We start from the raw sequence: 56670 nt of genomic DNA on the forward strand, positions 1-56670 counted from the left end.
GGTTTGAAGAATGGATGTTTCGGATCGAGAATCTGCACGGTCACTCCTTCCCATGTGATGACATGACGTATTCCGGAAACGCCATTAAAGTCAAAACGTCCCGAATGACGAAGCCACCTGTCGAGACGCTCACCCTGATCCCCGGGTAGAGAGCGGTGTACTTATTTCGGTGGCCGACGTTTCTTAGGAGATTCCGTAGCGGGATGATATCGGCTAAAAGCGCCCAATGGCAAAACGAGTCACCGGTCCCGAAATCGAAAAACTGATCCAGCTTCTGGCCAAGGTGCCTGGGCTTGGACCGCGATCCGCACGACGCGCGGCGCTGCACCTGATCAAGAAGAAAGACCAGCTGATGGGCCCTTTGGCGAGAGCCATGGGTGAGGCTCATGACAAGGTGAAGGTGTGTTCGAGGTGCGGGAATGTCGATACGATCGACCCCTGTACCGTCTGCACCGACGATCGCCGCGACCAGTCTGTCGTCATCGTGGTGGAGGACGTTTCCGATCTCTGGGCGCTTGAGCGCGCAGGCGCGATGAACGCCGCCTATCATGTTCTTGGTGGAACGCTGTCGCCGCTCGAAGGTGTTGGTCCCGAAGACCTGAACATCCGGACTCTGGTTGATCGGGCCGCCGAAAGTGGAGTTCGCGAAGTGATCATAGCGGTCAATGCGACGATCGAAGGACAGACCACTGCTCACTACATCATCGATCAGCTGGCGGGACTGGACATCAAGATAACTCGTCTTGCCCACGGCGTTCCCGTTGGTGGCGAACTCGATTATCTCGATGAGGGTACGCTATCAGCGGCCTTGCGGGCCAGAACGACAATCTGACTGTAAGGTCGAAAAAGAAGAGACGGAGGAGATGCCATGCGTCGTCTGCTGTTGACAGCCGTCATGATTTTCATCTGTTTGTCCGGTTCTTCTTTCGCCGTTGACCGGGCATCGGTCGAGCGGCAGTTCCAAGACTGGGTAAAGAGCGACCTGTGGCTGATGGCGCAGAAGGCCGGGATCAGCCGTGGTGGCTTTGACGATGCGACCGCCCGACTCACTCTCAATTGGGATCTTCCCGATCTTGTTCCGCCCGGGACGAGCCCACCGAAGGAGCGTAAGCAGACTCAGGCGGAGTTTTCGTCGCCGGGAAGCTACTTTTCCGAGAAGCGACTCCAGGGGCTGGCGGCGACAGGCAGGCGGCTTGCCGGTCAACATGCTGCGACCTTGAGGAAGATTGAGTCGGCATACGGTGTACCCGGTGAGATCGTGGTCGCTATCTGGGGACGCGAATCCGGTTTTGGCCAGGCGAAGCTTCCCTACCCGGCACTGGAGGTCTTGGCGACGAAGGCATTTATGTCAACGAGAAAAGACCTCTTCCTCCGAGAGCTGATTTCGGCCCTGCATATTATTGATGGCGGCGATATCGCGGCCTCAAAAATGTATGGGTCCTGGGCGGGTGCGCTTGGACAGCCACAGTTCCTGCCGACGAGTTTTCTGAAGTACGCAGTTGATTTCGATGGCGACGGGCATCGTGACATCTGGACCTCGGTGCCGGACAGCTTGGCCTCCATAGCAAACTACCTGGCAAAGAGCGGCTGGCAGAGTGGCCGGGACTGGGGTTTCGAAGTCCGTATCCCGCCTGGGGTGACCTGTGCGCAGGAGGGGCCAGATCGGACGAAGCCGTTGTCGGTATGGTCATCGGAAGGCATAACCCGCTTATCCGGAAAACCTTTCCCGAAGAGCGAGACAGATCGGGACTTTATGATGCTGGTTCCGGCAGGAACGCATGGTCCTGAGTTTCTGGTGACGTCGAACTTCTACGTCCTCAAGGAATACAACAATTCGGATCTTTATGCCCTGTTCATAGGCAATCTCGCGGATCGCATCGCGTATGGCAGCGGTGCTTTTGGCGCCTCGTGGGGCGATGTCGGCAAAATGCTGCGCTCAGACGTGCTTGCCATGCAGAAGGCGCTTGTCGCGAAAGGATATGACGTAGGCAATGTCGATGGACTTCCGGGTTACAAGACGCGACGCTCTCTTGGAGATTGGCAAAGCCGCAACGGCATGCAGCCCACCTGTTTTCCTGATGCCGGGCTGAAAGCAAAACTGCGTTGAGGGCCGGCGTTCAATGTGGCTCGATATGCTGGTGGAAGACGTCGTCGGATGGCGAGATTGCCTGCCGCTCGATCATCCGGTGCACGCGGGGCCTTGATGCGCCGCGATGCAAGGCCAGTAGCTGGTCGGCGTTTTCGGCATCTTGCTGAGTCCGCCGCTGGTTGTGTCGGACATAGTCCACCCAGGTAGGCGTGTGGTATGTCTCGATCCAGAGATGAGGATTTTCGAGATCTCGCATCAGTGTCCAGTTTCGCGCACCGTCGCGGATACGGATCCGCCTTCGTTCGATCATGAGGCTGAGAAACACGTTGAGATCGGAGTCGTCGATTTCATAGTCAATCTGAATAACGATAGGACCACTCCGGGGTCTGATGTCGAGCGCGAGCGGTGGTTCGTTGAAACGGTTCAGCGGGTTGAGGTCCAGCGAAGCCATCGCCGGCATTGGAAGGCGAAACCCTATAGCAAGCCCGACCAGCATCAGCAGGCTAGAGGCGTGAAGCGCATTGGCGGGGCCGTAGCTTTCGGCAAACATCCCCCACATCCAGCTTCCCGCCGCCATTCCACCGAAGGTGGCTGTCTGGTAGAGCGAAAGGGCTCGTCCAACGACCCATCTGGGGGTCGATAACTGGACAACAGTGTTGAACAGCGACAGCGCCAGAACCCAGCACGCTCCGGCGATCATCAGCGCCAGGCTGCTGACCAAAGTACTCGAGCTCGCACCGATGACAGCCGCCGCAAGCGCAAAACCGGCGAACGAGACGCGGACGATGTCCTCGCTGGACAGAAGTTCCCTCAGCCTCGCGCTGGAGACGGCGCCGCCGATCGCGCCTGCGCCGAAAGCGCCGAGCATTAAACCGTAGGTCAACGGACCACCGTCAACGAGGTCGCGCGCCACGATCGGCAGGAGCGCCATGATCGCGCTTGCGGTGAGGCCGAACATAAAGCCGCGAAACAACACTTTTCCAAGGTTCGGTGACATCGAAACATAGCGCAGGCCCGCCGCAATCGCGCTTCCGAGGCGTTCCCTAGGTAGGGTCGACCGGCCTGAGTCTGGCTTCCAGCGCCACAGCGCGTACATAAGCGCAAAATAGCTGAGGCTGTTGGCGGCAAAGGCCGCCGCCGCGCCTGCCGTTGCAACAATCACGCCACCGATGGCCGGGCCGACACTGCGCGTGATGTTGAAACCCATTGAGTTGAGGGATACCGCAGCCGGCAAGTCGTCCCGGCCAACCATGTCTCCGACGGAGGCCTGCCAGGATGGATTGTTGAGAGCTACGCCACAGCCGATCATGAAGGTAAAGGCGAGAAGCCCCCATGGGCCGATGAGATCCAGATACGCAAAGGTGGTCAACAGCGCCGAGACCACAAACATGAAAATCTGGGCCGACAGCATGACACGGCGTCGATCAAAACTGTCCGCGATTGCTCCGGAAGCAAGCGAAAACAGCATGATCGGCAGCGTGGTGGAGGCTTGCACAAGTGCCACCATGTTTTCCGACGTAGAGATGGACGCCATCATCCAGGCTGCCCCAACGCCCTGGATGAGCCCACCGAGATTCGATGCGATGCTCGCGAACCAGATGCTGCGAAATGTGCTGTTTCCAAGCGGAGAAAGGATTGATTTTCTGGTTGCCACCGGGGTGTCCATTGGCTCGTTACGTCTAAAATGGTATCATTAGCACTGCGGAGATTTGATGGTCCCTAGCGATCGATATTCTGCGGACCGAAAGGCCGAAGCTTGCAATCCCGCCGGGCGGTATGTATATAGGGCTAAATTCTTGATCGACAGATGAAGAGTGGGCCCGAAAGGACCCGCTCTTTTTTGTTGGCGATCGATCCATGCGGCAGGCTGCCGAGGAGTATGACGATTGTCGGATGCAATGCCACTGGTTAACGAACCAAGACTGGTTGTCGAAACGGGTCTCGACCGGCGTATCGCCGAAATAATAGAGCCGGTTATGACCGCCATGGGATTCTTGCTCGTGCGCGTCCGCCTTATGAACCAGAATGGCCTCACCCTTCAGATCATGGCGGAACGCGCGAACGGCACGATGACGGTGGAGGACTGCGAGGAACTGTCGATGGCTGTTTCTCCTGTTCTAGACGTGGAGGATCCAGTCGATAAAGCCTATCACCTCGAAGTGTCTTCGCCGGGCATAGACAGGCCAATGGTGAGAAAGTCCGACTTCAGCCGTTGGCAGGGTCATATCGTGAAATGCGAGACGTCTATTCTGATCGATAGTCGCAAGCGGTTTCGCGGCAAGATTCTCAATGTTGCTGATGACGGGTTTACCATCGAGCGCGATCAGGTAGCGTATGGTGAGCAGCCATCCGTTGACATTCCGTTCAGCGCTCTCGCTGAGGCGAAATTGATCCTGACGGACGACCTTATCCGTGAGGCTCTCAGAGCCGACAAGCTGGCGCGCGAGAGCGCGGCAAACCAGAACGACGAATCCGAATAACAGGCATCAAGGGCCGCCGGAATTCTGGCAGGCAGATGGAGACAAAAGACAATGGCAGTCAGTGCAAACCGACTCGAACTTTTGCAGATCGCAGACGCGGTCGCCCGGGAAAAGGTGATCGACCGCGAGATCGTTCTCGCGGCGATGGCCGATGCAATTCAAAAGGCTGCGCGGTCGAGATACGGCAGCGAAACGAACATTCGCGCCGATATCAATTCGAAGACCGGTGAAATCCGGCTGCAAAGGCTGCTCGAAGTCGTGGAAAAGGTTGAGGACTACTCGACCCAGATCGCCATTGAGCTGGCTCGTGACCGGAATGTTGATGCGAAGATTGGCGACTTCATCGCCGACCCTCTGCCGCCGATGGACTTCGGCCGCATTGCCGCGCAGTCTGCCAAGCAGGTTATCGTCCAAAAGGTTCGCGAAGCCGAGCGTGACCGTCAGTTCGACGAGTTTAAGGATCGCATTGGCGAGATCGTCAATGGTACGGTCAAACGCGTTGAATACGGCAATGTCATCGTCGATCTCGGCCGTGGTGAAGGTATTATCCGTCGTGACGAGATGATTCCGCGCGAAGCTTTCCGCTATGGCGACCGCGTGCGCGCCTTCGTTTACGACGTGCGGCGCGAACAGCGCGGCCCGCAGATATTTCTGTCCCGTACCCACCCGCAATTCATGGTGAAGCTCTTCACCATGGAGGTTCCGGAAATCTACGACGGGATCATTCAGATCAAGTCCGTTGCCCGCGATCCGGGCTCGCGTGCGAAGATCGCGGTAATCTCGAACGACTCGTCGATCGATCCCGTGGGAGCCTGCGTTGGTATGCGCGGCTCGCGCGTCCAGGCTGTCGTCGGTGAACTCCAGGGAGAAAAGATTGACATCATCCCCTGGAGCCAGGATCCGGCATCTTTTATCGTGAACGCCCTGCAGCCGGCCGAAGTGTCGAAGGTCGTTCTGGACGAAGATGCGGAACGTATCGAGGTAGTTGTTCCCGACGAACAGCTGTCGCTCGCAATTGGTCGTCGTGGCCAGAACGTTCGCCTCGCGTCCCAGCTCACGGGCTGGGATATCGACATCATGACCGAGCAGGAAGAGTCCGAGCGGCGCCAGAAGGAGTTCAATGAGCGCACCAACCTCTTCATGGACGCGCTTGATGTCGATGAAATGGTCGGCCAGGTTCTGGCATCCGAAGGTTTCGCTCAGGTGGAAGAACTGGCCTATGTGGATCTCGACGAGATTGCGTCTATCGACGGCTTCGACGAAGACACCGCAAATGAGATCCAGACCCGCGCTCGCGAATACCTCGAGAAGATCGAGGGCGAGATGGATGCAAAGCGCAAGGAACTCGGCGTATCAGACGAGCTGCGCGGAATTGATGGCATGACCTCGCAGATGATGGTTGCTCTCGGCGAGGACGGCATCAAGACGATCGAGGACTTTGCAGGCTGTGCCGCCGACGACCTGGTTGGTTGGACGGAACGCAAGAACGGAGAGACCAAGAAGTATGAGGGGCTGTTCTCCAAGTTTGATGTTTCGCGCGCCGAAGCTGAGAATATGATCGTGCAGGCCCGTCTGGCGGCCGGCTGGATCACCGAGGAAGATCTCGCAGAACCGGCGGCTCAAGACGGCGAAGAGCAGGAAGGCTGATGGTCGCTCGATCTGAGCGACCCTCGAACAAGCCGGAGGATGGCGAGGTGTCTGAAGCCAACGAGCGGACGTGTATTGTCACGCGCGAAGCGGGGACACCTGAGACGCTCATCCGCTTCGTTGCCGATCCCGGCGGACGGGTTGTCCCGGATATCAAGAGGGAGCTGCCGGGACGCGGCTGTTGGGTCACGGCACGTCGTGACCTGGTAGACAAAGCCGTCTCACGCAAGGCTTTTGCGCGTGCGTTGAAGGCTGATGTTGTCGCCGATGCGGAACTGGGTTTGATGGTCGACCGACTGCTGAGCAGTCAGTTGGCCGGAATGATGAACCTCGCCCGAAAGGCGGGGCAGTTCGTGACAGGCTCCGCCAAGGTGGAACTCGCTGTTCGGACAGGAGAGGCAATTGCTGTCTTTCACTCCACGGAAGCGGCAGCCGATGGGGTCCGAAAAATAAACCAGGCCCGCAAGGCCTGGCATCTGGGGATGGAGACTGAGGCGGAAATCCCGTCCTACAGTCTGCTGTCGGGGGACGAAATGGACGCTCTTTTGGGCGAGAACGCGTTTATCCATGCCGCAGCGCTTGCAGGGCAGGCGGGTGAGGGTGTAGTGAAACGCGCAAACCTGCTTGAGCGTTACCGCGGTGGCGAGCCGGGCATGCGGCGCGTTGCTGGAGCGACGAGACTATGACGCGGTCACCGGCCAAGGCCGGCTTCTGCGGAATGCGACAGGAATTGTACGATCGGTGATGACGGTTCAATCCGTTCCCGATCTGAAGGAACGGAACGGAATGACCGATAACAAAGACGACAAGACAATCAGCGTAACGGGAAAGAAGACCCTCACCCTCAAGCCATCGGGCGTGAGCCAGGGCACCGTGCGCCAGGATATGGGTCGCGGTCGTACCAAGGCAGTTGTGGTTGAAACCCGCAAGCGTCGCCTTAATCGTCCGGAAGATGAAAAGCCGATTACTCCGATTGCGCCGAAGCCGCCTGAGGCTGCGCCGACGCAGACTGCGGCTCCGCGTCCGCAGCCTGCGACTCCGGCCCCGCGAGTTCACCAGCCAAGCCCGCCGCAGCAACCGACCCAGCACCAAAGATCGCGGGTCAACGTGCTGCATGACCTGTCGGCAGGGGAGATGGAAGCGCGCCGGCGTGCTCTCCAGGAAGCGCAGGCTCGTGACGTAGAAGAGGCAAAACTTCGGGCGCAAGAAGAAGCGCGTCGTCAGGCCGAAGAGGAGCAGGCACGTATCGCCCGGGCGGAGGAAGCCAAGCGCGAGGCAGAAGCGGTCCGCGAGGCCGCACCCGCCGTGGCTGAGGCCCAGGCTGCGGCTCCGTCTGTCGCTCAACCGCGGTCGGCTGAGACTGTCAGGCCTGCGGCACCTTCTGCCCCTGCTCTTCCCGTTCGCGGCCGCAAGGTCGGTGACGAGGAGGAGGACGATCGCGGCTCGCCCCGAGGTGGGCCGGGTCGTGGTCGCGTGGCGGCTCCGGCCCCAGCAAAGGTCCCTGCTCGTCCGCGAACCGACGATGAACGTCGGCGCGGCAAGTTGACGATCACGACGGTCGGCGATGACGAGGAGGGCAGCGCACGCGGCCGGTCGCTTTCCGCGATGCGCCGCCGCCAGGAGAAGTTCCGCCGCAGCCAGATGCAGGAACCGCGCGAGAAGGTCATGCGCGAAGTGATCCTGCCCGAAACAATCACCATTCAGGAGTTGTCGCAGCGCATGTCGGAGCGTGCGGTTGACGTCATCAAGTACCTGATGAAAGAAGGCCAGATGATGAAGCCGGGTGACGTCATAGACGCCGACCTTGCGGAGATCATCGCCACCGAATTCGGCCACACTGTAAAACGCGTGTCTGAATCGGATGTTGAAGAAGGTATCTTCAACGTGGCCGACGAAGAGGGTGAACTGCAGTCGCGTCCGCCGGTGGTGACCATCATGGGCCACGTCGACCATGGCAAGACCTCGTTGTTGGATGCAATACGCGAAGCGAATGTTGTTGCTGGTGAGGCCGGTGGCATTACCCAGCACATCGGCGCGTATCAGGTCGAACAGAACGGCCAGAAGATCACCTTTATCGACACCCCCGGCCATGCCGCGTTTACCGCGATGCGTGCTCGTGGCGCCCAGGCAACAGACATCGCCATTCTTGTGGTCGCGGCGGACGACAGCGTCATGCCGCAGACGATCGAATCGATCAACCATGCCAAGGCGGCAGGTGTGCCGATCATCGTGGCGATCAACAAGGTCGACAAGCCGACTGCCAATCCGCAGAAGGTCCGTACCGAGCTTCTGCAGCATGAGGTATTTGTCGAATCCATGGGCGGTGAGGTTCTTGATGTCGAGGTGTCGGCAAAGAACAAGACCAACCTCGACAAGCTGCTGGAAGCGATCCTTCTGCAGGCGGAAATTCTTGACCTGAAGGCAAATCCGAACCGGACCGCCGAGGGCACTGTTATTGAAGCCGAGCTTGATCGCGGTCGCGGTGCGGTTGCCACTGTTCTCGTACAGAAGGGAACGTTGAAGCCTGGCCAGATCATCGTTGCTGGCGAGCAGTGGGGTCGTGTGCGCGCGCTTGTGAACGACAAGGGCGAGCACGTGAAGGAAGCCGGGCCGGCCATGCCGGTCGAGGTCCTCGGCCTGTCGGGCACGCCGCATGCCGGTGATAAGTTTGCTGTCGTCGAAAACGAAAGCCGTGCACGGGAAATTTCCGAGTACCGTCAGCGTCTGGCCCGCGACAAGGCGGCCGCGCGTCAGTCCGGTTCGCGTGGCTCGCTTGAGCAGATGATGAACCAGCTGCAGACCTCTGGCGTGAAGGAATTCCCGCTGGTGATCAAGGGCGACGTTCAGGGTTCGATTGAAGCAATTGCCGGTGCGCTGGACAAGCTGGGTACCGACGAGGTTCGTGCCCGTATTGTGCACTCCGCAGTCGGTGGTGTTACGGAATCGGATATCTCATTGGCGGAAGCGTCCGGTGCGGCGATCATCGGCTTCAACGTTCGTGCCAATTCACAGGCCCGCTCCCTCGCCGAGCGCGAAGGCATCGAGATCCGTTACTACAACATCATCTACGACCTGGTGGATGACGTGAAGGCGGCGATGTCGGGTCTGCTGTCGCCGGAACGTCGCGAGACCTTCCTCGGCAATGCCGAAATTCTCGAGGTGTTCAACATCACCAAGGTCGGCAAGGTTGCAGGTTGCCGCGTTGTCGAGGGGAAAGTCGAGCGTGGTGCTGGCGTGCGCCTTGTGCGCGACAACGTCGTCATCCACGAAGGCAAGCTCAAAACGCTCAAGCGCTTCAAGGACGAGGTCTCGGAAGTGCCGGTCGGCCAGGAGTGTGGTATGGCCTTCGAAAACTACGAAGACATCCGCGCGGGCGACACGATCGAGTGCTTCCGTGTCGAACACGTCACGCGTACGCTCTGATACTGGGCGTTTCGAACCAAGACTTTATCGAGCGCCGGGTTTTCCGGCGCTCGCTGTTTATGGGATTGGGTCTTCGCCTCTCGCTGGACCTCGAAAAACAGACGGCATGACGTGCACGGCCAGAACCATGGTCGCCTCATGCGAAAGGCAATTGAACCATGACTAGAGCAACCTCATCGGCACCTTCGCAGCGCATGCTGCGCGTCGGCGAGCAGGTGCGCGCCGCCATCACGCAGGTCCTGCAGCGCGGCGAAGTCCGCGACGATGTGATCGAGAAAACGGTGATATCCATCTCTGAGGTACGCATGTCGCCGGACCTGAAGATTGCGACCGCCTATGTGACGCCGCTTGGCGTCAAGGACCACGACATGGTGATCGCCGCGCTGAACAAGAACGCCAAGTTCATCCGCGGGCGGCTGGGTAATCAGCTGCGCCAGATGAAATACATGCCGGAAGTGCGGTTTCGAGATGACACGAGCTTCGACAACTATCAGAAGATCGATGCACTGCTACGCTCGCCAGAGGTTCAGCGTGACCTCGGCTCCGACGAAGATCAAGACTGAGAAAAGACCTTAGATGTCCAAACCCCGCAAGCCGAAGGGCCGCCCGATCTCGGGCTGGCTCATTCTCGACAAGCCGGTCGATTTCGGCTCGACTGAAGCCGTGGGCAAGATCAAGTGGCTGTTCAATGCTCAGAAGGCCGGTCACGCTGGCACGCTTGATCCACTCGCATCAGGCATGTTGCCGATCGCACTCGGCGATGCAACGAAAACCGTCCCCTATGTGATGGACGGACGGAAAATCTACGAATTCACTGTGACCTGGGGCGAAGAACGCTCGACGGATGATCTGGAGGGCGAAGTCACGCAGTGCTCGGATCGGCGGCCGACCGAAGAGGCGCTCCGCGCGATTCTACCGAGCTATGTCGGCACCATCAGCCAGATTCCGCCGCAGTTTTCGGCCATCAAGATCGCCGGTGAGAGGGCCTATGACCTTGCGCGTGAGGGTGAGACGGTGGAGATCCCGTCGCGGGAGGTTGAGATTTATCGACTGACGCTCCTGCGATGCGAGCCTGACAGGGCGCAGTTCGAGGTCGAATGCGGCAAGGGCACCTATGTGCGCTCGCTTGCGCGGGACTTCGGTCGCGAGCTCGGCTGCTATGGCCACATCTCTTCGTTGCGCCGAACTTTGGTCGCGCCCTTTGCCGAGGACATGATGGTGCCGCTTTCCGAGCTTTTGGCGCTGGAAGCCGTCGAGGATCGGGAAGAACGGCTTGCAGCTCTCGATGCTTTCCTTGTCGATACGGCTGAAGCCTTGTCTGCCCTGCCGCAGCTCCGGATCACTGAAGATCAGGCGCATCGGCTGAAGATGGGCAACCCGATCATCCTTCGCGGACGTGATGCGCCGGTCGCCGAACCGGAAGCAGTTGCTCTTGCGGGCGGCAAGCTCATCGCTATCGGCGAGATAGCTGGCGGAGAATTCCATCCAAGGCGGGTGTTCGGCTGAACCCATCCGTCGCCCGCTCTTTCCTTTCTTGTAAGAAAGGAGTATAGGCGGCGGCAGCTGGCACTTCGGGTGCCCGCGTTCACGGCCAATGCTGGACGACATCCCGGCTTTTGGCGTCCCTGTTTCCCGTAATCCAGAAAGGATTTCCGATGTCGATTACTGCCGAGCGCAAGTCTGCCTTGATCAAGGAATATGCAACGAAGGAAGGCGACACTGGATCGCCGGAAGTTCAGGTTGCAATTCTGACCGAGCGCATCAACAATCTCACCGAGCATTTCAAGGGCCACAAGAAGGACAATCACTCCCGACGTGGTCTTCTCACTCTCGTATCGAGCCGTCGTTCCCTTCTCGACTATCTCAAGAAGAAGAACGAAGCCCGCTATGCCGAGTTGATTGCGCGTCTGGGCATTCGCCGCTAAAAGTTTCGGCGGGTCCCGCGTGGGACCCGCCGATTTTCGTCGGACACTTATGATCCGATGACACGTCGGTGGTATGCCGCCGGCCGAAATGGTGGTCCGGATGGGCCGGAGCCGCCAGAAAACAACCGATGACCTGTCATGGGGCAGGATTGTTGGACGCTTCCGCATCCTCAAGGATGCATAGGCGGCAGACGCCGCGCCAGAAGCATCCCACTGTCTTGCCCGTGATGCGTCAGCACATTGCAGACCGACCCAGCCTGCCCCATCGGCAGGAGGAACGTCCGCATATGAAGGACAAGATATGTTTGATACGCACAGCGTCGAAATCGAGTGGGCAGGCCGCCCGCTGAAGCTCGAAACCGGCAAGATCGCCCGTCAGGCTGATGGTGCCGTTCTCGCCACCTACGGTGAGACCGTGGTTCTCGCCACCGTCGTTTCGGCCAAGGCGCCGAAGCCGGGTCAGGACTTCTTCCCGCTCACCGTCAACTACCAGGAAAAGACCTATGCCGCCGGCAAGATCCCGGGTGGCTACTTCAAGCGCGAGGGACGTCCGTCGGAAAACGAAACGCTGGTTTCGCGCCTGATCGACCGTCCGATCCGCCCGCTGTTCCCGGAAGGCTACAAGAACGACACGCAGGTCGTCGTCACCGTCATCCAGCATGACCTCGAGAACAACCCCGACATCCTGTCGATGGTTGCCACCTCGGCAGCGCTCACCCTTTCTGGCGTTCCGTTCATGGGCCCGGTCGGTGGCGCCCGCGTCGGCTACATCAACGGCGAATACGTGCTGAACCCGCATCTCGACGAGATGGACGAGTCGGTTCTCGACCTCGTCGTTGCCGGCACGCAGGACGCCGTTCTGATGGTTGAGTCCGAAGCCAAGGAACTCAACGAAGATATCATGCTCGGCGCCGTCATGTTCGGCCACAAGGGCTTCCAGCCGGTCATCGACGCGATCATCAAGCTCGCAGAAGTGGCTGCCAAGGAGCCGCGCGAATTCGAACCGGAAGATCATTCCGCTCTCGAAGCCGAAATGCTCTCGATCGCCGAAACCGAACTGCGCGCAGCCTACAAGATCACCCAGAAGGCTGATCGTTACGCCGCTGTCGACGCCGTCAAGGCCAAGGTGAAGGCACACTTCTTCCCTGAAGGCGAAGAGCCGAAGTACACCAACGAAGTCGTTGGTGCCGTCTTCAAGCACCTGCAGGCGAAGATCGTTCGCTGGAACATCCTCGACACCAAGAGCCGCATCGACGGCCGTGACCTGTCGACGGTTCGCCCGATCGTATCGGAAGTCGGCATCCTGCCGCGTACGCACGGATCTGCCCTCTTCACCCGCGGCGAGACGCAGGCGATCGTTGTCGCCACGCTCGGCACCGGCGAAGACGAGCAGTATGTCGACAGCCTGACCGGCATGTACAAGGAACGCTTCCTGCTGCACTACAACTTCCCGCCCTACTCGGTTGGTGAAACGGGCCGCATGGGTTCTCCGGGTCGTCGCGAAATCGGTCACGGCAAGCTAGCATGGCGCGCTATCCGTCCGATGCTGCCGTCGGCTGAACAGTTTCCGTACACGCTGCGCGTTGTCTCCGAGATCACCGAGTCGAACGGCTCGTCCTCGATGGCGACCGTTTGTGGCACCTCGCTCGCTCTCATGGACGCTGGCGTTCCGCTGGCCAAGCCGGTTGCCGGTATCGCCATGGGCCTGATCCTGGAAGGCGAACGTTATGCCGTTCTCTCCGACATCCTGGGTGACGAAGACCACCTCGGCGACATGGACTTCAAGGTCGCCGGTACTGCCGACGGCATCACCTCGCTGCAGATGGACATCAAGATCGCCGGTATCACCGAAGAGATCATGAAGGTCGCGCTTGCCCAGGCCCAGGGCGGCCGCAAGCACATCCTCGGCGAAATGGCGAACGCGCTGTCGGAAAGCCGTGGCCAGTTGGGCGAATTCGCTCCGCGTATCGAAGTGATGAACATTCCGGTCGACAAGATCCGTGAAGTCATCGGTTCGGGCGGCAAGGTCATCCGCGAAATCGTCGAAAAGACCGGTGCAAAAATCAACATCGAAGACGACGGCACCGTTAAGATCGCCTCGTCCTCTGGCAAGGAAATCGAAGCGGCACGCAAGTGGATCCACTCGATTGTTGCTGAGCCGGAAGTCGGCGCGATTTACGAAGGCACGGTCGTCAAGACCGCGGACTTCGGCGCTTTCGTTAACTTCTTCGGTGCCCGTGATGGCCTCGTCCATATCTCGCAGCTTGCGTCCGAGCGCGTTGCAAAGACCCAGGACGTCGTCAAGGAAGGCGACAAGGTCTGGGTCAAGCTTATGGGCTTCGACGAGCGCGGCAAGGTTCGCCTGTCCATGAAGGTCGTCGACCAGACAACGGGTCAGGAAATCGTTGCCGAGAAAAAGAAAGACGAGGGCGAAGCCGCCGAATAAGGCGGGCTTTATTCGCAATTCGGGGCGCGGGAGAAATTCCGCGCCTTTTTCGTTATCCAAAGAGCTGTCGCCATGTCACGTGAAACGCTGAAGACCCTTTTTCATCCCTTTTTAACCGAAGTCCTGCCGATGCCGGGCAAGGGAAAGCGCTATCTTTTCCTCGGCGCGGAGGCTGGCGAAGCTCGGCCCGCACAGTTCGAGGCGGACATCGACTGCATTCAATCGCAGCGGCCGCAATTCTTGAAACTGCAATCCACCGGCGCAAGGGTCCGACCCGACATCGCCGGTAGTGATTATGACGGTGCCTTGATATTGGCTGGTCGCCACCGTGCCGAGAACGAGAACTTCGTTGCGGAGGCTATGCATCGAGTGAAGCCTGATGGATGGGTCGTGATAGCCGGTAGCAAGGAAGACGGTATTCAGTCCCTCAGGAAGCGGCTGCACGGCTTGGGACTTCAACCTGAGCATATGCCGAAGTTCCACGGTGTTGCCGTCTGGGTCAAAGTGCCTTCAGATCCGCAGCCGATTGCCGAGGCGCTGAGCGCGCGCGAAGTTTTGGTGGAGGGGCTATTTCACACCGCTCCGGGCATGTTTTCCCACGAGCGGATTGACGAGGGATCGGAAATGCTCGCCTCTCGGCTGCCCACCGACTTCGATGGCAATGCCGCCGACTTCGGCGCCGCCTGGGGGTATCTGTCGGCGATGCTTGCCGCGCGTGCCCCGCGGACCGCGAGCATTGATCTTTTCGAGGCGGACTACGCTGCGTTGGAAGCGGCCAAGCAAAACATGAGCGAAGGCTATCCCGCAATGCTGGCGCGCTTTCACTGGCACGATCTGGTTGGTGAACCGGTAAAGTCGAAGTTCGATCTCATCATGATGAACCCACCGTTCCACCAGGGCCGAGCCGCAGAGCCGGGGCTCGGACAAGCCTTCATTCGGACTGCGGCGGCGAGCCTCAGGCCAGGTGGATCTTTGATGCTTGTCGCCAATCGTGGGCTTCCCTATGAAGCGGTATTGGCCGAGAACTTTAAGAGCCATGGTGAAACCTGCAGGAACGCGAGGTTTAAGCTTCTGTGGGGCAAGCGTTAGCATCGAGCGCTAGCTTCAATGTGACGTCGCACTCGACAATGAACGGCCCCAGGCTTAACCTACGGCGCCAGCTGGTTAACTCTGGGCGCCATCGTGTCAAATTTGACGAAAAGTCTGACGGATGAGATCACCAGCGTCGCGGGTATTGCCTCGGCGGTGTCAGCCCATGCGATGTCATATGGTATTGATATTGCTCCCATCTGCAGGGCACTCGACATTGATCCCGCACTGTTTCAGAGCCTGACCGAACGTATCAGCCTCGACCGCTTGTGCAGGTTGCTTGAGGCCTGTTCTGTATTGTCCAACGACGAGGCATTCGGGCTGCGTTGCGCCGAAAAATTTGTGGCCGGCTCCACCGGGCCGTTTGGCTATGGTCTCATGGCCGCCCCGACGGTGAACCGTTTCCTGCATTTCCTGGAAGATCACGTACAGTATGCGACGCATACCAGCTTTTTTAAACTGGCTTTAGGAGAGAAGTTTGTCGAGCTGGCTTGGACATTCGCTCCGGTGATTGTTAAGAGAGATCAGTATGTTGATATGTCTGTAGCCCTTGTCATGCAGCGGCTCCGTGACATCGTCGCAGGCAAGTGGGAGACGGTCGAGATGGATTTGGAGCGCCCTCGGCCGCGTAACCTCCAAATTTTTAAAGAGCTTCTGGCAAGGCGGATAAATTTCGGCGCTAAGATCAATAAGATTCGTGTACCGACAGAGCTGCTGTCTCTGCGCAACCCACGCGGAGACGAGAAATTGTTCAATCTAATGGACATACAGTGCCGGTCTATGAGACCGACGGAATCTGTCGGAAGCGATAGCTTCGTTGATCAGGTCCGTAACTACATGATGCTGCGGATCGCAGATCCTGCGATTTCCCTCAGAGACATAGCTCCATACTTCGGTATATCGGAGAGGACGTTCCAGCGACGCCTGTCGGAGCATGATACGAATCTAAATGACATTCGCGATCAGGTGAGGCGAGACCTTAGCCTGCGCCTGCTGACTGACAGCGAGCTTCCAATATCGGAAATATGCTATCGGCTCGGATATTCCGCTCCCAGTGCCTTCACTCGTTCTGTAACACGTTGGTTTGGAACGACACCTAAGGCCATGCGCGAAAGGCGGGCTGGCTGATCGGCGCTACCGGCCGCGATGTGAAGTTTTTGGCGTAAGACGTGAATTGCTCATTCAGCCGTTGGGTGTATATAGCCGGCCAAGTTGACGACGCGAGAAAGCGTCGGCGTTTCCCTTCACACATCAATACGACGCACGGCCGGCATACGGCTCGTTGCGTCATGCGGCAATGAGAATGCAGGAATCACACCTTTCGCATCAAGTCCAACGTCTCTCGCTTACGGATATTGAGGTTGAGTGTCTTTATCAGGTGGCGGAAGGGCGAAGGATCGATGATATCGGGGCCTCCCTCACTCAGGACAGGATGACTGCGGAGCGGCATTTGGCAAATGCACAGGACAAGCTAGGCGCACGCAACCTATTGCACGCGGTAAGCTTGGCTCTCGGCCTCGGGATTTTTGACGGCAAAAACGGATAGACCGGGGCAGGAGGGCTTTTGCCCGTCCTGGCGGACCATGCCCCGGTTGATCGCCTGACGCAGCATGAGGTTGCGTCAGGCTTCTTCTCTCAGGCTACTCGGTATCAGCCTTGCGGAGTTTGTCCAGCGTCGGCAGGGATGTGATGCTATAGCCCGCATCGACGTAGTGTACTTCGCCGGTTACGCCTCGCGACAGATCAGACAATAGATAAAGCGCAGATCCCCCAATATCCTCGATCGTCGGGGTGCGCCGCAGCGGAGCATTCTGCTGGTTCCACGTGTAGATTGCCCGCGCATCCGATATGCCGGCCCCAGCCAGTGTTCGTACAGGCCCTGCGGAGATGGAATTGACACGAATGTCACGTGGACCGTAATCCGCTGCGAGATAGCGCACGGAGGCTTCAAGAGCTGCCTTCGCCACACCCATGACGTTGTAGTTGGGGATTACCCGCTGTGAGCCGTTGTAGGTCAAAGTCAACATTGACCCTCCGGCATTCATAAGACCTGCGGCTCGTTTAGCCACCTCGGTGAACGAGAAGCATGAGATCACCATGGTTCGCGAGAAGTTTTCCCGCGTCGTGTCGGCATAGAGACCCTTCAACTCGTTCTTATCGGAAAAGCCAATCGCGTGAACCAGGAAGTCGAGGCTGCCCCAGCGCTCTCCGATTGCCGCAAACACCGCGTCGACGGAGCTAATATCCTCCACATCACATGGCACGACAAAATCCGAGCCCAGTTCGGCAGCGAGCGGCTTGACCCTCTTTCCAAGAGCCTCTCCCTGATAGGTGAAGCACATCTCGGCGCCTTGTGCAGCAAGTGTCTTGGCAATGCCCCAGGCGATGGAGTGGTTGTTGGCGACACCCATGATGAGGCCGCGTTTTCCTTGCATGAAACCGGTCATGAAGTCACCCGTTGAAGCGCTGGAACACCAAGGTAGCGTTGGTGCCACCAAAGCCGAACGAATTCGAAAGAACCGTGTCGATTTTGGCGTTGTCTATACGCTGCCGCACGATCGGCACGCCGTCGAACTCGGGGTCGAGTTCGTTGATATGCGCGCTTTCGCCAATGAAGCGCTCCTGCATCATCAGCAGCCCATAGATGGACTCCTGCACTCCCGCTGCGCCCAGAGAATGTCCCGTCAGCGACTTGGTCGACTGTATATGCGGGATCTTGTTGCCGAAGACCTCGCGGATTGCTCCAATCTCCTTGGAGTCGCCGACAGGTGTCGATGTGCCATGAGTATTGATGTAGTCAACCTCGCCCTTCACCGTCGATAGCGCCTGCCGCATACAACGGATTGCACCCTCTCCCGACGGCGCGACCATATCGTAACCGTCAGAGGTTGCGCCGTAGCCAACAATTTCGGCATATATCTTCGCGCCGCGCGCCTTCGCGTGTTCAAGTTCTTCCAGAACGAGAACACCCGCTCCACCCGCGATGACGAAGCCATCCCGGTTTGCGTCATAGGCGCGGGAGGCCGTTTCGGGTGTGTCATTGAACTTTGAGGACATGGCTCCCATGGCGTCGAACAAATTCGACATCGTCCAGTCGAGATCCTCGTGGCCGCCTGCGAACATCATGTCTTGCTTGCCCCATTGGATAAGTTCGGCCGCGTTGCCGATGCAATGGGCCGACGTCGAGCAAGCGGAAGAAATGGAGTAGTTGACACCATGGATCTTGAACCACGTAGCAAGTGTCGCCGAAGCGGTTGAAGACATCGCTTTGGGCACTGCGAAGGGACCGATTCGCTTCGGGCTGTTGTTCTTGATGGTGATCTCGGCGGCTTCGACGACCTGACGCGTCGATGGTCCACCCGAACCCATGACAATGCCGACGCGCTCTTTCTGCGCATAGTCGCCTTCTTCGAGGCCGGCATCGGCAATCGCCTGCTTCATCGCGACGTGGTTCCATGCGCCGCCCTGGGACAGGAAACGCATGGCGCGGCGGTCGACAAGATCGGTCGGATCGAGTGTCGGCCTTCCCCAAACCTGGCACCTGAAGCCGTGCTCGGCAAAGTCTTGCGAGAACGAAATGCCCGACTTCGCGGCACGCAACGAATTCGTCACTTCCGCGGCGTCGTTGCCGATGGAGGACACGATTCCAAGACCCGTTACAACTACCCGTCTCATTTCCTAGACCTTCTTTGTTTTCAAACGGACGAGCGCCGATCAGGCGGTCTTGTCCTTCGAGAGGCCGACGCGCAGATCGGTGGCCTGATAGATTGTTTCGCCATCGGCTTTAAGCCATCCGTCCGCGGTGCCCAGCACGAGGCGGCCACGCATGACACGCTTGAAGTCGATGCCATATTCCAGAAGCTTGGTGTCTGGTCGAACCATGCCCTTGAATTTGACTTCACCGGTGGAAAGCGCCATGCCGCGACCCGGCTCTCCAAGCCAGCCAAGGAAAAAGCCGGTCAGCTGCCACATTCCATCAAGGCCAAGGCAGCCGGGCATGATCGGGTTGCCCTGAAAATGACACGGGAAATACCAGTCGTCCGGACGCACGTCGTATTCGGCACGAATGTACCCCTTGTCGAATGCGCCACCCGTCTCCGATATGTCGGTGATCCGGTGCACCATCAACATCGGCGGGAGGGGCAACTGCGCGTTGCCCTGGCCAAACAGCTCGCCGCGGCCGCAGGCCAGGATTTCTTCGTAGTTGAAGCTGGATTGTCTTGTCGTCATGGTGTTTCTTTTTCTCCTCCCGTCGGCCTTATGAACCCTCGGAGGTTTAGAGCAAGACCAGATCAATGAGAAGTGCAACCTTGGCTGCCGTGTCCTCGACCTCGGTCAGGCTTTGTATTTCAATTTGACCGCTGTCGCATACAGGATGAGGCCGCCTACGACCAGAGGCCAAACGGAAAAATCCCGCAAAACCGGCCCGTTCTTATCCCGACGGCGCGGGTCAAGTATTGAAAGGCGATCCATTCAAAGTTATATCCGTACACGACAGAGATCGGTGCAATGACCGAGCGGAGATCGTCCGTATGGATGAAATGGCGATGATCGACATTGAAAGCAAGTTGCGACACTCGGGTCTGCGCCCGACGCGCCAACGTGTGGCGCTTGCAACGCTGTTGTTCGCAAAGGGAGATCGCCATCTCACGGTCGAGGAACTGCACGAGGAAGCGACGACGGCCAATGTTCCCGTCTCCCTTGCCACTGTTTACAACACCCTTCATCAGTTCACCGAAGCGGGCCTAATTCGCGTGTTGGCAGTTGAGAGCGCGAAGACCTATTTCGATACGAACGTTTCGGACCACCATCATTTTTTTGTCGAAGGCCAAAACGAGGTTCTCGACATTCCGATTAGCAACATTGAAATCGGAAACCTTCCTGACCCGCCTGAGGGCATGGAAATAGCCCATGTTGATGTCATCATCCGGCTGCGGGCGAAGGCATCCTAGCCCCTCACCCAAATCAATTGGGTATCTCGTCTGGGTGCCTGCCGGGTCGCGAGCGATATCTCGCGGTTGTCCATCCGAATTTCAGCGCACCGCCACGGATGGTGAAGGCCGTGAAAACGCCCGCGGCCGAAGACAGGTGCAAGCCCAGCCCCAGCGCATCGCACGCAGTGAAGGCACTGGCACCTGCGAGGGCGGCGGTTACATAGATCTCCGGTCTGAGCAGCACCGATGGTTCCCCGGCGACGACATCTCGGAGAATTCCGCCGAATGTTGCAGTGAGGGTGCCGGTGACGATGGCGACTGTCGGAGAGCCGGTGGCGGCCAGGCCCTTTACTGCCCCTATTACGCAGTAGGCCGAAAGTCCGATGGCATCGAGCCAAAGCAACAGTCGATATCGCGATTCAAGGTGAGGCGCCGTAAAGAAGACGATAACGGCTACCGCTCCACATACCAGCAAGTAGTTAGGGTTCAGAACCCAAAAGACCGGAAGCGTTCCGAGCACCAGATCCCGCAAGGTTCCGCCGCCGATGCCTGTGATCGAACCCATGAAGATGAAGCCGATGAGGTCCAGTTGCTTCCGTGAGGCAGCGAGTGCTCCCGTGGCGGCAAAAACCGCAACACCGGCATAATCAAACAGCTCAAGAAGCATTTTTTGAACCTTTTGCAGCCAAACTTGAGGTGAGTAGCTTTCGTGTCACAAGGACGATTGGATATGCATACCGCATTGAGGCCGCCATCCGCAAAGGTGGGGATGCTTTCACTGGCGCTGGCTCTTCTCGTGGTGAGCGCTTCGCCCCCTCTGGCGCAGCAGCAACTGCTGAACGATCCCGAGATGTATGAGAAACAACACTTCGAGAAGCGTTGTGACATTGTTCAGTACGAAGGCGACTTCATCAGCCGTATCGACATTAACAACGATGGCATTATTGATGCGGTGGTCAATGAGGGTGCCGTTGTTTGCGATGGCGATCGAGGCCCTGACTGTAGCGAAGAAGGATGCCCTTACAATTTTTACCTCCAGGTCAAGGAGGGCGGATACTTCATGATCGCTACCGCGCAGATGTATGGATACGATTTCATCAAGCGCTTCGGCAACATGGTTTTCGTGCTGAAGATGCACCCGCGTTACTGCGAGCGTACCGACAGCGAGCCCTGTGAGATGACGGTGCGTGTCAGGGGGACGAAATTCCTCACTATCTCGAGAAAGTAGCCGTTCAGTCTGGTCTCGGCAGCAGTTGATCGATACGACCCGACAGCCGGTAGGCGGCAAGCCCCAGCCACTCCCGAACCGCCGTGGACGTAAGCTGTGCGTTTGCGGTCGGCTGGGTGAAATCAAGCCTCAGTGAGACCTTGCCGCTAGTTCGGTAATCGACAGGCCAAGGCACGACCTCAAGACCTGCTTTGCGAAAGAGGCCGACCGACCTTGGCATATGGAACGCGGAGGTGATCAGGAGGCATGGAGGGAGGGCAAGTTTCTCGACCATCTCTTTCGTATTCTCAACGTTCTCCCGCGTCGTTCTCGATTTGGTTTCGCGGATCACGCGGGAAGCATCTATGCCCAATCCGCGAAGGAACACAGCCGAAGCCTCGGCGTCGCCCATATAGGTGCCACTGAACGATCCATCGCCGCCCGAAACGACGATCCTTGCATCCGGAAATGCTGTGGCCAGACGTGCCATCTCCAGGAATCGGTCGGCCGCTTGTGTGAACTCGAGCCGGCCTCGCGCGGTCGAAACTTCCGTCTCCAGCGCACCTCCAAGGACGATCATGCAACTGACGTCTTCAGAACCTTCACTCGAACGCGGAAAAATACCTTCCAATGCCTGCAAGCCGAACGCGCCGGCCGTGGTGAAGAGGGTTAAGAACAGGATGACGACAGCCGACGAGAGACATATCAGAGCGGTCCGGCGAAATGTCAGCCATAGAAGAACGGTGCCGATGAACAGCAGCGCGAAGGTGACCGAAAGAGGCTGAATCGCAAGCCAGCTGATTTTCGATAGCAAGAACATGCGGGATGTTTGTCAGTGCAGCTCGATCAAATCAACTAGCTAGTCAGACCCATCTCTGCACCGGACAAAAAACTGACTATGTAAGAAGATTTGGTGGAGCTAAGCGGGATCGAACCGCTGACCTCTTGCATGCCATGCAAGCGCTCTCCCAGCTGAGCTATAGCCCCATCAAGGGTCCGGCGATGCCGGTTCCGGGAACCTCCCGAACACCTTGCTCGACAGGTGGCGGCTTATTACTTCCGGTTTTCCGATAGCGCAAGCCCAAAAAAGCCGGTCCGAAAACTTTTGTGTGTCCGGACCGGAGATGGCGGGTGGGTTAGACTTCGTCCTCGTCACCCGAAACGCCGATGATGTCGCTCATGTCGTCGTCATCGTCGTCCTCGTCGGCTTCCAGGAAGGTGTCATCGTCATCATCGCCCAGATCGACATCATCATCGCCGATGTCTGGCAGGTCGTCGGAGCCACCATTCTCGTCAGCGTCCTCGAGTGACACCAGTTCGACATCGGTGTTCTCGGTATCGACTTCCGCGACGTCCTCTTCCTCCGCCTTTTCCATAATGGCAGCGACCGAGCTCTCCTCGAAGAAGGATAGTGGCCACGACTTGCCGGTATAAGGAGATACGATCGGATCCTTGTTCAAATCGTAGAATTTCTTGCCGGTGTCGGGGCAAGTGCGTTTTGTTCCAAGTTCTGCCTTCGCCACTGTCAAAGCCTCATGAAGTCGTGAAGAATAAGGGCATGCGCCAAGAGCCCGGCGCGAGGCCGGCCAAACTGTAGTCGGTCCCCTTAATCGTTGCGCCCACATCTGTCAAAGGCAAACTGAAGGGGCAAGGCCAAACGCCAGATCTCACGCCTGAATACGATTTGAACAAGGACCCGTAGCCGCGTGCCAGGTAGCTACGCTTGGCAAGAACTGCTCTCGCGGTTATCAGAACTCGGAAGGAACGCAACGAGGATTGGAATGATCATCGCAATTGACGGCCCCGCGGCGGCTGGAAAGGGAACACTCTCTCGACGGATCGCTGAAACCTATGGCTTTCATCATCTGGACACGGGGTTGACATATCGGGCCACGGCGAAGGCGTTGCTCGATGCAGGCCTACCCCTGAATGATGAGCGCGTGGCGGCCGACGTTGCACTCCGGATTGATTTAGGCGGCCTTGATCGGGATGTACTGTCTGCACATGACATCGGAGAGGCCGCGTCGAAGATTGCTGTAATGCCGGCTGTACGCAGGGCGTTGGTAGAAGCTCAGCGTCAGTTCGCGAGCCGAGAGCCGGGTACGGTCCTTGATGGACGTGACATCGGCACGATCGTTTGCCCGGATGCGAAAGTGAAGTTTTACGTGACGGCCTCACCAGAGATACGTGCACGACGCAGGTATGATGAAATCCTGGGTAAGGGCGGTGAGGCCGTTCTGGAGGATATCTTCGACGATGTCCGCAAACGCGACGAACGCGATATGGGCCGCGCCGACAGCCCACTCCGTCCCGCTGATGATGCTCACTTGCTAGATACCTCGGAAATGAGTATAGAGGCGGCGTTTATGGCTGCGCGCGGAATAATCGACGCGGCCATGATGAAATAGGGAAGACGAGGTCTTCGTCTCCAAAACCAGCCGATCGCATCGCCCCAGCGCCGGAAAGCCTTTGAGAAGGCGGGTGATAGATCTGGCCGTGTACAACGCGAACCCACCGGCGCACGCCGCATCCGAGACGGATGCCACTAGGAGTTTCCATGTCTGTTTCTACCCCGTCGCGGGAGGACTTCGCAGCCCTCCTCGAAGAATCCTTTGCCAAGACCGATCTTGCCGAAGGCTATGTTGCCAAGGGCATCATCACGGCCATTGAGAAGGACGTCGCTGTTGTCGACGTTGGCCTCAAGGTCGAAGGCCGTATCGCTCTGAAGGAATTCGGTGCCAAGGCCAAGGACGGCACGCTGAAGGTTGGCGACGAAGTTGAAGTTTACGTCGAGCGCATCGAAAACGCTCTCGGCGAAGCTGTTCTGTCGCGCGAAAAGGCGCGTCGCGAAGAAAGCTGGATCAAGCTTGAAGCCAAGTTCGAAGCCGGCGAGCGCGTTGAAGGCGTGATCTTCAACCAGGTCAAGGGCGGTTTCACGGTTGACCTCGACGGCGCCGTCGCCTTCCTGCCGCGTTCGCAGGTCGACATCCGTCCGATCCGCGACGTCACCCCGCTGATGCACAACCCGCAGCCCTTCGAAATCCTCAAGATGGACAAGCGTCGCGGCAACATCGTTGTTTCGCGTCGTACGGTTCTCGAAGAAAGCCGTGCTGAGCAGCGTTCTGAAATCGTTCAGAACCTCGAAGAAGGTCAGGTTGTTGACGGCGTCGTCAAGAACATCACCGATTACGGTGCGTTCGTTGACCTCGGCGGCATCGACGGCCTGCTGCACGTCACCGACATGGCATGGCGCCGCGTCAACCATCCTTCGGAAATCCTGTCCATCGGCCAGTCGGTCAAGGTTCAGATCATCCGCATCAACCAGGAAACCCACCGCATCTCGCTCGGCATGAAGCAGCTCGAGTCGGATCCGTGGGATGGCATCGCTGCCAAGTACCCGGTTGGCAAGAAGATCTCCGGTACCGTCACGAACATCACCGACTACGGTGCATTCGTCGAGCTGGAGCCGGGCATCGAAGGCCTGATCCACATCTCGGAAATGTCCTGGACGAAGAAGAACGTTCATCCCGGCAAGATCCTTTCGACCACGCAGGACGTCGACGTCGTCGTTCTCGAAGTCGATCCGTCGAAGCGCCGTATCTCGCTCGGTCTCAAGCAGACCCTCGAGAACCCGTGGCAGGCATTTGCCTTCAGCCACCCGGCCGGCACTGAAGTCGAAGGCGAAGTCAAGAACAAGACCGAATTCGGCCTGTTCATCGGCCTCGAAGGCGACGTTGACGGCATGGTTCACCTTTCGGATCTCGACTGGAACCGTCCGGGCGAACAGGTCATCGAAGAGTATAACAAGGGTGATATGGTCAAGGCCGTCGTTCTTGACGTAGACGTCGAGAAGGAACGCATCTCGCTCGGCATCAAGCAGCTCGGCAAGGACTCGGTTGGCGATGCCGCCGCTTCCGGCGACCTGCGCAAGAACGCTGTTGTTTCGTGCGAAGTCATCGGCATCAACGATGGCGGCATCGAAGTGAAGCTAGTCAACCACGAGGACATCACGTCCTTCATCCGCCGCAACGACCTGGCTCGCGATCGTGACGATCAGCGTCCGGAGCGTTTCTCGGTCGGTCAGGTTGTCGACGCCCGCGTCACCAACTTCTCCAAAAAGGACCGCAAGGTCATGCTGTCGATCAAGGCTCTCGAGATCGCAGAAGAGAAGGAAGCCGTTGCTCAGTTCGGTTCGTCCGACTCGGGCGCTTCGCTCGGCGACATCCTGGGTGCAGCCCTGAAGAACCGCAACAACGACTAATTGCGCGTTACCTGAGTTAGAGCGAGGCCCGTCGATTTCATCGGCGGGCCTTTTTCATGACCGTTAACCGTTCATGCCCAGCCGGCCATTTTCCAATAGAGATCGTGCGCGCTATCCGGTTCACGCAGGTGCGTCGCTCGCACCCCTTCTTCCGTCTTGTTGCCATCGGCATCTTCACTCAGCTCCTCGTCATCTCGAGATTCCGAAGAAGGTTCCTCGGGTTCATGGTTCCCTGAGGATGGCTGCTCGCCACCGCCGGAAGAATTCTCTTCGTCGTCATGGACAGATTTTGACAAACGACGAGGCTCCGGTTCTTCATCATCCAGATACGGGTAACCGACGACGGGATAGCCTATTGGCTCGTGCCCCAGACGTTGTGGAGCCGCAGTTTGCAGCATGGCGTCAGTGTTGTTTGCCGCCGCCGCACCTTTCTCCACCCGCTCAATCATTCCGGGCTCGGCATTTTGTTTTTCAGCAAGCTGTCGGTCGGCGACCACATCGAAAAGCCTATTCGTTGCTTTGGCCAACTTTTCGCTATTATTACCTTCCTCTCGTAGAGCCTCTGGCAACTCTGAGCCTTCAGTCTGAGTCGCTTGGCTTGTCGACATCAGGGAAGCGCGAAGGAATTTGGAGAACGGATCTTCCGCGTCGGCCGTTTCTCCCGTGACGGGTAGGAGTGAGAAGGCAGGCACAGGTCCTGGCTCTCCGATCGTTTTTGCGTCGCCATGGAACTGGGTATCTTCGCGTCTTGGCGCCAAGGTTCTCGCCGGTTTCTCCGTTGCCAGTGGTGGGCTTCGCCAATCCGCATCAGCGATTGTCGCCGCGTCGCGCGGGAGTACGGCCTTTTCCTTGGCATCACCGCTTTTAGTCGAGTTTGCCAACGGGGCAGGGTGGTCGGGCGGGGAGGGGTTGGATGCCCGTCCGTTGATTTCAATGGTGACCTGCGAGAACGAGCGGACGCTGCGGAAAGCTGACGGAGCGTAATCTGCCGCGTGGAAGCGCGAGCTGTCCGTTCCCTCTCCGCGTATCTCGATTGTGGGTCTTGCTGTGGCGAACGCGGCCGGAGTGTTGGAGCCGGGCAAACCCTCATGAATATCAGGACCGGCCGCTACGCCGAGAATCCGGAGTTGCGCGGGGTTACCGTTCGCTGCTGCGACAGTGATCAAACCGGGTGCTTTAGGTTGCAAACCGGTATCGTCGGCATCTATCCCGTAGCCCTGAAACGAGGATCTGGCGAAGCGGTGATCGACGTCGCCATCGGCTACCTCGAGGTGCAGTGTCATTATTGCGGCATCCGGTCCCGAGGGATCCGAAAACGCTGAGGTGATTGTCTTCAGAGCCAGACCATTGAACAGCTGCGACAATTGTTGTTCGACAATCTGGCGTTTCGATTCCGGCAGGGCGTTCAATGCCTCTGCGAGTCGTTTCATGAAGGCGATCTGCGTTTCACCTTCCTTCCGCGGAATTCCCAGCGAACGTCCTATGAGTTCAGCCATTATGGCAAAACTCTCTGCCGCTCGCTCTGGACCGGAGAGTAGCAGGATGCTTACCCGACCCGCGATAGCCGAGCGCAGATCAAGGCCGGTGGTTTCGGCCTCCGTTGTCCCGGTCAATACGGTCTTTGCGGAAGAGGCAAGTTCGGTTTCCTCGGACCGACGACCCTGGTATGCAACGCCACTCTGACTAATCTGAATCGGAGGCAGCATGCGGCACTCCCTTCTGATTGATGGCTGTGCGAGCAGGTGCGTACGCGCGCCGCTCATGCGGCGGGGGCTATCCACTTCGGCCGTGCATGATGAGGCGAGGATGAGCCCGATTACTCCATTTCAGACTATCCGAATTTGGTTAACGAATCGCTAACGAGCGCTGCTCTGGTGGTGCGCTTGCCGCATGACGGCGTGTCGCTTACGCTAGCCGTAGCGACGATTCACAGGCGCATGGACGCCGATTGTGGGCAGCAGGCGGATGGCATGAAGAATTTGATCTTGAACACTGATAGCTACAAGCTCGGGCATTTTCTCCAGTATCCGCCAGAAGTCCGTCGCGTCAGCGGGTATGTAACCACGAGGGGCAAGTCCTTTTGGCCGGAAGTCGTCTTTTTCGGCCTTCAGATGTTCCTGAAGGAATACCTGTCCAAGCCCATCTCTCGGGATGATGTTGACGAGGCAGAAGATATTGCAGGCTTGCACGGCCAGCCGTTCGATCGGGTTGGCTGGCAACGTATCATCGACGCGCACGGTGGTTATCTGCCTCTATCAATCGAAGCGCTTCCCGAAGGTATGACCGTTCGACGCGACACAGTCCTGGCCCAGGTCGTAAACACCGATCCACAGCTTCCCTGGCTGACAGGACATATCGAAACGTCCCTCCTGAGAGCTATTTGGTACCCGTCTACGATCGCATCGCTATCAAGGCGATTGAAAGAGACGCTGAGGCCATTCTACGAAAAGAGCAGCGATAACCCTGAGGCGCTCCTCGACGTGAGCGTAGCGGACTATGGGGCGAGAGCCACGACGACGTCTGAACAGGCTGGAATCGGGGGGCTGGCCCACCTGATTCATTTTCGACGAACTGACACGCTCGCTGCCGTGGTCTGCGGCCGCAGATATTATGGTGCGCAGATGGTCGGCTTCTCCCTGCCGGCATCGGAGCATACGACAATGCTGGCTTGGGGACGCGAGAAAGAGGCTGCGGCATTTCGTAATATGGTAGAGCAGTTTTCTGGCTCAGGTGCCTATTCGGTGGTGTCAGACAGCTTTGATCTCGCAAACGCAGTTTCGGAGATATGGGGTAAAGAGCTGCACGATATCGTGGTGCAATCCGGCGCGACTTTGATCGTGCGGCCCGACAGCGGTGACCCCATCGACACGCCGGTGCAGGTTGTTGCGCAATTGGCTTACGCATTCGGCACGCACCTCAATACAAAGGGCTACAAGGTCATCAACCATCAGGTTCGGGTGTTACAGTCAGACGCTGTGTCCGTCCAGGATATGAGCATGGTGCTCGGGCGACTGGAGGGGATGGGATTTTCGGCGGAGAATATTTCCTTCGGCATGGGCTCATCTCTGCTCCAGAAAGCCAGTCGCGACAGTTTTTCCTTTACGATGAGGTGCTCAGCCTATCAGGACGATAAGCATACGTGGCACGATATGGCCCGTCGCCCGGTTGTGCTGCGTGACAGTGAGATCAAGGCGGGGCGTCGTGCGGTGGTTTCCGACGACGGGGACACGTTCGATATCCCGCTGACCGAGCTCGGGCGTCGCGCGAATCTGCTTCAGCCGGTCTGGCGGAACGGCGAACTTTTGAAGGAGTGGACATTCGAAGACGTCATTGCGGCTACGGTGAGACGTTTATGAACATTCGATAAAGCCCCGCATCGTCGGAATTGACAGCCGATAGATGATCCTCGTCCTGGTCCGGCCACGGCTGTAAGAATTCGCGCATCGCATCGAGGAAGCTCGATCGTGACACAGTCTCTTCTTGCATGATCGTCCCAACGAGAACGGCTTCTTCGTCATCCAGCCGGGACATTGCCTGGTGATAGTGTTCAAGCGCTCGCTTCAAGGGATCGTCGACGACATTGTTGTAGGTGCCCCGATCCTCTTTGGGTGAGACTGTTTCCTCGTCGGTCGCCAGATCCATCACTATCGCCTCCTCGCTCGGCCTTTGGCTGCCCTAGAGGGCAGCCGATCCGATTGGCAAATGACGCTAGGGACGGTGCGTTAAAAAAGAGTATAGCAGCCGACTTGGGACCTTTTGCCGGGGTGACAAGCGGGAGGCATCCGTCGGCGCGAAACCTACCCGGCAGGTGACCGCGCAAAAATCGCCTGCCTCAGCTGTGCGCGAATATGTCGATCTCGTCCCAACCAAGAAGATCGAGTTTGGAACGCGTCGGTAAAAAGCGGAAACAGGCTTCGGCGAGTTCCATCCTGTCGTCACGGACCAGACGTTCAGCCAGGCGGTCGCGCAGCGCGTGAAGATGCAGTACGTCTGACGCAGCATATTCGAGTTGGGCCGGTGAGAGCGTGGGAGCGCCCCAGTCCGAAGATTGCTGCGCCTTCGAGATATCGACCTCCAGCAACTCCTTGAGGTTATCCTTCAACCCGTGGCGGTCGGTGTATGTCCGGCAAAGGCGCGACGCAATTTTGGTGCAGAACACCGGGTTGATGGTCACACCGAACGTGTGAAAGAGCACCGCGATATCGAACCGCCCATAGTGAAAAATCTTCTGCCTCTGCGGATCCGCCAACAGCGCCACGAGGTTTTCCGCTTCTTGCTGCCTCGGAGCAATCCGAACGATGTCAGCCGTTCCGTCGCCGGGTGAAAGCTGCACGAGGCAAAGCCGGTCACGGCGCGGGATCAGCCCCAGAGTCTCGGTGTCTACAGCAATGGCTTCCCCGTACCTGTCGCGGTCGGCGGATGAAATGTCACCTTCATGAAAGCGTATTGTCGTGGCCATCGGTACTCCGGATAGATAAGCAACAAGTGATTAAATCCCAACACCGTGCGGCGCTCCGTCAGCAGCCGCAAAAGGGTTGTCTCTGTCTGGCACGCGTGTAAAGGCTCCCCCGGAAGTCAGGACGGTGAATGCCAGTGTCTGGTCGAGATGCATTGCCCGCAAGGACAGTAGCTTTTCCGCATATCGTAGTCGTATCGAAAGGAAGTTCGGATCGTCAGCGAGGTTCACAAGTTCGAAAGGGTCCTCTCGCATATCGAACAGGAGCGGATCGAGGCCTGCAAAATGCACGTACTTGAAGTCTTGGTCCCGTATCACCGACAGATTGCATAGATTAGATGGCAGCCCGAAGTGATTCTCCTGACACTGCCCTTCTATGTCGCGGAAGTCGAACTCCCAGAAAGCATGATCACGCCACGCCGTGTTCTCTTCACCGCGCATGAAGGGCTGGAGAGAGCGACCGTCCATGTGATTGGCTGGCGCAATGCCCATCCTTTCGCATAATGTCGGCATGATGTCGGCAGCCGAGGTAAAGGCATCTATCCGACGGCCACCTTGCGTTTCATTTGGATCACGAATGATCAGAGGGATATGGTAGCTGCCCTCGTGGAACCCGCCTTTGCCGAGGCTCCAATGGTCGCCCATCATCTCGCCGTGATCGGATGTGAAGACGACGACAGTGTCTTTCCAGACATCTGCCGCTTTCAATGCCGTTACGATGCGTCCAAACTGCGCGTCCACCTCACTGATCATCCCAAAATAGATCGACCTGATGACGCGAAAGTCAGCGTCTGTGAGATCGGCTACCCTGCCTTCGCCACCGGACACGAAGCTTTTGAGCATTGGGCGGTCAAGGGCATAGGATATGAATGGATGAACAGAAGCTTCCTCTGGGCGACTCTCCGCCCTGGCGCTGGACAAGCCTGCCTCTGCCGGGGAGTACATTGTGTTGTAAGGTGCTGGAACGCAAAACGGCGGATGCGGCCGCAAGAATGAAAGGTGAGCAAACCACGGATCATCCTGTTCTTCCTGCCAGCGAAGAAAGGCGTCGACTAGGAAGGCGGTCTGCGTCTCGTGTTCACTGTAGCATGTGGGGGCTTTGCTGATTGGCTCGCCCTTGAGCGCGTGTATCGAGCGATCCCACACGTCCGAGTGCCCGCGCTCCCGAAGCCAGCTGAGCCATTGCTTCTCATCCTCCGTCAGAAGCTGGCGAACGCTGAAGCCCGGAAGGACGCCCTCGTATGAACGCAGATGCGGATCGTTAACATGCATGGACCGCGGATCCGGCGAAACGTCAGTATAGCCAAAAAGTGTCGGATCATACCCCGCCCGACGGGCGGCGAGCGCGACGGTGTCAAAACGGCGGTCCAGTGGTGTTCCGTTCACGCACACCCGATGGTTCATCTGGTAGAGGCCGGTGTAGATCGACGCACGTGCCGGAGAACAAGGGGCTGCGCCAGCGTAGTGGCGGCGGAAGAGCACACCTTCCGCGGCAAGGGCATCGAGGTTTGGTGTCTTCACCACGGAATGACCGACCGATGACAGGCAATCACCTCGCCATTGGTCCGCAGTCACAAGAAGGATATTGGGTTTCATGACGGTCAGTTTTTTGAGATTGTTGATCGATTAATAGCGTTTTATGGCGATTCAGCCTAGCGAGTTCGGCTACGACGTCTCGACATCGAGTTGTCGTCACGCTTGAAGGCGATTTGCCTCGAAAAAAGGCAAAATACGGCGGAACCTGCGGCAGTTTTAAGCGAGATATGCGCTAAATGCATTGCTGCATTGCGGCATCGGTGCTGTACAGTCAAAGCGTTTTGAAAGATAGTCACAACATCGAAGCGACGCACTCCTCCTCCCAGCGTCGTGAGATAGGATCGGCAATACTCCTCCTCCCAATTGCCGATCGAGTTTAAGAGCCTGACGCACCTCCTCCCGCGTCAGGCTCTTTTCATTTCTGGATACGGACTATCCGGAATCTTCACATAACAATCAAAGACTTGCTCTTTACTTTGCATCCCCGAATGGGGAACATGCAGCGATCTTGGTCGTTTCGCACTCAGTCGATTGAGTCAGTGAAAGGTGAGCAACGTGGCACCAAAATTCGGAACGAGCGGACTGCGCGGCTTGGCGGCCGAGTTGGAGGGCAAGGTTTCGGCACTCTATGCGACGGCGTTTGCGCGTTATTTGCTTGACCGCACGCTGTGCGCCTCGGGAGCGAAGATTGCAATTGGGCGAGATTTTCGCGATTCGAGTCCTGCAATCGCAGCCACGGTGATTTCAGCGGTCAAGCGCGCTGGGCTCGTTCCTCTCGATTGCGGGACCGTGCCGACGCCAGCGCTAGCGCTGTTTGCGATGAACAACGGAATTGGCGCGATAATGATTACCGGATCGCACATACCTGCGGATCGTAACGGGATAAAATTCTATCGCCCCGACGGCGAGATCGGCAAGGAAGATGAAGCAGCCATCTCGGCGCTGGCGTCTCAACTCGAAAACGACCCTGCGGTGGTAAGGCTCGATCAGGGTTCTGCGGAAGATTTTTCGAAGAGCGTGGAACAGCTCTTTCTTACGAGAAACATGTCGGTTCTGTCTCCTCAAGCCCTGGCGGGACAGAGGATAGGCGTTTATCAACACAGTACAGTCGCGCGCGATCTTTTCGTCCACATCCTGAGACATTATGGGGCCGAGGTCATCCCGCTGGGTCGTTCGGAAACCTTCATACCGGTGGATACCGAGGCGGTTTCCCCGGACACGCTCAAAAAACTTGCGACATGGTCCAGCGAGTATGGCCTGGATGCGATCATATCCGCAGACGGCGACGGCGACCGTCCATTGGTGGCCGATGAAAAGGGATTGCCTCTTCGGGGAGATTTGCTGGGGCTCATAACGGCAAGATTTTTGTCTGCTGAAGTTGTGGTCACGCCTGTGACATCGAACTCGGGGATCGAAGCAGCGGGTTCGTTCGGCGTGGTCAGAACCAAGGTTGGTTCGCCATTTGTCATCGCTGCGATGGAAGAGGCTGTAGCGGATGGACAGGAAGCTGTTTTGGGCTTTGAGGCTAATGGCGGATTGATGCTTGCTTCTCCGTTCGATCTTGACGGGCGCAGCATCGCGCCGCTGCCCACCCGCGATTGCTTCGTGCCGGTGCTTGCGGTTCTGGCACTTGCCGCAAGGCGTAAAACGACGCTTTCCAGGATAGTCGGTGAGTTCAGCTTGCCGGTAGCCGTTGCTGACCGGCTTGAGAATTACCCGAACGAGAAAAGCGCTGCGCTAATGGCATTTCTGCGCGCCTCATCCACCAATCTGGGTGATTTTCTCCGGCCTATCGGACAGATGTCCTCAACGACTGACATCGATGGGCTTCGCATAACGTTGATGACCGGCGATGTCATCCATTTCAGGCCGTCCGGCAATGCACCGGAAATGAGGTGCTATGTCGAGGCAGCAAACAAAGAAAAAGCTGACACGCTTCTCGCAAAGGGCTTGGAGGCCGCTTCAAACTGGCAGCCTTCCAAAGCATAGGGTAGCACGCCGTCTTGTCATCGACGTGCTTGCTGTATGCTCAGAACGGTAGCTTCATCCCAGGCGGGATCGGCAATCCCGCAGTCATTTCCTTCGTTTTTTCGGCCATTACCGTTTCGGCTTTATCCTTCGCGTCCTTGTGGGCGGCAACGATGAGATCCTCAAGGATTTCTACATCATCCTCCTTGAAGAGCGACGGATCGATTTTGAGGCCGCGAAGGTCACCTTTGCCGGTCATGATAACGGTCACAAGCCCGCCACCTGATTTGCCTTCGACTTCGAGAGCGGCGATCTCGGCCTGCATCTTCTCCATCTTTGCCTGCATTTCCTTCACTTTTCCCATCATGCCCATGAGATCCCGCATGGCAGTGCTCCTTGTTGTGTTTTAGGATTTGACCCTAGAAATCGATGTCGTCGCCCGGGAGGATATCTCCCTCCGCCGACTCGGCTGTCGCGGGTGGCGCCGCCACCACGTCGTCCGTCTCAGCCTCTGCCGCATGAATTCGTACGTCGGTGATCCTTGCGCCGGGGAAGCGGGAAAGGATGGCTGCGACATCGGGATCGGCGCGCGCATCGGTTTTACGCTGCTCCTTGGCCCGTTCCTCGGCTTCCACCAGCGTCGGCATGCCTGGCTCGTTCGAAAGCGTCACCCACCAGGTAATACCGGTCCACTCCCTGAGCTTGGACGTCAGGTCGGCAGCTATGGATTTGGGAGCGTCGGGCTCAAGATTGATTTCAAGTCTTCCGGGTTCCACCTTTACCAGTCGGACCGATTGACGGATACGGGCACGCAACACCGGTTCTCTGTTTTTCTGGCAGAGATCGGCTATGTCTTCCAACGAAGTGATTGGTACGAGCGGTGCGGGGGGCTCGATTGTCGTTTGCTCGGGCCGCTGCAGTTCTTCGGGCCGGCCTCCCGCCGTGGCGGGGACGGCTTGCAAGCGCGTGACGGGCACGGCGGCAGTCTGCTGCGCCGTAGGACCGGTGCCAACGGCCCTAGTTTCCATGACGGCCTGTCCAGAGCCGCTCCCTCCACCCTGGCCGGGGCGAGGCGCTGTCACCGCATTGTCGGTAGAAGAAAGATCAAGAAGTCGGCGTGCCGCGTCCTCCGGCGAGGGAAGGCTGGTGGCATGAGCCAGCCGGATAAGAACCATTTCCGCCGCACCGGCGGGACGGGCGGAGTTTTCCGCTTCCGGAATGCCCTTGAGGAGCATCTGCCACATACGGGATAGCGTAGTGACCGCCACGCTTGTCGAAAACTCGGTGCCCTTGGTGCGCTCGATTTCACTCAATGACGGATCCTGAGCCGTTGAAGGCACATATTTCAGGAGTGTGACGAGATGGGTAAAGTCCGCGAGATCGGTCAACACCACGGTCGGGTTTGCCCCGGCTTCGTATTGCCCCTGAAACTCGGCCAGGGCTCCGGCAACGTCTCCCGAAACGAGGTGCCCGAACAGATCAACGATGCGCGCACGGTCGGCAAGCCCGAGCATGTCGCGAACGGCATCGGCCTTGACGACGCCGCCGCCGTGAGCGATCGCCTGGTCCAGCAGCGAAAGGCCGTCACGCGCTGACCCCTCAGCGGCACGGGCGATCATCGCAAGTGCTTCCTCGTCGGCGGAAATGCCTTCCTTTGCCGCGATCGTGGAGAAAAGCCCAACGAGATCCGACGCGCTGATGCGGCGCAGGTCGAACCGCTGGCATCTGGACAGCACGGTGATCGGAACCTTCCTGATCTCCGTGGTGGCGAAAATGAACTTCACATGCTCCGGCGGCTCTTCGAGCGTTTTAAGCAAGCCGTTGAAGGCCTGCGTTGACAGCATGTGGACTTCGTCGATGATGTAAACCTTGAAACGCGCGGAGACTGGCCGGTAGCGAACCTGTTCTATGATTTCCCGTATGTCGTCGATACCGGTGTGGGATGCGGCGTCCATCTCGATGACATCGACATGACGGCCCTCCATGATGGCTTGGCAGTGCTCGCCCGGGACGCGCAAGTCGATGGTCGGCTTGTCGATTTCGGGTGTCTTGTAGTTGAGCGCGCGCGCCAGGATGCGGGCTGTCGTTGTCTTTCCGACCCCTCGCACGCCTGTCAGCATATAGGCCTGCGCAATACGGCCGCTCTCGAACGCGTTTGTCAGCGTTCGCACCATCGGTTCCTGCCCAACCATCAGGTCCGAGAAATCCTTGGGACGGTATTTTCTCGCTAGGACGCGGTAACCTGTCGTCTGAACACTGGCGCTCGATGATGTCGGTTCGACGTCGCTCATGGCCGGTGCCGGTTCCTCATTCGCCCGCTAGGGCAGCGCGTACCGGTGCTTTTGCGCTTCCGGTAATAAGGGAAGGTGGGAGGCTGGCACGGCGACCCGTGCCGGGCTCGTTGGGGCTGCTTCCTTCCGGACCTGACCCGGTTGGCGAGTGGCGCGTCCACCACCAACCTCCCGACGCCACATATCGGCAATAACGAACGCAAATGCAAGCCAATGAACCAAAAAACTGATAAGGGGTGTAAAACATAGGAGGTAGCACCTTGAAGCCATTTGAACTCGATGAAAGACTGGAGCATGACAGCAGGCTCTTGATAACGCTTGAACTTTGCCATGTTCGACTTATGAATGATCGGCGCTGGCCATGGATAGTTCTTGTACCGCAACGGCCCGGTGTGAGCGAGATCTTCGAGTTAACCCCACTTGACCAGGCGGTTCTCACATTCGAGCAGATGACGGTCGCCAGCGCATTGAAAACAGCGACGTCGGCTTTGAAGATCAATATCGGCGCGCTCGGAAACATCGTGCGTCAGCTCCATGTCCACGTCATCGCTCGTCAAGAGGGAGATCCCAACTGGCCGGGCCCTGTATGGGGGTTCGGCAAATCAGAGCCCTACGCCGCGGATGCAGAGCAAGAGTTTCATAAGCGCTTTCTGGATGTTCTTCACTCATGACCAAATCTCTGTTCGCGACCGATGGTCCCCATCCCGAGCCTAGTGATCTCACCGCTTTTGCCCGAAATGGCCTCCAGCGCCAGTCGGAGCACCGCGAAGACGATTGTCTGGAGAAAGCCTTGAAGGTCGATGGTGCACATATACTGGCGCTGTCAGGTCCTCATCTGGTCCTGAAGCACGAGAACCAGGTGCTGGACCCGCTGTTCTCACCTTATGAATTGGCGGATCTCTCTCCTGATTTTAGCAACGCTGTTCTCTTGGGCTTCCAGCCAACCGGTGAGCCGCGTCTCGCAGTGCCGGTCGGTCAGCCTGCTGAACATCTGGCGCACCAATATAAGACTGCCGACGCACGATCTCTTTATCGTGACGACCTTCTGGGGGATGATCTTCTGGGCGAGGCAGCCCAGGCACTGAGCCTCGTTCATTGGAACCGGGACAATCAATTCTGCGGGCGCTGTGGCGGAAAGATGAGGAGCGCGATCGGTGGTTACAAGCGGATTTGTGTCGCTTGCGAAAACGCCATATTCCCGCGCACCGACCCTGTCGTAATCATGCTGGCCGTTAGTGAGAAGCAGGATCGCTGCCTGCTGGGACGAAATCACCGCTTTCCTGAGGGAATGTATTCCTGTCTGGCGGGCTTCATGGAGCCCGGCGAAACCATCGAGAATGCGGTGCGCCGGGAAACTCTCGAGGAATCAGGTATCGAAATCGGCCGCGTGCGATATCACGCATCGCAGCCATGGCCGATGCCGCACCAGTTGATGATAGGCTGTTTCGCGGAGGCCTTGACGGACTCGGTAGTTCTCGACCCGGCCGAGCTTGCTGACTGCCGCTGGTTTGACCGGGACGAGGTTGCAGCGATGTTGTCCGCCCGATCTGAAACCAGGACGGCCCCTCTAAAGGGAGCGATCGCCAACCGCCTCATGTCCGACTGGCTGGATTGGCAGTGACCGCGCATACTCCCGCGCGGTCAAAGGCGACCGCGCATCGGATGTCCTTTGTAGACGCCGAGGATGCGCACCTTTTCTGAGAAGAACCTCAATTCCTCTAGGGCTCGCTCTACCGGTGCATCGTGCGGATGACCTTCAATGTCGGCGTAAAATTGCGTGGCGACGAACTTTCCACCGATCTGATAGCTTTCAAGCTTCGTCATGTTGATGCCATTTGTGGCAAAGCCGCCAAGGGCCTTGTACAACGCCGCAGGAATGTTGCGGACGTTGAAGACGAATGTCGTGACGAACAGGTCTTCGGTGTCGGAGCGCCGGGCAAGCGCCTCATCCCGAGACAGCACCACAAAACGGGTCACGTTGTTTTCGGTGTCTTCGACATTCTCCGCGATGATGTCTAGACCGTAGAGGTCGGCTGCAAGGCGAGGCGCGAGGGCGGCCATCGACCGATCTCCCACCTCCGCAACGAGTTTTGCAGCGCCGGCGGTGTCGCCGGCCACGACAGGCTTCCACCCGTTGGAGCGGATGATCTGGCGGCACTGGCCAAGCGCATGGATATGACTGTGCACCGTCTTGATCTCATCCCGTGTACCACCGGGAACGACCATAAGTTGGAATCGGATCGGCATGAAATACTCGCCGATGATATGGAGGCGGGACTCGGGCAGCAGGTAATGAATGTCGGCGACGCGGCCGGCGATCGTGTTCTCGATCGGGATCATCGCGAGATCGGCATCGCCGTTTTCAACGGCCACAAATGCATCTTCGAAAGTCGGACATGGCAGGGGCTCCATCTCCGGGAACATGTCACGGCAGGCCATGTCGGAGTTTGCGCCAAAATCTCCCTGGAAGGAAATCCGGTTCGTCTGGTTCATCGCTGACATTGTCTGCTTCCTACGCTCTGGCGGCAAGTATCTGCCGCGCCTTGTCCAAGTCAGCCGGTGTGTCCACGCCAAGCGGGACGGAGCTTATGATTTCGACATCGATCCGCATGCCCGCTTCCAGCGCGCGCAGTTGCTCGAGGGACTCTCGTTTCTCCAGCGTCGAGGGAGAAAGAGAGACAAACGTCTCAAGTGCTTTCCGTCTGTAGGCGTAGAGCCCGATGTGGTGGTAAAGCGGTCCGTTGCCATGGGGTGCGGTTGCGCGTGTGAAATAAAGCGCCCGCAAACGCTCATTCGCTATGGGAGATCCGACCACCTTCACAACATTCGGATTGGTCTTTTCTTCCTCATGTGTGATTTCCACCGTAAGTGTCGCAATGTCGGTCGAAGGATTGTCGAGCGGACGCAGCGACGCTCTTATCGAGTCGGGTTCGATGGTCGGAAGATCACCTTGGACATTGATTATGATATCGGCATGTTTGTCGGGGTCGATAAGGCACAAGGCCTCGTAAATCCGGTCGGAGCCTGACTGATGGTCGACGCGGGTCATCACCACGTCGAACCCCGCCTTCTTTACCACATCGAAAACTGCTTGATCGTCCACAGCGACGACAATCCGCCCGACATTGGCCTCCTGCGCCCGCTTGGCCACCTGAACGATCATCGGAAAACCGCAGATATCGGCAAGAGGTTTGCCGGGCAGGCGTGTGGAGGCCATCCTGGCGGGTATGAGGACGAGGGTCTTTGCAAAATCATGAGAGTTCATCACAGGGCCTTCTAATGCCGGAGAAAAAGTGGCAAAAAGTCTCAGTCTCGGGACCATAATCGTGTTGCAACTGTCAAGCAAAAGACATAGGTTCCGCGCGATTTCAAGATCGTCCGGTTCGTCATCCGCCGGCTGCAAGGGGAGCGTTTGCAGATGAATTCATACGTGAATATGGGCGCGGGAGCATTGCTCGGCACGGTCTTCGTGCTGATGTCTGTGTCGATCGCGTCGGAAGGCATCTTCCACTCCGAAGCTCCGGAGACGGAAGGCTATGCCATCGTCGCCGAGGCTCCGGCTGACGCCGGCGCTGGTGAGGCCGAAGCCGTGGTCGAAACCCCGATCGCCACGCTTCTGGCAAGCGCCGACGCGGCTGCTGGTGAGGCGGTGTTCAAGAAGTGCGCGAGCTGTCACAACGCCGACAAGGGCGGTGCTAACAAGGTTGGCCCGAACCTTTTCGGCGTGGTGGGACACCCTGTCGCTAGCCACGAGGGCTTCAGTTATTCGGCCGCATTGAAGGACTTTTCTCAAGGGGGCTCCGTTACCTGGACCTTTGAAAACCTGAACCATTTCCTAACGGCACCGAAGAAATTCGTTCCCGGCACGGCGATGGGCTTTGCAGGTTTGAAGAAGGACGACGAACGGGCAAATTTGATTGCCTACCTTCGCACGCTCTCTGACAATCCGCTGCCCCTCCCGGATCCGGCGGCTACAAACTGATTCGTTTCGGATGAAGTCGAGTGACCAGAAAAATGCCCGGCAAATGCCGGGCATTTTTGTTTAGAGAACGAGCCACGCCCAAAACGTTACAGAGACGACGCCGACAGCAGTCGTTAATGTGATTGTGGAGGCGGCCAAGCCATGGCCAACGCCAAATCTGTTGGCGATAAGCCAGGCGTTGATGCCGGTTGGAACCGACGAGGTCAGCACCATGGCTGCGGTCCAGGACGGACTGAGACCCAGCAGCAAGCTTGCCGTCCAGACCACCGCGGGCATGAGGATCAGCTTGAGCAACGATGTTGCGCTTGCGATCCCGAGGTTGCCACGTACGCCGTATTTGTGAAGCGCCATGCCCAGTGAAATGAGAGCTGCGGGCGCTGCTATGGCAGCGATCTGATGGACAATGCTCGTTCCAACCTCACCGAGGGGCAACCCCGTGACATGGACCAGAATTCCGGCTCCCAGACCTGCAATCAAAGGATTCTTTAGCAGATTGGTGGCGACCTGCTTCATGATGAGGCCAATGCCGCGACCCGATCCGCCGCTCACGCCCCGTTCTGCATTTTCCATCAGGATGGTGCCGACGACCATCATCAGCGGTAGGTGAACGGCCAGCAGGATAGATAGGGGGACGATGCCTTCCTCACCGACGATACGTCCGACAAGGGGGAGCCCGATGAAGACGTTGTTCGCGAACGCGGATGACACACCTGCAAGCACACCCACGCGAGCGTCCCGTCCGAAAAGCCGTGTCGCGATCACGTGACCCAGTGTCCAGGTAACGGCCACGCCGGAAAAGTAGGCGATCCATAGGCGGAAGGGGGATGCTCCATGAAAATCCGCTTCCGAGATCGTTTGAAACAGCAGCACCGGAACAGCTACCTTGAAGACGAACTCTCCAAGGGCCTCGCCTACCCCCGCGCCGAGGAGTCCGGTGCGGACCAAAATCCACCCCAGCAATATGAGTATGAAGATAGGAGCTACGTTCGTGGCGATGGCGGTCATGGGAGGCTTTCGCAGCGGAGGCAGGAAGTCTGCCTTAGCAGCCTCATGTCGGGATACGCAATCTCGCACGCGTCAGAAGAAAAAAGCGGAGCCTAGCCCCGCTTCTCTCATCCGGTTTTGAACCGGACAAAGTTCCGCCAGTTCATCCGTGGTCGGAACGTATTGTGGTGCACGTCATGCGCACCATAGAGTTCGTTAAACACGCCGAACTCACTTGTCGCGTTGATAGCGGGAGAATGTAACAGCGGAATGACTTCCGTCTTTTCACCTTCCCAACGATGAAAAAACCGCTATGAGGGACCGATGAACTTTCTTCAGAGAGCTTGCAAATGACTGGCTTCGACGTCCTTACGGTCGGCAATGCGATTGTTGACATTATCTCCCGATGTGATGACCAGTTTCTGACTGAAAATGGGATTTTGAAGGGGGCTATGAATCTGATTGACGCCGATCGAGCCGAAAGCCTCTACGACAAGATGGGGCCGGCGGTGGAAGCGTCGGGCGGGAGCGCTGGAAATACCGCCGCGGGGATCGCTTCCCTAGGCGGACGGGCTGCCTATTTCGGTAAAGTCGCCGATGATCAACTCGGAAAGATTTTCACTCATGATATCCGCGCCCAAGGCGTTCATTATGAAACCAAGGCCAAGGGTACGACGCCGCCGACGGCACGAAGCATGATCTTCGTCACGGAAGATGGCGAGCGTTCCATGAACACCCATCTGGGCGCATGTGTGGAGTTCGGGCCGGAGGATGTCGAGCCGGCTGTCGTGGCCGCATCCAAGGTGACCTATTTTGAAGGTTACCTCTGGGATCCGCCGCGTGCCAAGCAGGCAATTCTCGATTGCGCCCGCATCGCGCACGAGAGCGGGCGCGAGATGTCGATGACATTGTCAGACAGTTTTTGCGTGGCACGCTACCGAGAAGAATTCCTTGATCTGATGCGGTCTGGCACCGTCGACATCGTATTCTCGAACCGGCAGGAGGCACTTGCTCTTTACGAGACAGACGACTTTTCCGTCGCTCTCGATAGGATGTCTCGCGACTGCAAACTCGCCGCGGTTACGATGAGCGAGGAGGGGGCCGTCATCGTTAAAGGTGACGAGCGGATTCGCGTGGACGCAATCCAGATCCGGGAACTGGTCGATACCACCGGCGCCGGGGACCTCTTTGCTGCCGGCTTCCTCTTTGGCTACACCCAGGGCCGATCACTGGAAGACTGTGGAAGGCTGGGGTGCCTCGCGGCCGGTATCGTCATTCAGCAGATCGGTCCGCGCCCACTTGGCTCGCTGGCTGAAGCCGCCCGAGAGGCCGGACTTATTTAAACGCTTCCCCCGGATAGGCGCCCCAGATCTCTCCTTGGGAGACCCATCCTTGAACGCCCCCTGCTTCCGCGCGACACCAGTTTCCGGTGCATTCGTCGAGTTTGAGGACGACTCCGGGCTGGAGCTTTGCCACAATGGCCGCGGAGTCGAGCGTATCGCGCCGCATGTTGACGAACACCTCTCCGGAGTTGCCGCGCATCCACGGCGCTGCCACCGCCGTGCGTTCGCCGGTCAGCAATGACTGGTTGACCCAACCCTCCGTGCCATCGGCGTCACGAATCCGCCTCCAGTTCTCGTATTCCTGGATAATCTCCACCGGAAGTCCCGATTTGAGGTAACGCCACGAGACCGCATAGTCCGTGCCGGGTCCTATCCGAAGGTTTACACTCTTTGCCTTCAGGCTGACAAATCGAGGCAGGGGAAGCCCGCTTGGCCCCTTCGCCGTGGACTGAGCGAGTGACGTCTGCGCCCCAGTCATCAGGAGCATAGCTATGACGCTGGAGACAAGACCGATTCGGTGCAGAGCATTGGGCATTTCGGTTCCGCTGACTGATAGAGCTTTCGGCCTGCCCACCACCCGCAGCGCTCGCTAGAGACAGTTTTGCGGCCCACCTCTACGAGTTTTGTTTGTCTTCGGACGCGGGTTTGATAGAAATTGGCCTAGCATAAAGTTATCGCCCGTTTTGGTTAACGGGTTCTGAACAGGGCATCGGCGTTCTGCATGACAAGCAAGAAAAGACCCAGGGTTTACATCACCCGGAAACTGCCTGATGCAGTTGAGACCCGGATGCGCGAGTTGTTCGATGCCGAACTGAATATCGACGACGTCCCCCGCACCCAGCCTCAACTGGTGCAAGCGGTAAAGACAGCCGACGTACTCGTGCCGACGGTGACAGATCGTATCGATGCAGCGCTTATCGAGCAGGCCGGGCCGCAGCTGAAGCTGATCGCGAGCTTCTCGAACGGCTTTGATCACATCGATGTGGACGCGGCCGCACGGCGCGGGATCACCGTTACCAATACTCCCAACGTCCTGACGGAAGACACCGCCGATATGACAATGGCGCTGATTCTGGCGGTTCCTCGCCGTCTTGCTGAAGGCTCGCGGGTGCTGACCGAAAAGCCGGGCGCCTGGGCCGGCTGGTCTCCAACCTGGATGCTGGGACGCCGGATATGGGGCAAACGCATCGGCATCATTGGAATGGGGCGTATTGGCACTGCCGTTGCGCGTCGCGCCAAGGCGTTCGGGCTCTCCATCCACTATCACAACCGCAAGCGCATCAATCCGGCGACTGAGGAAGAGCTTGAAGCGACGTACTGGGACAGTCTCGATCAGATGTTGGCGCGGGTCGACATCGTTTCGGTGAATTGTCCATCGACGCCGGCCACCTACCACCTTATGTCGGCTCGCCGCCTGGCCCTGATGCAGCCTACGAGTTATATCGTGAACACGGCCCGTGGCGGGATCATCGACGAGATGGCTCTCATCAACTGCCTTCGCGAGGGAAGGATCGCCGGAGCCGGACTCGATGTCTTCGAGAACGAACCAGCGGTCAATCCGAAGCTCGTAAAGCTGGCGGAGCAGGGAAAAGTTGTACTCTTGCCGCATATGGGGTCGGCCACGATCGAGGGCCGGATCGATATGGGCGACAAGGTGATCATAAACATACGCACCTTTTTTGACGGCCATCGCCCCCCGAACCGGGTATTACCAGGCAGGACCTAGTCCCAGGACACGCGCTTGCGCATTTCGATGAATGTCGTGCGGTCAAAGCCTCTATGCCGGCCTTCGCTGAAGAGTTCGAATCCCATCGATCTAAAACGCCTGTGGTTGTCTGTAAGCTCGATTCTCGTTTCGAGTCGAAGCTGGCGATAACCGATGGATCGCGCCAGATCGTCAGCCCGTCCCATCAACCGTGTGCCGATACCGCGGTTTTGGTGCGACGGCGCGACGGCGAGCTTGCCTATATAAAGACAGCTCGGGGGTTCCGGCCGACAAAAAATGCAGCCTATCAGCTCATCATCTTCTCTTGCTACAAAGCCGATCTCCTGTCTGGCCTTTTCCCGAAGCGACTGAGGCGTCATCGAAAGAGCCGAGGACGGCGGATCGATGATCCCATTCATGTAGGAAAACGAACCTAGGATAAGCTCGAATAGCTCCTCCCAGCGGTCAAAAGAGAGGCCGATCGCAACGATATCTTCGTCCATGAAGATTAGCGTCTCCGTCGATACCTGATGGTATCAAATCGCGCGGAAAGGGAGTCATAGAGCAGAAGTCGGCCGATCAGCGGTTCGCCGGTCGCGGTAATAAGCTTGAGAGTTTCCATCGCCATCAGCGTCCCTATGACACCGGTCAGTGCACCGATGACGCCGGTCTCGGCGCAGGACGGCACCAGCCCCACCGGTGGTGGCTCCGGGAAGATATCACGGTAACCGGGGAGAAGGTCGCCGCTATCGTCATGTTCATAGGGCTTGAGCACTGTGAGCGACCCGTCAAACCGGCCGACAGCTCCTGTGACCAGCGGCTTTCTCGCTGTTTCCGCAAGGTCAGCCGCCAGAAAGCGCGTTTCAAAGTTGTCCGAACCGTCAACGATAATGTGGAAGCGTGCGAGATGCAGCTCTGCCCACTCTTTCGTGAAACGTTCGTGGAAACGCTCCGTGCGAACATGCGGATTGATTCGGCCTATTGTCCTGGCGGCGCTCTCTGACTTTTCGTGGCCGATGGTGCCGGTGTCATGAATGACCTGTCGCTGCAGATTGGATAGCGACACTGCGTCATCGTCGATGATGCCGATCGTGCCGACGCCGGCGGCCGCCAGATAGAGAAGTATGGGGGCTCCCAAACCGCCTGCGCCGATCACCAGCACTCGCGCAGCTTTGAGTCGCTGTTGGCCTTCGCCACCGATTTCGGGCAGCAGGATATGGCGCTGGTATCGGGCAATCTCGTCGGGTGTCAGAGGGTTCATCTGCACAGTCGTCCTGTGAGGGATGCGGGTGAGCTGATCTTCATAAAGATGTTATCGATCCGTGATCGACGTTCAAGAACTGTGCTCGGTCCCCCAACGCTGAAAACATCGATGCATCGGTGCCGGTCATAAAGGCTTGCCCGCCAATAGAGTCGATCCGATCGAAAAGCGCAGCGCGGCGATTTTCGTCGAGATGCGCGGCGATCTCGTCCAGCAGCAACAGCGGCGCATGGCCGGTCAGGTTGGAGACGAGGCGCGCATGCGCGAGAACGAGCCCGACCAGAAGTGCCTTTTGCTCGCCCGTCGAGCATCGCTCGGCCTCCATGTCCTTCTCGGCATGCCGAACCAGCAGATCGACACGGTGAGGTCCCTCCAGAGTACGCCCGGCAGCCGCGTCGCGATACCGCCCCTCAAGCAGCATCTCCGCGTAGAGATCCTCAAGGTCGACCGCCGGCCGGCCGGATTGCCCGTCCATGAATCCATTCAGTTCCAGACGTGCTGAGGGAAAAGCCTCTCCTCCCGGCTCCGACTCGATTAATGTCACCAGCAGGCCGAGAACCTCTTGGCGCGCGAGTGCCATGGCAATCCCGAGCCCTGCCATCTGCCTCTCGATTCCGGTCATCCACGCGGGATCGAATCGGCCTTCGCTGAGAAGACGATTGCGTCCCCGCATAGAACGTTCGAAGTCGCTGGCGCGCCTGCCGTGGGCCGGATCGATGGATAGGACAAGCCGGTCGAGAAAGCGTCGCCGATCGGCCGAAGAGCCCGTGAAAAGACCATCCATGGCGGGTGTCAGCCAGAGAAGCCGGGCGTGGTCTGTCAGTTCGTCCACGGAGCGCGCGGCAGTGCCGTTGATGATCACTCGTCGGGTTTGGCCTTCCTCTCCCGCCTCTGTGCCAATGCCGATCTCGACATCACCTTCCATTCCGTCCAATGCCGCAAAGATGCTAAACACCCCAGCGCCAGCCACATTGGCAACATCGGCTAGAACGGCGGTCCGCAGTCCTCTGCCCGGCGACAGGTAGGAAACGGCCTCCATAAGATTGGTTTTTCCGGCACCGTTCGCGCCCGTGAGCACGACGTGTCGATCGTCCAGCGACAAAGAGACATGTTTGTAATTGCGGAAATCCGTCAGCTTCAGCCGTTGGATCGAAACCTTGTGTGTCATGATGAATCGCGGTTGCCTCTTGAAGCACGTAGGCCGTCTGCTTGCCTAAGGCAAGACATTGGGTCGCAGGACTACGTTGCCCGGCATCCATCGACGTAGCGGGTAATTCCTGTCAGACTAGGGATCGACAACCTCGGTTGAGCTGCCATGACACGCGACCCTAATGTAGAGCTAACGCCCGAAGAAGCGCGCCGTGACCACTGGGAGATGCTACGCTTTCTTGCGACCAACGCCGGATTCGGATTTTTCCTTGGTCTGGGCGTGTCAGCAATGCTCTTCTTCTTTGACATTGGTGGTTTGGGGACCCATCTCGGCAGAGCGCGCGAGCCGATTCTGCCTGCGGTTCTGATTTCCATACCGCTTGCCCTCACCTTCGGCGCCGCCGTCACGGCATCGGCCATAATGCTGATGCCTTACAAAAAGAAGAAACAGCGGTAGCGGAGAACAGTTACATGGACAATGATCGGCTGATACGGCTTGAGGAGACGGTCGCCTACCAAGCCAAGATCATAGACGAGCTTTCGGATCAGTTAGCCGAGCAGTGGAAGGTCGTCGAACAGACGCGAAGCAAGTTGGACCGCCTGACGGAGCGTTTTCTGACGCTTGAGGAAAACAGTTTGGATGCGCCCGCGATCACCAGGCCTCCACACTATTGAGTACAAACGAAGCCGGCGGGATTTGCGCCGGCTTCGGAGGCAGCTCATTCGCTGAGCGTGTCGAAGAAGTCCTTCATCCGCGAGAAGAAGCCCGTCGATTCGGGGTTGTTTTCTTTGGACGAAATCTGCTCGAATTCTTGAAGCAGTTCCCTCTGCCGCTTGGTCAGCTTCTGAGGCGTTTCGATACGGATCTGTACATAGAGATCACCGGTTTGCGCGGACCGCAACACTGGCATACCCTTGCCTTTCAACCGGAACTGGCGACCGGTCTGAGTGCCTTCCGGCACCGTCACACGCGACTTCGTTCCATCGAGCGTAGCCACATCAAAGGTGCCACCAAGTGCCGCCGTGGTCATCGAGATCGGCACCGAGCAATAAAGATCCGCGCCGTCGCGCTGGAAGAACTCATGCGGCTTGACGGACAGGAAGATATAGAGATCACCCGCCGGGCCACCTCGCAGTCCCGCTTCCCCTTCACCTTGAAGACGAATTCTGGTCCCGTCGTCGATACCCGCCGGGATATTCACCGACAGCGACCGTTCCTCCGTCACGCGGCCCTGGCCATGACATTTTGTGCAGGGGTCAGAGATTGTCTGGCCTCGTCCGTGACAGGTCGGACATGTCCGCTCGATTGAGAAGAAACCCTGAGCGGCCCGAACACGTCCGGACCCTTGGCACGTCGCGCAGGTCGTAGGCTTTGTGCCCGGTTTCGCACCGGACCCTGTGCAAACGTCGCAAGTGATCGACGTAGGCACACGGATTTGAGCCGTCTTGCCGCTGAACGATTCCTCGAGCGAGATTTCCATATTGTATCGAAGGTCGGCGCCACGTTCCCGACCGCCCGTGGAGCGCTGACGGCCACCGCGGGCGCCGCCCATCATCTCGCCGAAAATGTCTTCGAAGATGTCAGAAAAGCCTCCGCCGCCGAAACCGCCACCCTGGAAACCACCTCCGCCACCCATGCCACCCTGCTCGAACGCAGCGTGGCCGAACCGGTCATAGGCCGCACGCTTCTGGGGGTCCTTCAGTGTCTCGTAAGCCTCGTTGATTTCCTTGAACTTCTTCTCGGCATTAGCGTCGTCTGGATTCTTGTCAGGATGATATTTCATCGCCAATTTGCGGAAGGCGCTTTTCAGCTCCTTCTCGTCGGCGGTCCGGGCGACCCCCAGGGTCTCATAGAAATCTGCTTTTGCCATGGTCCTACAAAGCTCTCAAAGCTTTCTCCAAGCCACTATGGCTGCCATTCTTCTGGCGATTTAACGTTTCGCACCCCTGCATGTCCTTGACGAAATCCGCAGCTGCGGCCCGTGCATCCGCGACAAGGAGTTTTCGTGCTTCGCCGCTATGCGCGAGAGCTTCAACGACGGACGCAGCAACGAAACCCAAGGAATGAGCGGCCATGTCGCAACTGCTGACGGCTTCCCCCCGATCTCGCTTGTTCAAGGCCGCTTCAATAAGTTTGCCAAGTGACGCGACGGATTTTCGCAGTGTCTTGCCATCTTTTGCCGTCACGGCAGCCGTCACGCGGCCTTCCTCCGCGGCGACAACGCGAAAAGTCTCGCGATCACTTGCCAAGGCGGAGGAAAAGCTTGACGTCGTAAGGAAGAGGGCTGGCCCAAGGACCAGCCACAGAGAGTTTGAACGCGACCGAACAGGGCGGCTTTTCATCAAGCCGACTTCTTCGTGTCTTCGTCCTTCACTTCCTCATAGTCCGCATCGACGACGTTATCATCGCCTGCCGGGGACTCCGAACCACCCTCAGCTTGCTGGGCTTCATAGATTGCCTGGCCAAGCTTCATCGATACTTCCATCAGCGACTGCGTCTTCGCCTGGATGTCGTCAGCATCTGGTTCGGCGACTTCAACCGCCGCACGCAGCGCAGCCACCGCATCTTCGATCGCCTTGCGGTCAGCTTCAGACACCTTGTCACCGTAGTCCTTCAGTGACTTTTCGGTGGAGTGAATCAGGCTTTCCGCATGGTTCTTGGCTTCCACGGCAGCGCGACGCTTCTTGTCTTCGTCGGCATGCGCTTCGGCATCCTTCACCATCTTCTCGATATCGGCGTCGGAAAGACCACCAGAAGCCTGGATTCGGATCTGCTGTTCCTTACCCGTGCCCTTGTCTTTAGCCGAAACCTGAACGATGCCGTTCGCGTCGATATCGAAAGTGACTTCGATCTGCGGAACGCCACGGGGTGCCGGCGGCAGGCCGACCAGGTCGAACTGGCCGAGCAGCTTATTGTCCGCGGCCATTTCGCGCTCGCCCTGCGAGACCCGGATCGTCACGGCCTGCTGGTTGTCGTCGGCGGTCGAGAACACTTGGCTCTTCTTCGTCGGGATCGTCGTGTTGCGATCGATCAGACGGGTGAAGACGCCACCCAGCGTTTCGATACCAAGCGACAGCGGCGTGACATCGAGCAGCAGCACATCCTTGACGTCGCCCTGCAGAACACCGGCCTGGATGGCCGCACCGAGTGCCACGACTTCATCCGGGTTCACGCCCTTGTGCGGCTCTTTGCCGAACAACTGCTTGACGACTTCCTGTACCTTCGGCATGCGGCTCATGCCACCGACTAGAACAACTTCGTCGATTTCGCTCGGAGAGACGCCCGCGTCCTTGAGGGCGGCCTTGCACGGTGCGACAGTCCGCTGGATCAGGTCATCCACCAGGCTTTCAAACTTGGCGCGGGTAAGCTTCAGCGTGAGGTGCTTCGGACCGGACGCATCAGCCGTGATGAACGGCAGGTTGATTTCTGTCTGCTGAGACGAAGACAGTTCGATCTTCGCCTTTTCAGCAGCTTCCTTGAGCCGCTGAAGCGCGAGCTTGTCGGTCTTCAGGTCGATACCATTGTCCTTCTTGAATTCGGCTGCGAGATACTCGACGAGACGCATGTCGAAATCTTCACCACCAAGGAAGGTATCGCCATTGGTCGACTTCACTTCGAAGACGCCATCACCGATTTCCAGGACCGAGATATCGAACGTACCACCACCAAGGTCGTAAACTGCGATGGTCTTGCCATCCTTCTTGTCCAGACCGTAGGCAAGAGCGGCGGCAGTCGGCTCGTTGATGATGCGCAGCACTTCAAGACCCGCGATGCGACCTGCGTCTTTCGTCGCTTGGCGCTGTGCGTCGTTGAAGTAGGCAGGAACCGTGATAACAGCCTTCTCGACCTTCTCGCCAAGATAGGCTTCCGCCGTTTCCTTCATCTTCTGCAGCACCATCGCCGAAATCTGCGACGGAGAATACTTCTTGCCCTGTGCCTCGACCCAGGCATCGCCGTTGTCGCCCTTGACGATATGGAAGGGGACGAGACCCTTGTCCTTCTCAACCGTCGGATCTTCATGGCGGCGGCCGATCAGGCGCTTCACTGCGAAGAGAGTATTGGTCGGGTTGGTGACTGCCTGACGCTTGGCCGGCTGGCCGACGAGACGTTCGCCGTCGTCACTGAAGGCAACCATGGACGGTGTGGTCCGCGCACCTTCCGAGTTCTCGATCACTTTCGCGTCCTTGCCATCCATGACGGCGACGCAGGAATTGGTCGTTCCGAGGTCGATACCGATTACTTTAGCCATGTCATTCTCTCCTTGAAGCAGACCGTCGGAACCCGGATCAGGCATTCCATTGACGGCCCCTTGACGTGGATTGTCTTAAGGTCTCGCAGCGAAGGCTGCTCGTATGCGGCGTATATAAGAAGCGCGTTTTCCGACTGCAAGGCTCCTTGTGGACCTCGCGTCGGGAAAACACGGCCACTCAAACTTTGACAGCGTTCGGTAGTCCGGATGTCACACGCCGCAACAAACCATGCATTTCCGATCTTGCTCCGACCTGTTGAAGCGGGGTGTTACTGACCCATGATTACGTCGAGCAGGGTCGTCCTTCGTGTTGCCGGCGCCTGCTGACCGATATCCCCGGGCGGTGTGGGCCCGACCGTCGCCGTAGGCCCAAAGTCAGCCTCGGGTGTTGCCGGTGCCGCCGCCGGAGTGGGTGGAGGCGGATAGGCCGTTGATGATTGACCACCTCCGAGAAGCATGTCGTGGATCATCGACGTGAGAGATGGTTCTGTCGTTTCCGGTGCCACCGTCCCGCCGAGCGGCGCTGGACGAAGACCCGCGTGCGCGGCGGTCATGAAATCCTTCCATGCCTTTGCCGGTAGCCCCCCTCCTGTCACTTTCTTCATGGACGAACCGTCATCATTGCCGAACCAGACGCCAGTTGTCAGATTTGCCGTGTAGCCGACAAAGAGCGCGTCGCGGAACGACTGCGTCGTGCCCGTCTTGCCAGCGACCTGCCAACCATCGAGGCGCGCGGACTTACCGGTTCCCTCGGTCACCACGCGGGTCAGCATCGAATTCATCGCACCGACGACGTGTTCGCTGAGGACCCGGGGTGGGTTCTGGTAGTCGGTTTCGTACAGCACTTCGCCGGATGCGTTGGAAATTCGGCGGATGATGTGCGGTGTTGCCTTGTAGCCTCCGTTCATGAACGGTGCGTAGGCTGCGGTGAGCTCGACGAGCGAGACTTCCGACGTCCCGAGCGCGATAGAAGCATTTGCCTGCAATTCGGACTCGATTCCGAGACGGTGGGCGAGCTTGACCACCTGCTGAGGTCCGACTTCCATGACAAGTTGGGCTGCGATCGTATTGAGCGAATTCGCCAGGGCATTGCCGAGACTGACTTCGCCGCGGTAATTCTGGTCGTAATTTTCCGGCGTCCAGTTCCCGATCCGGATTGGCGCGTCATTGCGGACGGACGAAGGGCGCATCCCTATTTCCATTGCCGCCGCGTAGACGAAAGGTTTGAAGGCCGAGCCCGGTTGCCGCCGTGCTTTGTAGGCACGATTGAACTGGCTGGTCGCGTAATCTCTGCCGCCAACGAGGGCGCGGATTGCTCCGGTGCCGTCTATCGACACCAAGGCCGCCTGAGAGGCATTCAGCTTCTGTCCTTCGGCCCCGAGCGCCTCGGTGATCGTCGCTTCGGCCTTTTTCTCAAGTGAGGTATCTATGGTGGTCTCCACCAGCAGATCTTCCTCGACGTTGCCGAGAAGCAGCTTCACGTCGTCCATGACCATATCGGCCACGTATTGGCCGGCGCCGCTCCAGTAGCTTTTCGCCTTGGTCGGAGATTGCGACATTGCCGTCTTCACCTCGTCATCGGTGATGTAGCCCTCCTCACGCATCGCGCCGAGAACGACCTGGGCGCGCGCTTCTGCTGCATCCGGGTCGCGGGCAGGCGAAAGTCGCGACGGCGCTTTGAGAAGTCCGGCAAGAAGTGCTGCCTCTCCCAGATTGACCTCGCGCGCGGACTTGTTGAAGTAGCGGCGCGATGCGGCTTCAACGCCATAAGCGTTCGAACCGAAGTACACACGGTTGAGGTACATCGCCAGAATCTGGTCTTTCGTGTACTTCTGCTCGAGCCAGAAAGCCAGCAGCACCTCCTGGACTTTTCTTTCGATTGTCCTGTCGGGGGAAAGAAACATGTTCTTTGCCAGCTGCTGGGTGATCGTGGATCCTCCCTGAATCGGCTGTCCGGTAAGGTTGTTGACGATGGCGCGAGCTAGGCCGAACGGATCGACCCCGAAGTGGGAGTAGAACCGGCGATCCTCGATGGCCATCACCGCCTGAGGAATGAACGGCGACATATCCTCCAGGGGCAGTGCTTCGCCGCCTGTGGCGCCGCGATTGGCAATCACCGTCCCGTCTACCGCAACGATCTTGAGGTTGGGCGGCCTCTCGGGAATGCTCCACGTGCTCGCGCTTGGCATGCGCGCACCATAATAGAGAACGATGCCGGCCACACCGATGCCGCCCCAAATTCCAAGGACGATGCACCAGTATATGAGGTTGCGGAGAAGCGAGCCCAAACCGCTCCGTTCCCGTGTCTCCCGCCGTTTCGACCTCGTGCCGGAACTTTTCTTTCTCGTTCTTTCGCGACCCGACTTCTTTCCGGCGGAGGAACCTCTGTCCCGCGGATCAAGCCGCAGCTCATCCTCGTCGTTATCCATAAGGTCGAGGGTCGGCTCTATACGTTGTTTCGGGTTTCGTCTGCCTGCCATAGCGAACCGGTGACGTTCCTCTGATAATATGTCGGGAGAAGGCGCCTAGTTTCAATCACGGCAACCTAGGCGAAGCCTGAACTTATTGATTGAATTTAAATGCGGCTATTTAAGGGGAGGTTAACCCTCGGTTTACGCACCATTTTCATTGCAGTCCGGCGCTTGGCAGAGGTCTATCCAAGTCGCCCGTGTCAAGGTCGCCATAAGATCGGGAGCGACTTTCACCGCCGCGTTGGTGGCTCCCGCTGCCGGTACGACTTCGGTGAACGACTTAAGAGAGATATCGCAGTAAACAGGTAGATCGCTTGCAAGCCCGAAGGGACAAACGCCACCGACCGGGTGGCCTGTCAGCGCAAGGACCTCGTCCGCGCCCAGCATTCGCGGCTTTGCGCCGAATTTCTCCTTGAACTTCTTGTTGTCAAGTCTCCTCGTACCCGCTGTCACGACCAGCATGACCGTGTCGCCGACCTTCACGCAGATGGTCTTCGCGATCTGGTCCGGTTCTACTCGATGGGCCTCGGCCGCAAGAGGAACCGTTGCAGAACTTGCCTCTGTGACAATCACCGCTATTTCCGGTGCGTGTACGGCAAAGAACGAACGAACTGATTCGAGACTCATTGACCTCTCCTTTGGCGTCGTCCTAAGGAAGTGGAATGTAAGACTTATTTAACCTAGATGCAGGACCATCCTGCTACAGAGAATGTAGAGACCGGACGGGTTTCTCATGTACTACTCGGAAAATTCGACCACGGATGTACTGGCGTTTTGTTCTGAGACGATGAAAAGGTCGGGCATGCCCGACCTTTTTGCGTTTTGATTACTTCCCAAGCGCATCAATGATCCGGATCCACGAGCGGATGCCCTTTTCAAAGGATTGAAGATCGTACTTTTCGTTCGGCGAATGGATGCGGTCATCTACCAGCCCGAATCCCACGAGAAGCGAGTCCATGCCGAGCATCTTCTGGAAATCGCCTACGATCGGTATCGACCCACCCATGCCGATCACGACAGCCGGCTTCGGCCATTCGTCGGAAAGCGCAGTCTTGGCCTTCGTCAGGACAGGAGAGTCGTAGGACAGTTGAATGGCGGGTGAGCCCCCGTGCTCATGGAATTCGACCGTGCAATCCGCCGGTATCTTCGAGCGGACATAGGCGCGGAAGCTTTCCCTAACCGCCGAAGGATCCTGTTGCCCGACCAGACGGAAAGATACTTTGGCGGAGGCTTGAGCGGCTATGACCGTCTTGAAGCCTTCTCCGGTATAACCGCCCGTGATGCCATTGACCTCTGCGGTCGGTCTTGCCCAGGTGAGTTCAAGTACGGATCGCCCCTTCTCGCCTGACGGAACAGAAAGGCCGACTTCACCCAGAAAACTCTCGGCACTTCTGCCCAGCTTTTCCCACGACGCCTTTATATTCGCCGGCGTTTCCTCAACGCCGTTGTAAAACCCCGGCAGCGTGACCCGACCGGTTTCGTCATGAAGTCCTGCCAGGATGTTTGCAAGGATGTGGATGGGATTGGCCGCCGCGCCGCCGAATAGGCCTGAATGCAGGTCGCGATCAGCGGCCTTGACGGTCACCTCCTCGCCGACCAGGCCCCGCAAGGCTGCGGCAATCGCGGGTGTATCCTTGTCCCACATGCCGGTATCGCAAACCAGGGCGTAGTCAGCTTTCAGTTCCGCCGCATTCGCCTCAAGAAAGGGCTTGAGGGATGGCGAGCCGGACTCCTCCTCTCCCTCGAACAGGATGGTAATTCTGATAGGCAGGCCGCCATGAATGTCCCTGTATGCTCTGCAAGCCTCGACGAAGGTCAGCAACTGCCCCTTGTCATCAGCCGTGCCACGACCGGTAATGACCTTTCGTCCGCCCTCAAGCTCTTGAATGGACGGATCGAATGGGTCGTTGTCCCACAGGTTGAGTGGATCGACGGGCTGCACGTCATAGTGACCGTAGAACAGCACATGTGGCGCATCCGGTGCCTTTGCCTCATGATGAGCCACCACCATGGGATGGCCTGACGTGTTGCGCACCGATGCCTCGAAGCCGAGCTCTGACAAGACTTTTGCCAGCCATTCAGCGGCCTTGCGGCAATCGGCAGCATAGGCTGGGTCGGTCGAGATTGACGGTATTCTCACCAGGTCGAACAGACGGTCGAGACTGGCGGAGAAGTTCTGATCGGCTCGATCGAGCACGGCTGAAAGTTGGGTCATGTCCAAGTCCTGCATTGCGAATGGACGCGGACGATAAACCAACGGGTCGGCTGTTTCGAGACTTCTTGGAAAAAATGCCGGCTAGAGTTTGCGGGCGTTGTCGATCGCCAGACGAATGTATTCCAGCATCAACTCGCGCTCGAAACGCCGGAAACCCTTAAAGAGCGCGTCATCGGCCTCGGATGCGACAGAGATGGCCTCGTCCCGCATCGAGCGTGCCTTATCCGTCAGATAGATGAGTTGCGCACGCTTGTCCGTCGGATGCGGCCGCCGCTCGATCAGTCCGTCCCGCTGCATGCGCGACAAAGTGTTCGCCATGGTGGCTTGCTCGACGTCCACGCGCTCGAGCAACTGAGCCTGGGTAAGGCCCTCTTCATCCCAAAGTTCCAGCAGAATAGGAAATTGCCCGGGAGAAAACCCGAGTTTCACGGCCTTGGTGTGGAGTGAGCGCGAAAAGCCCTTGGCCAGCTGTGCCGCGAGGTAGGTTGCAGAATCCATGTACTTGAAAGCCACTGTTACGAACGGCCGCAGTCTCACGCGAAACTTATAATAAATTGCTAGCGATCGAATGCGGCTTCAGGGAAATTTTCGCAGCGCGAATAAGCAAAAACCGCCACGGCTTGGAGGCGGGCCGTGGCGGTCTGAAAAAGTAGGACAAAGGCCCGGAGAGGGGGATAAGGCCTTTGCCCAAGTCTGACGCGGCGGGGGACGAGCCAACTATCAGACTGCGGCGTGATCAATCGCCGGTGACTAGGAAATGATAGGCCAAATATGGTTTTTCAAGGGAAGGGTGGATTACAATTCGGTAACGTTGGCGTGAGGCACTGAGCAGCCCGACGGTCAAGTTTCAATGGACCTTACGCATGGCCCGCGCTATCCATGCAGCCATGAAAAAAGGCGATCATCTCTTCCTCGTTGACGGCTCGGGTTTCATCTTCCGGGCCTTCCATGCTTTGCCGGCCCTTACCCGCAAGTCGGACGGCCTTCCCGTGGGCGCTGTGTCCGGCTTCTGCAACATGCTTTGGAAGTTATTGACGGATGCCCGCGACACCTCCGTCGGCGTAACGCCGACGCATTTCGCCGTAATCTTCGACTATTCGTCAAAAACGTTCCGCAAGGAAATTTACGAAGCCTACAAAGCAAACCGCAGCGCGCCACCGGAGGATCTGGTGCCGCAGTTCGGCCTGATCAGGGAGGCGACCCGCGCCTTCAATCTTCCCTGCATCGAAACGGAGGGATTCGAGGCCGATGACATCATCGCCACCTACGCGCGGCGTGCCGAGGCCGCTGGCGCCGACGTCACGATCATCTCTTCCGACAAGGATCTGATGCAATTGGTGACCCCCAACGTCCACATGTATGACAGCATGAAGGACAAGCAGATCGGCATTCCGGACGTTATCGAGAAGTGGGGCGTCCCGCCTGAGAAGATGATCGACCTGCAGTCACTGACAGGGGACTCGACCGACAACATCCCCGGAATCCCGGGCATCGGTCCGAAGACGGCGGCACAACTGCTTGAGCAGTTCGGCGATTTGGATACCCTTCTTGCGAGAGC

At 58.1% G+C, this 56670-nt stretch carries 54 protein-coding genes, 1 tRNA gene and 1 other RNA gene (2 of these 56 cut by a window edge); 26 read left to right on the forward strand and 30 right to left on the reverse strand.

The features are described from left to right. On the reverse strand, nucleotides 1-38 hold the beginning of the coding sequence (locus J5J09_RS01890; protein ID WP_208548016.1) for a hypothetical protein. Its footprint begins 196 nt before the window's first position; only the first 38 of its 234 coding nucleotides appear in the window; it begins with the start codon at nucleotides 36-38; the stop codon falls past the left edge of the window. 188 nt (nucleotides 39-226) lie between these two features. Between J5J09_RS01890 and recR the strand changes: the two genes are divergently transcribed. Continuing rightward, the gene (recR, locus tag J5J09_RS01895; protein WP_208548017.1) at nucleotides 227-832 is read left to right on the forward strand and encodes a recombination mediator RecR; all 606 of its coding nucleotides are present in this window, start codon (nucleotides 227-229) and stop codon (nucleotides 830-832) included. 63 nt (nucleotides 833-895) lie between these two features. After that, nucleotides 896-2107, forward strand: a complete 1212-nt coding sequence (locus J5J09_RS01900; RefSeq protein ID WP_246745887.1) for a lytic murein transglycosylase — start codon at nucleotides 896-898, stop codon at nucleotides 2105-2107. 10 nt (nucleotides 2108-2117) lie between these two features. On the opposite strand, the gene J5J09_RS01905 is transcribed toward J5J09_RS01900, so the two are convergent. Continuing rightward, nucleotides 2118-3755, reverse strand: a complete 1638-nt coding sequence (locus tag J5J09_RS01905; RefSeq protein WP_208548019.1) for an MFS transporter — start codon at nucleotides 3753-3755, stop codon at nucleotides 2118-2120. Nucleotides 3756-3987: 232 nt separating this feature from the next. On the opposite strand from J5J09_RS01905, the gene rimP reads away from it, so the two are divergent. The 10 genes from rimP to J5J09_RS01955 all read left to right on the forward strand — a co-directional run bounded on the left by rimP (nucleotide 3988) and on the right by J5J09_RS01955 (nucleotide 16227). Next, nucleotides 3988-4569 (forward strand): ribosome maturation factor RimP, encoded by a 582-nt coding sequence (gene rimP / locus J5J09_RS01910; protein ID WP_208552975.1) that lies wholly within the window; start codon nucleotides 3988-3990, stop codon nucleotides 4567-4569. 51 nt (nucleotides 4570-4620) lie between these two features. After that, nucleotides 4621-6216 (forward strand): transcription termination factor NusA, encoded by a 1596-nt coding sequence (nusA, locus tag J5J09_RS01915; RefSeq protein WP_208548020.1) that lies wholly within the window; start codon nucleotides 4621-4623, stop codon nucleotides 6214-6216. Further along, a complete protein-coding gene (locus J5J09_RS01920; protein WP_208548021.1) occupies nucleotides 6216-6902 on the forward strand; it encodes an RNA-binding protein in 687 nt (228 codons plus the stop codon). The genes nusA and J5J09_RS01920 overlap by 1 nt, the downstream gene beginning before the upstream one ends. A 100-nt stretch (nucleotides 6903-7002) precedes the next feature. After that, nucleotides 7003-9639 carry a translation initiation factor IF-2 gene (gene infB, locus J5J09_RS01925; RefSeq protein WP_208548022.1) on the forward strand — a complete coding sequence of 879 codons (2637 nt, stop codon included), beginning with the start codon at nucleotides 7003-7005 and terminating at the stop codon, nucleotides 9637-9639. A 158-nt stretch (nucleotides 9640-9797) separates the two neighbouring features. Then, a complete protein-coding gene (gene rbfA, locus J5J09_RS01930) occupies nucleotides 9798-10202 on the forward strand; it encodes a 30S ribosome-binding factor RbfA (RefSeq protein ID WP_208548023.1) in 405 nt (134 codons plus the stop codon). 13 nt (nucleotides 10203-10215) lie between these two features. Further along, nucleotides 10216-11145, forward strand: a complete 930-nt coding sequence (gene truB, locus J5J09_RS01935) for a tRNA pseudouridine(55) synthase TruB (protein ID WP_208548024.1) — start codon at nucleotides 10216-10218, stop codon at nucleotides 11143-11145. A 149-nt stretch (nucleotides 11146-11294) separates the two neighbouring features. Then, on the forward strand, nucleotides 11295-11564 hold the full coding sequence (rpsO, locus tag J5J09_RS01940) for a 30S ribosomal protein S15 (protein WP_208548025.1): 270 nt from the start codon (nucleotides 11295-11297) through the stop codon (nucleotides 11562-11564). A gap of 301 nt (nucleotides 11565-11865) precedes the next feature. Beyond that, nucleotides 11866-14010: a polyribonucleotide nucleotidyltransferase gene (gene pnp / locus J5J09_RS01945; protein ID WP_208548026.1), complete on the forward strand. Its 2145-nt coding sequence runs from the start codon at nucleotides 11866-11868 to the stop codon at nucleotides 14008-14010. 72 nt (nucleotides 14011-14082) lie between these two features. Beyond that, entirely contained in the window at nucleotides 14083-15099 is a 1017-nt protein-coding gene (locus tag J5J09_RS01950) for a class I SAM-dependent methyltransferase (RefSeq protein WP_208548027.1), read from the forward strand. Between the two features lie 93 nt (nucleotides 15100-15192). Further along, nucleotides 15193-16227 carry an AraC family transcriptional regulator ligand-binding domain-containing protein gene (locus J5J09_RS01955; protein ID WP_348646406.1) on the forward strand — a complete coding sequence of 345 codons (1035 nt, stop codon included), beginning with the start codon at nucleotides 15193-15195 and terminating at the stop codon, nucleotides 16225-16227. Nucleotides 16228-16739: 512 nt separating this feature from the next. Here the strand turns inward: J5J09_RS01955 and fabI are convergent. From fabI to fabA, 3 genes are read right to left on the reverse strand one after another with little or no spacing between them, the layout of a single operon-like run. After that, nucleotides 16740-17546, reverse strand: a complete 807-nt coding sequence (gene fabI / locus J5J09_RS01965) for an enoyl-ACP reductase FabI (RefSeq protein WP_208548029.1) — start codon at nucleotides 17544-17546, stop codon at nucleotides 16740-16742. A 4-nt stretch (nucleotides 17547-17550) separates the two neighbouring features. After that, on the reverse strand, nucleotides 17551-18774 hold the full coding sequence (gene fabB, locus J5J09_RS01970) for a beta-ketoacyl-ACP synthase I (RefSeq protein ID WP_208548030.1): 1224 nt from the start codon (nucleotides 18772-18774) through the stop codon (nucleotides 17551-17553). A gap of 39 nt (nucleotides 18775-18813) precedes the next feature. Continuing rightward, nucleotides 18814-19329, reverse strand: a complete 516-nt coding sequence (gene fabA / locus J5J09_RS01975; protein WP_208548031.1) for a 3-hydroxyacyl-[acyl-carrier-protein] dehydratase FabA — start codon at nucleotides 19327-19329, stop codon at nucleotides 18814-18816. Between the two features lie 302 nt (nucleotides 19330-19631). On the opposite strand from fabA, the gene irrA reads away from it, so the two are divergent. Continuing rightward, nucleotides 19632-20051, forward strand: a complete 420-nt coding sequence (gene irrA / locus J5J09_RS01980; RefSeq protein WP_208548032.1) for an iron response transcriptional regulator IrrA — start codon at nucleotides 19632-19634, stop codon at nucleotides 20049-20051. 13 nt (nucleotides 20052-20064) lie between these two features. Here the strand turns inward: irrA and J5J09_RS01985 are convergent, their stop codons facing one another. Beyond that, a complete protein-coding gene (locus J5J09_RS01985) occupies nucleotides 20065-20700 on the reverse strand; it encodes a trimeric intracellular cation channel family protein (RefSeq protein ID WP_208548033.1) in 636 nt (211 codons plus the stop codon). A gap of 102 nt (nucleotides 20701-20802) precedes the next feature. Between J5J09_RS01985 and J5J09_RS01990 the strand changes: the two genes are divergently transcribed. Further along, nucleotides 20803-21261, forward strand: coding sequence for a hypothetical protein (locus J5J09_RS01990; RefSeq protein ID WP_208552982.1), 459 nt, complete (start codon nucleotides 20803-20805; stop codon nucleotides 21259-21261). A gap of 4 nt (nucleotides 21262-21265) precedes the next feature. Here J5J09_RS01990 and J5J09_RS01995 read toward each other — a convergent pair whose 3' ends face one another. From J5J09_RS01995 to J5J09_RS02005, 3 genes are all read right to left on the reverse strand, one after another. Further along, complete coding sequence (locus tag J5J09_RS01995) at nucleotides 21266-22060, reverse strand: YdcF family protein (RefSeq protein ID WP_208548034.1); 795 nt, start codon at nucleotides 22058-22060, stop codon at nucleotides 21266-21268. A 91-nt stretch (nucleotides 22061-22151) separates the two neighbouring features. Next, nucleotides 22152-22227: transfer RNA gene (locus J5J09_RS02000), tRNA-Ala, on the reverse strand. Between the two features lie 149 nt (nucleotides 22228-22376). Next, the gene (locus tag J5J09_RS02005) at nucleotides 22377-22763 is read right to left on the reverse strand and encodes a TIGR02300 family protein (RefSeq protein WP_208548035.1); all 387 of its coding nucleotides are present in this window, start codon (nucleotides 22761-22763) and stop codon (nucleotides 22377-22379) included. 258 nt (nucleotides 22764-23021) lie between these two features. Here J5J09_RS02005 and cmk point away from each other — a divergent pair, with 258 nt between their 5' ends. Continuing rightward, nucleotides 23022-23648, forward strand: coding sequence for a (d)CMP kinase (gene cmk, locus J5J09_RS02010; RefSeq protein WP_208548036.1), 627 nt, complete (start codon nucleotides 23022-23024; stop codon nucleotides 23646-23648). 149 nt (nucleotides 23649-23797) lie between these two features. Beyond that, entirely contained in the window at nucleotides 23798-25501 is a 1704-nt protein-coding gene (gene rpsA / locus J5J09_RS02015) for a 30S ribosomal protein S1 (RefSeq protein WP_208548037.1), read from the forward strand. 71 nt (nucleotides 25502-25572) lie between these two features. Here rpsA and J5J09_RS02020 read toward each other — a convergent pair whose 3' ends face one another. Then, nucleotides 25573-27207 (reverse strand): hypothetical protein, encoded by a 1635-nt coding sequence (locus tag J5J09_RS02020; protein WP_208548038.1) that lies wholly within the window; start codon nucleotides 27205-27207, stop codon nucleotides 25573-25575. A gap of 264 nt (nucleotides 27208-27471) precedes the next feature. Here J5J09_RS02020 and J5J09_RS02025 point away from each other — a divergent pair, with 264 nt between their 5' ends. Beyond that, entirely contained in the window at nucleotides 27472-28857 is a 1386-nt protein-coding gene (locus tag J5J09_RS02025; RefSeq protein ID WP_246745773.1) for a nicotinate phosphoribosyltransferase, read from the forward strand. Here the strand turns inward: J5J09_RS02025 and J5J09_RS02030 are convergent. The 3 genes from J5J09_RS02030 to J5J09_RS02040 form a co-directional block, all read right to left on the reverse strand. Next, nucleotides 28838-29143, reverse strand: a complete 306-nt coding sequence (locus tag J5J09_RS02030) for a hypothetical protein (RefSeq protein ID WP_208548040.1) — start codon at nucleotides 29141-29143, stop codon at nucleotides 28838-28840. The genes J5J09_RS02025 and J5J09_RS02030 overlap by 20 nt on opposite strands. A 190-nt stretch (nucleotides 29144-29333) precedes the next feature. Beyond that, entirely contained in the window at nucleotides 29334-29960 is a 627-nt protein-coding gene (locus J5J09_RS02035) for a ribonuclease D (protein ID WP_208548041.1), read from the reverse strand. A gap of 30 nt (nucleotides 29961-29990) precedes the next feature. Further along, nucleotides 29991-31553 carry an alkaline phosphatase family protein gene (locus J5J09_RS02040; RefSeq protein WP_208548042.1) on the reverse strand — a complete coding sequence of 521 codons (1563 nt, stop codon included), beginning with the start codon at nucleotides 31551-31553 and terminating at the stop codon, nucleotides 29991-29993. 495 nt (nucleotides 31554-32048) lie between these two features. Here J5J09_RS02040 and J5J09_RS02045 point away from each other — a divergent pair, with 495 nt between their 5' ends. Beyond that, nucleotides 32049-33482: a phosphomannomutase gene (locus J5J09_RS02045; RefSeq protein WP_208548043.1), complete on the forward strand. Its 1434-nt coding sequence runs from the start codon at nucleotides 32049-32051 to the stop codon at nucleotides 33480-33482. 40 nt (nucleotides 33483-33522) lie between these two features. On the opposite strand, the gene J5J09_RS02050 is transcribed toward J5J09_RS02045, so the two are convergent. From J5J09_RS02050 to ffs, 3 genes are all read right to left on the reverse strand, one after another. Next, a complete protein-coding gene (locus J5J09_RS02050) occupies nucleotides 33523-33846 on the reverse strand; it encodes a YbaB/EbfC family nucleoid-associated protein (protein WP_208548044.1) in 324 nt (107 codons plus the stop codon). A 34-nt stretch (nucleotides 33847-33880) separates the two neighbouring features. Beyond that, the gene (locus J5J09_RS02055) at nucleotides 33881-35752 is read right to left on the reverse strand and encodes a DNA polymerase III subunit gamma/tau (protein WP_208548045.1); all 1872 of its coding nucleotides are present in this window, start codon (nucleotides 35750-35752) and stop codon (nucleotides 33881-33883) included. 75 nt (nucleotides 35753-35827) lie between these two features. Then, an RNA gene (gene ffs, locus J5J09_RS02060) (signal recognition particle sRNA small type) lies at nucleotides 35828-35924 on the reverse strand. 88 nt (nucleotides 35925-36012) lie between these two features. Here ffs and J5J09_RS02065 point away from each other — a divergent pair. Further along, a complete protein-coding gene (locus J5J09_RS02065) occupies nucleotides 36013-36423 on the forward strand; it encodes an HIT family protein (protein ID WP_208548046.1) in 411 nt (136 codons plus the stop codon). Then, entirely contained in the window at nucleotides 36420-37373 is a 954-nt protein-coding gene (gene nudC, locus J5J09_RS02070; RefSeq protein WP_208548047.1) for an NAD(+) diphosphatase, read from the forward strand. The genes J5J09_RS02065 and nudC overlap by 4 nt, the downstream gene beginning before the upstream one ends. Nucleotides 37374-37393: 20 nt before the next feature. On the opposite strand, the gene J5J09_RS02075 is transcribed toward nudC, so the two are convergent. Continuing rightward, nucleotides 37394-38245 (reverse strand): prephenate dehydratase, encoded by an 852-nt coding sequence (locus J5J09_RS02075; RefSeq protein ID WP_208552984.1) that lies wholly within the window; start codon nucleotides 38243-38245, stop codon nucleotides 37394-37396. A gap of 19 nt (nucleotides 38246-38264) precedes the next feature. Continuing rightward, on the reverse strand, nucleotides 38265-39017 hold the full coding sequence (locus tag J5J09_RS02080) for a 3-deoxy-manno-octulosonate cytidylyltransferase (protein ID WP_208548048.1): 753 nt from the start codon (nucleotides 39015-39017) through the stop codon (nucleotides 38265-38267). A 153-nt stretch (nucleotides 39018-39170) separates the two neighbouring features. Here J5J09_RS02080 and J5J09_RS02085 point away from each other — a divergent pair, with 153 nt between their 5' ends. Then, nucleotides 39171-39734 (forward strand): cytochrome c family protein, encoded by a 564-nt coding sequence (locus tag J5J09_RS02085; protein WP_208548049.1) that lies wholly within the window; start codon nucleotides 39171-39173, stop codon nucleotides 39732-39734. 60 nt (nucleotides 39735-39794) lie between these two features. Here J5J09_RS02085 and J5J09_RS02090 read toward each other — a convergent pair whose 3' ends face one another. After that, complete coding sequence (locus J5J09_RS02090) at nucleotides 39795-40739, reverse strand: AEC family transporter (protein WP_208548050.1); 945 nt, start codon at nucleotides 40737-40739, stop codon at nucleotides 39795-39797. A gap of 329 nt (nucleotides 40740-41068) precedes the next feature. On the opposite strand from J5J09_RS02090, the gene J5J09_RS02095 reads away from it, so the two are divergent. Then, nucleotides 41069-42061 carry an adenosine kinase gene (locus J5J09_RS02095; protein WP_208548051.1) on the forward strand — a complete coding sequence of 331 codons (993 nt, stop codon included), beginning with the start codon at nucleotides 41069-41071 and terminating at the stop codon, nucleotides 42059-42061. Here the strand turns inward: J5J09_RS02095 and J5J09_RS02100 are convergent. Further along, complete coding sequence (locus tag J5J09_RS02100; RefSeq protein WP_246745889.1) at nucleotides 42054-42548, reverse strand: SH3 domain-containing protein; 495 nt, start codon at nucleotides 42546-42548, stop codon at nucleotides 42054-42056. The two genes, J5J09_RS02095 and J5J09_RS02100, sit on opposite strands and share 8 nt — an antisense overlap. Before the next feature lie 234 nt (nucleotides 42549-42782). Here J5J09_RS02100 and J5J09_RS02105 point away from each other — a divergent pair, with 234 nt between their 5' ends. Continuing rightward, a complete protein-coding gene (locus J5J09_RS02105) occupies nucleotides 42783-43787 on the forward strand; it encodes a D-glycerate dehydrogenase (RefSeq protein ID WP_208548053.1) in 1005 nt (334 codons plus the stop codon). Here J5J09_RS02105 and J5J09_RS02110 read toward each other — a convergent pair. Genes J5J09_RS02110 through recF form a run of 3 tightly spaced genes read right to left on the reverse strand, consistent with a single transcriptional unit; the run spans nucleotide 43784 to nucleotide 46195 of the window. Continuing rightward, nucleotides 43784-44269 carry a GNAT family N-acetyltransferase gene (locus tag J5J09_RS02110; RefSeq protein WP_208548054.1) on the reverse strand — a complete coding sequence of 162 codons (486 nt, stop codon included), beginning with the start codon at nucleotides 44267-44269 and terminating at the stop codon, nucleotides 43784-43786. The genes J5J09_RS02105 and J5J09_RS02110 overlap by 4 nt on opposite strands. A 5-nt stretch (nucleotides 44270-44274) precedes the next feature. Next, nucleotides 44275-45027 carry a molybdopterin-synthase adenylyltransferase MoeB gene (locus J5J09_RS02115; RefSeq protein WP_208548055.1) on the reverse strand — a complete coding sequence of 251 codons (753 nt, stop codon included), beginning with the start codon at nucleotides 45025-45027 and terminating at the stop codon, nucleotides 44275-44277. 40 nt (nucleotides 45028-45067) lie between these two features. Next, nucleotides 45068-46195: a DNA replication/repair protein RecF gene (gene recF / locus J5J09_RS02120; RefSeq protein ID WP_208548056.1), complete on the reverse strand. Its 1128-nt coding sequence runs from the start codon at nucleotides 46193-46195 to the stop codon at nucleotides 45068-45070. Nucleotides 46196-46342: 147 nt separating this feature from the next. Here recF and J5J09_RS02125 point away from each other — a divergent pair, with 147 nt between their 5' ends. Beyond that, nucleotides 46343-46633: a hypothetical protein gene (locus J5J09_RS02125; protein WP_208548057.1), complete on the forward strand. Its 291-nt coding sequence runs from the start codon at nucleotides 46343-46345 to the stop codon at nucleotides 46631-46633. A 14-nt stretch (nucleotides 46634-46647) separates the two neighbouring features. Next, entirely contained in the window at nucleotides 46648-46851 is a 204-nt protein-coding gene (locus J5J09_RS02130; RefSeq protein ID WP_208548058.1) for a SlyX family protein, read from the forward strand. Nucleotides 46852-46895: 44 nt separating this feature from the next. Here the strand turns inward: J5J09_RS02130 and dnaJ are convergent, their stop codons facing one another. From dnaJ to J5J09_RS02165, 7 genes are all read right to left on the reverse strand, one after another. After that, on the reverse strand, nucleotides 46896-48047 hold the full coding sequence (gene dnaJ / locus J5J09_RS02135; RefSeq protein ID WP_208548059.1) for a molecular chaperone DnaJ: 1152 nt from the start codon (nucleotides 48045-48047) through the stop codon (nucleotides 46896-46898). A gap of 4 nt (nucleotides 48048-48051) precedes the next feature. Next, nucleotides 48052-48375, reverse strand: coding sequence for a hypothetical protein (locus J5J09_RS02140; RefSeq protein WP_208548060.1), 324 nt, complete (start codon nucleotides 48373-48375; stop codon nucleotides 48052-48054). A 143-nt stretch (nucleotides 48376-48518) separates the two neighbouring features. Next, a complete protein-coding gene (gene dnaK / locus J5J09_RS02145; RefSeq protein WP_208548061.1) occupies nucleotides 48519-50426 on the reverse strand; it encodes a molecular chaperone DnaK in 1908 nt (635 codons plus the stop codon). 269 nt (nucleotides 50427-50695) lie between these two features. Further along, nucleotides 50696-52906, reverse strand: coding sequence for a transglycosylase domain-containing protein (locus J5J09_RS02150; protein ID WP_208548062.1), 2211 nt, complete (start codon nucleotides 52904-52906; stop codon nucleotides 50696-50698). 132 nt (nucleotides 52907-53038) lie between these two features. After that, the gene (locus tag J5J09_RS02155) at nucleotides 53039-53524 is read right to left on the reverse strand and encodes a YbaK/EbsC family protein (protein ID WP_208548063.1); all 486 of its coding nucleotides are present in this window, start codon (nucleotides 53522-53524) and stop codon (nucleotides 53039-53041) included. A 199-nt stretch (nucleotides 53525-53723) separates the two neighbouring features. After that, entirely contained in the window at nucleotides 53724-55112 is a 1389-nt protein-coding gene (locus J5J09_RS02160; protein ID WP_208548064.1) for a dipeptidase, read from the reverse strand. Between the two features lie 81 nt (nucleotides 55113-55193). After that, the gene (locus tag J5J09_RS02165; RefSeq protein ID WP_208548065.1) at nucleotides 55194-55610 is read right to left on the reverse strand and encodes a MarR family transcriptional regulator; all 417 of its coding nucleotides are present in this window, start codon (nucleotides 55608-55610) and stop codon (nucleotides 55194-55196) included. Nucleotides 55611-55999: 389 nt separating this feature from the next. Here J5J09_RS02165 and polA point away from each other — a divergent pair, with 389 nt between their 5' ends. Next, on the forward strand, nucleotides 56000-56670 hold the 5' portion of the coding sequence (polA, locus tag J5J09_RS02170; RefSeq protein WP_208552986.1) for a DNA polymerase I. 2314 nt of this gene lie beyond the right edge of the window; 671 of the gene's 2985 nt are visible here — the first part of the coding sequence; its start codon is at nucleotides 56000-56002; its stop codon lies off the right edge, out of view.

Source organism: Ciceribacter sp. L1K22, assembly GCF_017599385.1.
GTDB lineage: Bacteria > Pseudomonadota > Alphaproteobacteria > Rhizobiales > Rhizobiaceae > Allorhizobium.

Excerpts from the sequence above, each read along its gene's own strand:
- J5J09_RS02115 (WP_208548055.1), bottom strand. The coding sequence starts at position 45,027 with ATGAACCCTCTGACACCCGACGAGATTGCCCGATACCAGCGCCATATC.
- recR (WP_208548017.1), top strand. The coding sequence starts at position 227 with ATGGCAAAACGAGTCACCGGTCCCGAAATCGAAAAACTGATCCAGCTT.
- J5J09_RS02090 (WP_208548050.1), bottom strand. The coding sequence starts at position 40,739 with ATGACCGCCATCGCCACGAACGTAGCTCCTATCTTCATACTCATATTG.
- fabB (WP_208548030.1), bottom strand. The coding sequence starts at position 18,774 with ATGAGACGGGTAGTTGTAACGGGTCTTGGAATCGTGTCCTCCATCGGC.
- dnaK (WP_208548061.1), bottom strand. The coding sequence starts at position 50,426 with ATGGCTAAAGTAATCGGTATCGACCTCGGAACGACCAATTCCTGCGTC.
- fabA (WP_208548031.1), bottom strand. The coding sequence starts at position 19,329 with ATGACGACAAGACAATCCAGCTTCAACTACGAAGAAATCCTGGCCTGC.
- J5J09_RS02105 (WP_208548053.1), top strand. The coding sequence starts at position 42,783 with ATGACAAGCAAGAAAAGACCCAGGGTTTACATCACCCGGAAACTGCCT.
- truB (WP_208548024.1), top strand. The coding sequence starts at position 10,216 with ATGTCCAAACCCCGCAAGCCGAAGGGCCGCCCGATCTCGGGCTGGCTC.
- J5J09_RS02050 (WP_208548044.1), bottom strand. The coding sequence starts at position 33,846 with ATGCGGGATCTCATGGGCATGATGGGAAAAGTGAAGGAAATGCAGGCA.
- nudC (WP_208548047.1), top strand. The coding sequence starts at position 36,420 with ATGACCAAATCTCTGTTCGCGACCGATGGTCCCCATCCCGAGCCTAGT.
- J5J09_RS02095 (WP_208548051.1), top strand. The coding sequence starts at position 41,069 with ATGACTGGCTTCGACGTCCTTACGGTCGGCAATGCGATTGTTGACATT.
- nusA (WP_208548020.1), top strand. The coding sequence starts at position 4,621 with ATGGCAGTCAGTGCAAACCGACTCGAACTTTTGCAGATCGCAGACGCG.
- pnp (WP_208548026.1), top strand. The coding sequence starts at position 11,866 with ATGTTTGATACGCACAGCGTCGAAATCGAGTGGGCAGGCCGCCCGCTG.
- fabI (WP_208548029.1), bottom strand. The coding sequence starts at position 17,546 with ATGACCGGTTTCATGCAAGGAAAACGCGGCCTCATCATGGGTGTCGCC.
- J5J09_RS01985 (WP_208548033.1), bottom strand. The coding sequence starts at position 20,700 with ATGCTTCTTGAGCTGTTTGATTATGCCGGTGTTGCGGTTTTTGCCGCC.
- J5J09_RS01920 (WP_208548021.1), top strand. The coding sequence starts at position 6,216 with ATGGTCGCTCGATCTGAGCGACCCTCGAACAAGCCGGAGGATGGCGAG.
- recF (WP_208548056.1), bottom strand. The coding sequence starts at position 46,195 with ATGACACACAAGGTTTCGATCCAACGGCTGAAGCTGACGGATTTCCGC.
- cmk (WP_208548036.1), top strand. The coding sequence starts at position 23,022 with ATGATCATCGCAATTGACGGCCCCGCGGCGGCTGGAAAGGGAACACTC.
- J5J09_RS02110 (WP_208548054.1), bottom strand. The coding sequence starts at position 44,269 with ATGGACGAAGATATCGTTGCGATCGGCCTCTCTTTTGACCGCTGGGAG.
- J5J09_RS02055 (WP_208548045.1), bottom strand. The coding sequence starts at position 35,752 with ATGAGCGACGTCGAACCGACATCATCGAGCGCCAGTGTTCAGACGACA.
- J5J09_RS02040 (WP_208548042.1), bottom strand. The coding sequence starts at position 31,553 with ATGAAACCCAATATCCTTCTTGTGACTGCGGACCAATGGCGAGGTGAT.
- J5J09_RS02080 (WP_208548048.1), bottom strand. The coding sequence starts at position 39,017 with ATGAACTCTCATGATTTTGCAAAGACCCTCGTCCTCATACCCGCCAGG.
- infB (WP_208548022.1), top strand. The coding sequence starts at position 7,003 with ATGACCGATAACAAAGACGACAAGACAATCAGCGTAACGGGAAAGAAG.
- J5J09_RS01950 (WP_208548027.1), top strand. The coding sequence starts at position 14,083 with ATGTCACGTGAAACGCTGAAGACCCTTTTTCATCCCTTTTTAACCGAA.
- J5J09_RS02025 (WP_246745773.1), top strand. The coding sequence starts at position 27,472 with ATGAAGAATTTGATCTTGAACACTGATAGCTACAAGCTCGGGCATTTT.
- J5J09_RS02035 (WP_208548041.1), bottom strand. The coding sequence starts at position 29,960 with ATGGCCACGACAATACGCTTTCATGAAGGTGACATTTCATCCGCCGAC.
- rpsO (WP_208548025.1), top strand. The coding sequence starts at position 11,295 with ATGTCGATTACTGCCGAGCGCAAGTCTGCCTTGATCAAGGAATATGCA.
- J5J09_RS01900 (WP_246745887.1), top strand. The coding sequence starts at position 896 with ATGATTTTCATCTGTTTGTCCGGTTCTTCTTTCGCCGTTGACCGGGCA.
- J5J09_RS02020 (WP_208548038.1), bottom strand. The coding sequence starts at position 27,207 with ATGCTGCCTCCGATTCAGATTAGTCAGAGTGGCGTTGCATACCAGGGT.
- irrA (WP_208548032.1), top strand. The coding sequence starts at position 19,632 with ATGGATGAAATGGCGATGATCGACATTGAAAGCAAGTTGCGACACTCG.
- rimP (WP_208552975.1), top strand. The coding sequence starts at position 3,988 with ATGCCACTGGTTAACGAACCAAGACTGGTTGTCGAAACGGGTCTCGAC.
- J5J09_RS02130 (WP_208548058.1), top strand. The coding sequence starts at position 46,648 with ATGGACAATGATCGGCTGATACGGCTTGAGGAGACGGTCGCCTACCAA.
- J5J09_RS02075 (WP_208552984.1), bottom strand. The coding sequence starts at position 38,245 with ATGAACCAGACGAACCGGATTTCCTTCCAGGGAGATTTTGGCGCAAAC.
- J5J09_RS02155 (WP_208548063.1), bottom strand. The coding sequence starts at position 53,524 with ATGAGTCTCGAATCAGTTCGTTCGTTCTTTGCCGTACACGCACCGGAA.
- rbfA (WP_208548023.1), top strand. The coding sequence starts at position 9,798 with ATGACTAGAGCAACCTCATCGGCACCTTCGCAGCGCATGCTGCGCGTC.
- J5J09_RS02100 (WP_246745889.1), bottom strand. The coding sequence starts at position 42,548 with ATGCTCCTGATGACTGGGGCGCAGACGTCACTCGCTCAGTCCACGGCG.
- J5J09_RS02030 (WP_208548040.1), bottom strand. The coding sequence starts at position 29,143 with ATGGATCTGGCGACCGACGAGGAAACAGTCTCACCCAAAGAGGATCGG.
- J5J09_RS02165 (WP_208548065.1), bottom strand. The coding sequence starts at position 55,610 with ATGGATTCTGCAACCTACCTCGCGGCACAGCTGGCCAAGGGCTTTTCG.
- J5J09_RS01990 (WP_208552982.1), top strand. The coding sequence starts at position 20,803 with ATGCTTTCACTGGCGCTGGCTCTTCTCGTGGTGAGCGCTTCGCCCCCT.
- J5J09_RS02150 (WP_208548062.1), bottom strand. The coding sequence starts at position 52,906 with ATGGCAGGCAGACGAAACCCGAAACAACGTATAGAGCCGACCCTCGAC.
- J5J09_RS01995 (WP_208548034.1), bottom strand. The coding sequence starts at position 22,060 with ATGTTCTTGCTATCGAAAATCAGCTGGCTTGCGATTCAGCCTCTTTCG.
- rpsA (WP_208548037.1), top strand. The coding sequence starts at position 23,798 with ATGTCTGTTTCTACCCCGTCGCGGGAGGACTTCGCAGCCCTCCTCGAA.
- J5J09_RS02085 (WP_208548049.1), top strand. The coding sequence starts at position 39,171 with ATGAATTCATACGTGAATATGGGCGCGGGAGCATTGCTCGGCACGGTC.
- J5J09_RS02125 (WP_208548057.1), top strand. The coding sequence starts at position 46,343 with ATGACACGCGACCCTAATGTAGAGCTAACGCCCGAAGAAGCGCGCCGT.
- J5J09_RS01905 (WP_208548019.1), bottom strand. The coding sequence starts at position 3,755 with ATGGACACCCCGGTGGCAACCAGAAAATCAATCCTTTCTCCGCTTGGA.
- dnaJ (WP_208548059.1), bottom strand. The coding sequence starts at position 48,047 with ATGGCAAAAGCAGATTTCTATGAGACCCTGGGGGTCGCCCGGACCGCC.
- J5J09_RS02160 (WP_208548064.1), bottom strand. The coding sequence starts at position 55,112 with ATGACCCAACTTTCAGCCGTGCTCGATCGAGCCGATCAGAACTTCTCC.